This is a genomic window from Nitrobacter sp. MLSD-S21 (genome assembly GCF_058809865.1).
Window position 1 is genome coordinate 223,717 of sequence record NZ_JBXASZ010000002.1, and the last position, 48,784, is coordinate 272,500.

43 protein-coding genes, 1 tRNA gene and 1 riboswitch (2 of these 45 running past the window's edge) are annotated in these 48,784 nt (G+C 61.2%); of the genes, 19 read left to right on the forward strand and 25 right to left on the reverse strand.

What is annotated here, in order from left to right; genetic code table 11:
• Both AC1RT6_RS06840 and AC1RT6_RS06845 read right to left on the reverse strand, forming a co-directional pair.
• Positions 1-363: the 5' portion of a hydrolase gene (locus AC1RT6_RS06840; protein ID WP_079445755.1), read on the reverse strand. The gene continues 279 nt to the left of window position 1, outside the view; 363 of the gene's 642 nt are visible here — the first part of the coding sequence; its start codon is at positions 361-363; the stop codon falls past the left edge of the window.
• A gap of 134 nt (positions 364-497) precedes the next feature.
• On the reverse strand, positions 498-1,379 hold the full coding sequence (locus AC1RT6_RS06845; protein WP_472791300.1) for a pirin family protein: 882 nt from the start codon (positions 1,377-1,379) through the stop codon (positions 498-500).
• Between the two features lie 116 nt (positions 1,380-1,495).
• Here AC1RT6_RS06845 and AC1RT6_RS06850 point away from each other — a divergent pair, with 116 nt between their 5' ends.
• Together AC1RT6_RS06850 and AC1RT6_RS06855 are read left to right on the forward strand one after the other, a co-directional pair.
• Positions 1,496-2,434, forward strand: coding sequence for a LysR family transcriptional regulator (locus tag AC1RT6_RS06850; protein WP_079445792.1), 939 nt, complete (start codon positions 1,496-1,498; stop codon positions 2,432-2,434).
• A gap of 41 nt (positions 2,435-2,475) precedes the next feature.
• Positions 2,476-3,330, forward strand: a complete 855-nt coding sequence (locus tag AC1RT6_RS06855; protein WP_079445753.1) for a DUF1499 domain-containing protein — start codon at positions 2,476-2,478, stop codon at positions 3,328-3,330.
• Between the two features lie 3 nt (positions 3,331-3,333).
• Here the strand turns inward: AC1RT6_RS06855 and AC1RT6_RS06860 are convergent, their stop codons facing one another.
• The 8 genes from AC1RT6_RS06860 to mnmA form a co-directional block, all read right to left on the reverse strand.
• Positions 3,334-4,251, reverse strand: a complete 918-nt coding sequence (locus AC1RT6_RS06860) for an MBL fold metallo-hydrolase (RefSeq protein WP_079445752.1) — start codon at positions 4,249-4,251, stop codon at positions 3,334-3,336.
• A gap of 235 nt (positions 4,252-4,486) precedes the next feature.
• Positions 4,487-5,701, reverse strand: a complete 1,215-nt coding sequence (locus tag AC1RT6_RS06865; protein ID WP_079445751.1) for an acyl-CoA dehydrogenase — start codon at positions 5,699-5,701, stop codon at positions 4,487-4,489.
• Between the two features lie 84 nt (positions 5,702-5,785).
• Positions 5,786-6,862, reverse strand: coding sequence for a 3,4-dihydroxy-2-butanone-4-phosphate synthase (gene ribB / locus AC1RT6_RS06870; protein WP_079445791.1), 1,077 nt, complete (start codon positions 6,860-6,862; stop codon positions 5,786-5,788).
• Between the two features lie 136 nt (positions 6,863-6,998).
• Positions 6,999-8,726: a cation:proton antiporter gene (locus AC1RT6_RS06875; RefSeq protein ID WP_493029339.1), complete on the reverse strand. Its 1,728-nt coding sequence runs from the start codon at positions 8,724-8,726 to the stop codon at positions 6,999-7,001.
• 212 nt (positions 8,727-8,938) lie between these two features.
• Positions 8,939-9,015 (reverse strand) — tRNA-Met (locus AC1RT6_RS06880).
• Positions 9,016-9,120: 105 nt separating this feature from the next.
• Positions 9,121-9,462, reverse strand: coding sequence for a hypothetical protein (locus AC1RT6_RS06885; protein WP_079445749.1), 342 nt, complete (start codon positions 9,460-9,462; stop codon positions 9,121-9,123).
• Between the two features lie 48 nt (positions 9,463-9,510).
• A complete protein-coding gene (locus tag AC1RT6_RS06890; protein ID WP_079445748.1) occupies positions 9,511-10,149 on the reverse strand; it encodes a class I SAM-dependent methyltransferase in 639 nt (212 codons plus the stop codon).
• A 21-nt stretch (positions 10,150-10,170) separates the two neighbouring features.
• On the reverse strand, positions 10,171-11,373 hold the full coding sequence (mnmA, locus tag AC1RT6_RS06895; RefSeq protein WP_079445747.1) for a tRNA 2-thiouridine(34) synthase MnmA: 1,203 nt from the start codon (positions 11,371-11,373) through the stop codon (positions 10,171-10,173).
• A gap of 327 nt (positions 11,374-11,700) precedes the next feature.
• On the opposite strand from mnmA, the gene AC1RT6_RS06900 reads away from it, so the two are divergent.
• The 10 genes from AC1RT6_RS06900 to AC1RT6_RS06945 all read left to right on the forward strand — a co-directional run bounded on the left by AC1RT6_RS06900 (position 11,701) and on the right by AC1RT6_RS06945 (position 21,648).
• Positions 11,701-13,281 (forward strand): flagellar hook-length control protein FliK, encoded by a 1,581-nt coding sequence (locus AC1RT6_RS06900; protein WP_079445746.1) that lies wholly within the window; start codon positions 11,701-11,703, stop codon positions 13,279-13,281.
• A gap of 11 nt (positions 13,282-13,292) precedes the next feature.
• A complete protein-coding gene (locus AC1RT6_RS06905) occupies positions 13,293-13,985 on the forward strand; it encodes a flagellar hook assembly protein FlgD (RefSeq protein WP_079445745.1) in 693 nt (230 codons plus the stop codon).
• A gap of 181 nt (positions 13,986-14,166) precedes the next feature.
• The gene (gene sciP / locus AC1RT6_RS06910) at positions 14,167-14,442 is read left to right on the forward strand and encodes a CtrA inhibitor SciP (protein ID WP_002714638.1); all 276 of its coding nucleotides are present in this window, start codon (positions 14,167-14,169) and stop codon (positions 14,440-14,442) included.
• 171 nt (positions 14,443-14,613) lie between these two features.
• Positions 14,614-16,236: a flagellar basal-body MS-ring/collar protein FliF gene (gene fliF / locus AC1RT6_RS06915; RefSeq protein ID WP_079445744.1), complete on the forward strand. Its 1,623-nt coding sequence runs from the start codon at positions 14,614-14,616 to the stop codon at positions 16,234-16,236.
• Positions 16,237-16,242: 6 nt separating this feature from the next.
• Positions 16,243-17,334 (forward strand): flagellar motor switch protein FliG, encoded by a 1,092-nt coding sequence (fliG, locus tag AC1RT6_RS06920; protein ID WP_079445743.1) that lies wholly within the window; start codon positions 16,243-16,245, stop codon positions 17,332-17,334.
• Positions 17,334-17,963, forward strand: a complete 630-nt coding sequence (locus AC1RT6_RS06925) for a FliH/SctL family protein (RefSeq protein ID WP_079445742.1) — start codon at positions 17,334-17,336, stop codon at positions 17,961-17,963. Before fliG ends, AC1RT6_RS06925 begins: the two co-directional genes overlap by 1 nt.
• A gap of 14 nt (positions 17,964-17,977) precedes the next feature.
• Positions 17,978-18,328, forward strand: coding sequence for a flagellar motor switch protein FliN (gene fliN, locus AC1RT6_RS06930; protein WP_079445741.1), 351 nt, complete (start codon positions 17,978-17,980; stop codon positions 18,326-18,328).
• Between the two features lie 43 nt (positions 18,329-18,371).
• Positions 18,372-19,751, forward strand: coding sequence for a sigma-54-dependent transcriptional regulator FlbD (gene flbD / locus AC1RT6_RS06935; protein WP_079445740.1), 1,380 nt, complete (start codon positions 18,372-18,374; stop codon positions 19,749-19,751).
• 109 nt (positions 19,752-19,860) lie between these two features.
• Positions 19,861-20,970, forward strand: coding sequence for an ATP-dependent DNA helicase (locus tag AC1RT6_RS06940; RefSeq protein ID WP_079445739.1), 1,110 nt, complete (start codon positions 19,861-19,863; stop codon positions 20,968-20,970).
• A gap of 291 nt (positions 20,971-21,261) precedes the next feature.
• The gene (locus tag AC1RT6_RS06945; RefSeq protein ID WP_079445738.1) at positions 21,262-21,648 is read left to right on the forward strand and encodes a BA14K family protein; all 387 of its coding nucleotides are present in this window, start codon (positions 21,262-21,264) and stop codon (positions 21,646-21,648) included.
• Between the two features lie 332 nt (positions 21,649-21,980).
• On the opposite strand, the gene metB is transcribed toward AC1RT6_RS06945, so the two are convergent.
• The 4 genes from metB to clpB all read right to left on the reverse strand — a co-directional run bounded on the left by metB (position 21,981) and on the right by clpB (position 30,121).
• Positions 21,981-23,165: a cystathionine gamma-synthase gene (gene metB, locus AC1RT6_RS06950; RefSeq protein ID WP_079445737.1), complete on the reverse strand. Its 1,185-nt coding sequence runs from the start codon at positions 23,163-23,165 to the stop codon at positions 21,981-21,983.
• A 216-nt stretch (positions 23,166-23,381) separates the two neighbouring features.
• On the reverse strand, positions 23,382-25,112 hold the full coding sequence (locus AC1RT6_RS06955; RefSeq protein WP_079445790.1) for an NADPH-dependent assimilatory sulfite reductase hemoprotein subunit: 1,731 nt from the start codon (positions 25,110-25,112) through the stop codon (positions 23,382-23,384).
• 17 nt (positions 25,113-25,129) lie between these two features.
• Entirely contained in the window at positions 25,130-26,962 is a 1,833-nt protein-coding gene (locus AC1RT6_RS06960) for an assimilatory sulfite reductase (NADPH) flavoprotein subunit (RefSeq protein ID WP_079445736.1), read from the reverse strand.
• Between the two features lie 522 nt (positions 26,963-27,484).
• Entirely contained in the window at positions 27,485-30,121 is a 2,637-nt protein-coding gene (clpB, locus tag AC1RT6_RS06965; protein ID WP_079445735.1) for an ATP-dependent chaperone ClpB, read from the reverse strand.
• Between the two features lie 218 nt (positions 30,122-30,339).
• On the opposite strand from clpB, the gene AC1RT6_RS06970 reads away from it, so the two are divergent.
• Positions 30,340-31,125, forward strand: a complete 786-nt coding sequence (locus tag AC1RT6_RS06970; RefSeq protein WP_079445789.1) for an MOSC domain-containing protein — start codon at positions 30,340-30,342, stop codon at positions 31,123-31,125.
• Positions 31,126-31,290: 165 nt separating this feature from the next.
• Here the strand turns inward: AC1RT6_RS06970 and AC1RT6_RS06975 are convergent, their stop codons facing one another.
• From AC1RT6_RS06975 to metX, 3 genes are all read right to left on the reverse strand, one after another.
• On the reverse strand, positions 31,291-31,905 hold the full coding sequence (locus AC1RT6_RS06975) for a TIGR02594 family protein (protein ID WP_472791296.1): 615 nt from the start codon (positions 31,903-31,905) through the stop codon (positions 31,291-31,293).
• A 388-nt stretch (positions 31,906-32,293) separates the two neighbouring features.
• A complete protein-coding gene (metW, locus tag AC1RT6_RS06980) occupies positions 32,294-32,983 on the reverse strand; it encodes a methionine biosynthesis protein MetW (protein ID WP_079445788.1) in 690 nt (229 codons plus the stop codon).
• A 1-nt stretch (position 32,984) separates the two neighbouring features.
• A complete protein-coding gene (gene metX, locus AC1RT6_RS06985; protein WP_079445733.1) occupies positions 32,985-34,184 on the reverse strand; it encodes a homoserine O-acetyltransferase MetX in 1,200 nt (399 codons plus the stop codon).
• Between the two features lie 89 nt (positions 34,185-34,273).
• Positions 34,274-34,353, reverse strand: a riboswitch (SAM riboswitch).
• Between the two features lie 277 nt (positions 34,354-34,630).
• Between metX and AC1RT6_RS06990 the strand changes: the two genes are divergently transcribed.
• From AC1RT6_RS06990 to AC1RT6_RS07000, 3 genes are all read left to right on the forward strand, one after another.
• The gene (locus tag AC1RT6_RS06990; protein ID WP_079445732.1) at positions 34,631-35,482 is read left to right on the forward strand and encodes a chorismate mutase; all 852 of its coding nucleotides are present in this window, start codon (positions 34,631-34,633) and stop codon (positions 35,480-35,482) included.
• Between the two features lie 125 nt (positions 35,483-35,607).
• The gene (locus AC1RT6_RS06995; RefSeq protein WP_079445787.1) at positions 35,608-36,705 is read left to right on the forward strand and encodes a pyridoxal phosphate-dependent aminotransferase; all 1,098 of its coding nucleotides are present in this window, start codon (positions 35,608-35,610) and stop codon (positions 36,703-36,705) included.
• Positions 36,702-37,637, forward strand: a complete 936-nt coding sequence (locus AC1RT6_RS07000) for a prephenate/arogenate dehydrogenase family protein (protein WP_079445731.1) — start codon at positions 36,702-36,704, stop codon at positions 37,635-37,637. The genes AC1RT6_RS06995 and AC1RT6_RS07000 overlap by 4 nt, the downstream gene beginning before the upstream one ends.
• A 102-nt stretch (positions 37,638-37,739) precedes the next feature.
• Here the strand turns inward: AC1RT6_RS07000 and AC1RT6_RS07005 are convergent, their stop codons facing one another.
• A complete protein-coding gene (locus tag AC1RT6_RS07005) occupies positions 37,740-38,927 on the reverse strand; it encodes a DUF2125 domain-containing protein (RefSeq protein WP_472791295.1) in 1,188 nt (395 codons plus the stop codon).
• 227 nt (positions 38,928-39,154) lie between these two features.
• Between AC1RT6_RS07005 and AC1RT6_RS07010 the strand changes: the two genes are divergently transcribed.
• A complete protein-coding gene (locus AC1RT6_RS07010; protein ID WP_079445729.1) occupies positions 39,155-39,739 on the forward strand; it encodes a gamma-glutamylcyclotransferase in 585 nt (194 codons plus the stop codon).
• A gap of 51 nt (positions 39,740-39,790) precedes the next feature.
• Here AC1RT6_RS07010 and AC1RT6_RS07015 read toward each other — a convergent pair whose 3' ends face one another.
• The 4 genes from AC1RT6_RS07015 to ftsE all read right to left on the reverse strand — a co-directional run bounded on the left by AC1RT6_RS07015 (position 39,791) and on the right by ftsE (position 43,032).
• Positions 39,791-40,549 carry a lysophospholipid acyltransferase family protein gene (locus AC1RT6_RS07015; protein ID WP_079445728.1) on the reverse strand — a complete coding sequence of 253 codons (759 nt, stop codon included), beginning with the start codon at positions 40,547-40,549 and terminating at the stop codon, positions 39,791-39,793.
• Positions 40,550-40,636: 87 nt separating this feature from the next.
• Positions 40,637-41,314: a YdcF family protein gene (locus AC1RT6_RS07020; RefSeq protein WP_079445727.1), complete on the reverse strand. Its 678-nt coding sequence runs from the start codon at positions 41,312-41,314 to the stop codon at positions 40,637-40,639.
• Positions 41,315-41,408: 94 nt separating this feature from the next.
• Entirely contained in the window at positions 41,409-42,380 is a 972-nt protein-coding gene (locus tag AC1RT6_RS07025) for a cell division protein FtsX (protein ID WP_079445726.1), read from the reverse strand.
• Positions 42,373-43,032, reverse strand: a complete 660-nt coding sequence (ftsE, locus tag AC1RT6_RS07030) for a cell division ATP-binding protein FtsE (RefSeq protein ID WP_079445725.1) — start codon at positions 43,030-43,032, stop codon at positions 42,373-42,375. The genes AC1RT6_RS07025 and ftsE overlap by 8 nt, the downstream gene beginning before the upstream one ends.
• A 349-nt stretch (positions 43,033-43,381) precedes the next feature.
• On the opposite strand from ftsE, the gene AC1RT6_RS07035 reads away from it, so the two are divergent.
• Positions 43,382-44,239 (forward strand): MJ0042-type zinc finger domain-containing protein, encoded by an 858-nt coding sequence (locus AC1RT6_RS07035; RefSeq protein ID WP_079445724.1) that lies wholly within the window; start codon positions 43,382-43,384, stop codon positions 44,237-44,239.
• A gap of 3 nt (positions 44,240-44,242) precedes the next feature.
• Positions 44,243-44,635, forward strand: a complete 393-nt coding sequence (locus tag AC1RT6_RS07040; protein ID WP_079445723.1) for a response regulator — start codon at positions 44,243-44,245, stop codon at positions 44,633-44,635.
• On the opposite strand, the gene AC1RT6_RS07045 is transcribed toward AC1RT6_RS07040, so the two are convergent.
• From AC1RT6_RS07045 to AC1RT6_RS07055, 3 genes are all read right to left on the reverse strand, one after another.
• Positions 44,622-47,126, reverse strand: coding sequence for a TIGR02302 family protein (locus tag AC1RT6_RS07045; protein ID WP_079445722.1), 2,505 nt, complete (start codon positions 47,124-47,126; stop codon positions 44,622-44,624). The genes AC1RT6_RS07040 and AC1RT6_RS07045 overlap by 14 nt on opposite strands.
• Positions 47,127-47,434: 308 nt before the next feature.
• Positions 47,435-47,989: a methylated-DNA--[protein]-cysteine S-methyltransferase gene (locus AC1RT6_RS07050; RefSeq protein WP_244553407.1), complete on the reverse strand. Its 555-nt coding sequence runs from the start codon at positions 47,987-47,989 to the stop codon at positions 47,435-47,437.
• A gap of 130 nt (positions 47,990-48,119) precedes the next feature.
• On the reverse strand, positions 48,120-48,784 hold the 3' portion of the coding sequence (locus tag AC1RT6_RS07055; RefSeq protein ID WP_472791293.1) for an FAD-dependent oxidoreductase. Its footprint extends 856 nt past the window's final position; only the last 665 of its 1,521 coding nucleotides appear in the window; its start codon lies off the right edge, out of view; the stop codon is at positions 48,120-48,122.

The following is a 48,784-nucleotide window of genomic DNA, read 5'->3' on the forward strand; positions in this document are numbered from 1 at the left end:
CCACAGCGCCGTCATGATAAGCTTCTTGCGGCCGGTCGCCTCGACCGCCTTGCGGAATTCGACGTCTTCCCACGAATTGATCGTGGTGCGATCATAGGTCGGATATTTGTCGAGCGCCTTGCGGATCGTGGGGATTGGCGGCTTATTGAGTCCGGTCTTCACGTTCACGGTCGAATGGATAATCGGCAGTCCGTAGACGACCGCCGCTTTCGCCGCACCGGTAATGTTGTTGACGAGGATCTGCCGATCCATCGATGCAATGGAGTTCACCTGCACCGGTTGATAGTCGATGATGATGAACGTGGAATTTTGCGGTGTCAGAAGATCATCCTTTGCGGGATCACGGATTGCTTCGCTGACCACGGGTCATTTCCTTTTATTGAAGGGCTCGCTGACATTGACGCGGGTGCATCGACGGCGGGACGAGCGCACCGCCGCTGAATGTTGAAGGATGAGACGCGATCCGGCTAGCCGAATCGCGTCTCTCTCAACCGCCGTCAGCCGCCGGCCGCGACCGGCTCCAGAGTACCGAAGCGGCCGCTCTGGAAATCGATCATAGCCTGGCGGATTTCGCCTTCCGTGTTCATGACGAACGGACCGCGCATCACCACCGGCTCGTCGATCGGCTCGCCGGAGAGGATCAGTACTGAAGCCTCACCATTTGCCTCGATAGTCATCTCTCCGCCGTTGCGGTCGAGCAATGCGAACTGCGCCTCGCGGGCGATCTCGCTACCGTTGACAAGCACCGTGCCCTTTAGCACCACCACCGCGACGGTGTGCCCTTCCGCCGGCTTGAACGTGGCAACGCCGTTGCGGTTGAGCTTCACGTCGTAGATGTCGATCGGCGTAAAGGTCTTCGCCGGCCCTTTTCGGCCGTCGAACCCACCGGCGATCACCCGCAGCTTGCCGGCGTCATCCGGTAAATCCACCGCCGGAATGTCGGCGTCGAGCAAGGTCTGGTATCCGGGATCGGCGTTCTTCGCCTTGGCCGGCAGGTTGACCCAGAGCTGCACCATCTCCAGCGTGCCACCCTTCTTGGTGAAGGCGCGGGAGTGGAACTCCTCATGCAGGATGCCTGAGGCTGCCGTCATCCACTGCACGTCGCCCGGCCCGATCAAACCGCCGTTGCCGGTGGAATCGCGGTGTTCGACCTCACCCTGATAAACAATGGTGACGGTCTCGAAACCGCGATGCGGGTGCACGCCCACACCGCGCGGCTGCTCCACCGGGGTAAAGTCGGCCGGCCCGGCATAGTCGAGCAGCAGGAACGGGCTGACATGGTCGCCGTGGCTGGCGTGCGAGAATAGCGAGCGAACCGGAAAACCGTCGCCCACCCAATGCTGCCGGGGACCGCTAAAGACACCACGTACCTTTCGCATGATGAACCTCCGTGACGCGGCCTAGTTCGACCGCTGTTGCAACGAAGGATATAGGTGGGACAAATACCCCGGTAGCTGGCAATATCACCCATCACTGTCCTATTAATGAGACGATGATGCAGGATCTCAACGATCTGTATTTCTTCGTTCAGGTGGTCGATCATGGCGGTTTTGCCGCCGCCGCCCGCGCGCTGGGGATGCCGCGTTCGCGATTGAGCCGCCGCATCGCAATGCTGGAGGACAGGCTCGGGGTGCGGTTGATCCAGCGTTCGACCCGGCGCTTCAGCGTCACCGAGATCGGGCAGGACTACTATCGGCATTGCGTCGCTATGCTGGTGGAAGCCGATGCGGCGCAGGAACTGATCGAGCGCTCGCGCAGCAAACCGCAAGGTATCGTTCGCGTGAGTTGTCCGCCGCCGCTTCTGTATTTCCAGGTCGGCGAGATGATCGCCCGCTTCATGGCCGAGTGTCCGGACGTTGCGGTGCATCTCGAAAGCACGCCGCGCCGTGTCGACTTGATCGCCGATGGTATCGACATCGCGCTACGCGTGCGTTTTCCGCCACTCGAAAACAACGATCTGGTGATGCGGGTATTGGCCGAGAGCACGCAGCGGCTGGTGGCGGCGCCGATACTGTTAAAGGGACTGAGCCACCCGCTTGTTCCCGCCGATCTTCCCAAACTTCCAAGCATCGGCTGGGGACCGCCTCACCAGCATCATGAATGGTGCCTCGACGGCCCTGACGAAGCCACTGCGCTGATCCCCTACACACCACGCCTCATCACCGAGGACATGGTGGCACTGCGTTTCGCGGCCCTGCGCGGCATCGGCGTCGGACAATTTCCGGCCATGGTAGTAGAAGCCGACCTCGACAATGGCACGCTGGTCGACGTGCTGCCGCAATGGCGTCCGCGCGCCGGCATCGTCCATGCGGTGTTCTCGTCGCGACGCGGATTGTTGCCCTCGGTACGGGCGCTGCTGGACTTTCTGGCCGCAGAGTTCGCCACTTTGACGGAAGCGAACAGCAGCGTTTCTTCAAGGAAGCAAATAAGGTAGGTGATCCACGCAACCCGTCCCCGCCGAAACCGGACGCTCCGATGGCCCGCAGGTTTTCCGCACGCTATCAATCCGAACCGTTCTCCGCGCTGGCTACCTGGGCGCGGCGACTTGCGGTGTTCTCAGCGGTCGCGACGCTGGTGTCCATTGTAGCCGTAAGGTTCGGTATCCTCGAGAGCAAGCCCGCGCTCGCGACCTTGTTAGGCGCTCTGGCCTGCGCCGGGCTGTCGATCCTGGTGGCGTTCGCAGGCCTTGTAGCGCTATGGCGGAATGGCTCACGCGGCATAGGCCGTATCCTGACAGCGCTGCTACTGAACGTGCTCATTCTCGCCTATCCGGCATACCTCGCCGTGAAATATCGCAACCTGCCGCCGATCCACGATATCACCACCGATCCGATCAACCCGCCTCACTTCGACGCGCTGGCGCGGCTGCGCGGTACCGACGGCGCCAACTCCGCAGTCTACACCGGTCTTTATTCTGCCGAACAGCAGCGCGTGGCCTATCCCGCGATCGAGCCGGTGGAGCTGGATCTGACGGCCCAGCATGCCTTCGATATCGTCCGGCGGCTCGTCGCGCGGCGCAAATGGCTGGTGATCGATGAACGCCCGCCGCAGCTGCCGCGGCAGCCCGGCCATATCGAGGCCGTGGCGAAAACGCCAGTCATGGGGTTCCGCGAAGACGTGGTGATCCGCATCATGCCGACCGAGGACGGGTCGCGCGTCGATATCCGCTCCTCGTCGCGTTATTTCGAGCACGATCTCGGCAGCAACGCCGCGCGTGTTAGCAGTCTGATCGACGACATCAACACCGCTGCCGAAAACATTGTCGAGAAACCGGTGAAGGAGCCGCCCGTGCCGGTCAAGCCTCCCGGAAAGGGAGCGGTCAAGCGATAAGGCTCACGCCAGCCGGTAGCGTCCACCGATGACGGGATCACCATTCGTGAGCACAAGGCCCCGCGCCACCAGATCTTCCAGATGCGCCAGCACCGAATAGCCGGCGGCGCCGGACAGCCTGGAATCAAGGCCGATATAGATGGCGCGGACCAGGGTCGGAATATCGGCCTCGCCTTTCGCCAGCCGATGCAGGATCGAGGCTTCGCGCGCCCGGCGATGCCGCGCCAGATGCCGCACGAAACGTGGCCCATCCCGAATCTCGGGGCCATGACCGGAGAAATACAGTTGCTCGTCGCGCTGCGAGAGCTTCTCGAGCGAGGCCATATAGTCGATCATCGACCCGTCCGGCGGCGCGACGATCGAGGTGGACCAGCCCATGACATGGTCACCAACGAAAAGGATTCCGCGTTCCTTCCATGCAAACGCCATATGGTTCGCGGTATGTCCGGGCGCGCTCACCGCTTCCAGCGCCCATTCATCGCTGGTCGCGGCGTCGCCATCACGAAGCCTAACGTCGGGACTAAAGTCGCGATCGGCGCCGAACTCCGGATTGTGTTTTTCGTTTTCAAACCGTGGCCGCGAAGCACGATGCGGTCCCTCCGCATAAACTGCCGCGCCGGTAGCCGCCCTGACGCGCGCGGCATTCGATGAATGATCCTTGTGGGTGTGGGTGACGAAGATGTGCGTCACAGTCTCGCCTCTCACCGCGTCGAGCAACGCTTTCGCATGAGCCTCACTATCCGGTCCGGGATCGATGATCGCAACCTTGCCGCGGCCGACGATGTAGCTCACCGTTCCTGTGAAGGTGAAAGGACTCGGATTATTGCAAAGCAAGCGACGGACCCCGGGCACGACTTCCTCGGCGACGCCCGGCTTCAGCGGAAAGTCACGGTTGAAGGGAATGTCTTCGGTGTCGGACATGAACTAACCCAAGCCGTCATTGTCGGATTAGAGCCTTTCCCCTGATGGCATCAGAAGCGAAGCTCTAGATTGTTGTTTTAACGCGTTTCTTCACGCGAACCCACTTCGCTCCGAAAGCGCCATGAATCCGGCAATCCAACCTTCTTCAAAGATGGATACCCGGGCCACCTGCGCGGAGACGCGCTTCGCGCTTCTGCCCGGGCATGAGGGCTTCGAGTTGCGCGACGATACGCCTCTAAGAAAACGCCGGGATTCCGGTGATGGCGCGGCCAAGGACCAGCGCATGGACGTCGTGGGTGCCTTCATAAGTATTGACGGTTTCAAGGTTGGCGGCGTGACGCATCACGTGATATTCGATCTGAACTCCGTTGGCGCCGTGCATATCGCGCGCCATCCGCGCGATATCGAGCGCCTTGCCGCAATTGTTGCGTTTGACGATGGAGATCATCTCCGGCGCCATCTTGCCCTCGTCCATCAAACGGCCGACGCGCAGGCTGCCCTGAAGCCCGAGCGCGATGTCAGTCTGCATATCCGCGAGCTTCTTCTGCACCAATTGCGTAGCCGCCAGCGGACGGCCGAACTGCTTTCGCTCGAGCACGTATGTTCGCGCGCGATCCATACAGTCTTCCGCCGCGCCCATAACGCCCCATGATATGCCGTAGCGCGCGCGGTTCAGGCAGCCGAACGGACCTTTCAGTCCGGACACGTTCGGCAACAGGTTCTCTTCCGGCACGACCACGCCATCCATCACGATCTCGCCGGTAGCCGACGCCCGCAAACTGAGCTTGCCGTCGATCTTCGGGGCGGATAGGCCCTTCGCGCCCTTTTCGAGCACGAAGCCGCGGACTTGGTTGTCGTGCGCCGACGACTTGGCCCAAACAACGAACACATCCGCGATCGGTGCGTTGGAAATCCACGTCTTCGAACCAGTCAGCCGATAGCCGTCCGACACTTTCTCGGCGCGGGTTTTCATGCCGCCGGGATCGGAACCGGCATCCGGTTCGGTCAGACCGAAACAACCGACCCATTCGCCGGTCGCAAGCTTCGGCAAATATCTTTTGCGCTGATTCTCGTCGCCATAAGCATAGATCGGATACATCACCAATGATGACTGCACCGAGTTCATCGAGCGGTAACCCGAGTCCACACGCTCGATCTCCCGCGCGACGAGGCCATAGGCGACGTAGCTGGCATTGGCACAACCATACTCTTGCGGAAGTGTGATACCGTTCAGGCCAAGCTCGCCCATCTCATTGAAGATCTCGCGATCGGTCTTCTCCTCCTGATAGGCCCTGACGATACGCGGCTGCAGCTTGTCCTGCGCATAGGCGCGCGCGGTGTCGCGGATCATGCGTTCGTCTTCGGTCAGCTGATCGTCCAGCCTGAACGGATCGTCCCACTGGAAACTGACCGGCACGGGTTTGTCCTTGCCTTGCGGACGAACACTCATGACAATCCTTTCACGTCGTTCCGGATACCGCTGCCGGCAAAGCCGCGATCATGAGTATATCCTAATTCGACGCTGCAACCACAGTCAGCTTTCCAGATGCTCGTTCGAAACGATCTCGATGCCGAAACCGGAGAGCCCCTTGTAGTCGTAGGCCGACGAGGTCAGATGCCGGATCGACGTCACGCCGAGATCGCGCAGAATCTGCGCGCCGACGCCGACCTCTCGCCACTGTCTGTTGCGATCAGCTTCCGCTGACCTGTCTTCAGGAAGCGGCGCCACCGGCACCCCCGCGGCACCGTCTCGCAGATAGACCAGCACGCCGCGGCCGGCCTTCCTGAAGTGTTCGAGCACGGCCTCCATGCGTTTCGGCCCGGCGAAAATGTCGCGTACAATATTGGATTTGTGGAAACGGGTCAGGACGTTCTGGCCGTCGCCGACACCGTTATAGACAAACGCGACATGGGCTATCGTATCGAACGGCGAGCGGTAAGCGTAGCCTTGCAGCAGCCCGATCGGGCTGTCGATCGCAAATTCCGAAACCCGCTCAATCAGTTTCTCTCGCGCCTGACGATACGCGATGATATCGGCGATGGTCACATGCCTGAGCCCGTTCGCAGCAGCAAACTGCGCCACCTGCTCGCCTTTCATCACCGTGCCGTCGTCGTTCATCAGTTCGCTGATGACCCCGACCGGGGGCAGGCCCGCCAACTTGCAAAGATCGACCGCCGCCTCGGTATGGCCGGCGCGCAGCAGGACGCCGCCGTTGCGTGCGATCAGAGGGAAGACGTGGCCGGGCCGGGCAAAGTCGCTGGCACCGGCGTTCGGATTGGCAAGCGCCCGGCAACAGGAGGCACGCGCCTCGGCCGAAATGCCGGTGCCGCCGTCCGGCTTGTAATCAATCGAGACGGTAAAAGCCGTTGTATGATTGGACTCGTTATGCGCGACCATCGGATCAAGCCGCAGCCGTTGCGCATCCTCCGTGGTGATCGGCGCGCAAACGATGCCGGACGTGTGCCGTATAACAAACGCCATTTTCTCCGCGGTGCAGAGCGAGGCTGCGACGATCAGATCACCCTCCCCCTCACGGTCCTCATCGTCAGTGACGACGACGATTTCGCCATTGGCAAAAGCCTGGAGGACTTCCGGTATCCGATGGGGCATGGTCTGCGCGTTCCCGTTTGACGGAAGTTCGTATGACGCAGAGCGGGCGGCGGTGCAACCGACGGCGTCCGGAAAAGCGGTCACACGATCATGCCATCATATATGATCCGGCATGGTGAGTTCGGTACCGGATCAACTACGGCAGTACCTCCCGACGCCCTTCCAGAATCGCGTCGGTCTCGGCGCGCTTGTCGGCCAACAACCCGTTTTCGGCGGCTTCAATCGCCGCAAACAACTCTTGCGCGTCGGTCAGCCGAGTCACCGTCACGTAGTCCGCGCCGGCGGCATATTGATCCTCGACGTCCGACAACCGGTCCGCCGTCGAGATGATCTTTGCGGTCGGGTTCAGCGAACGAACGTGGCGGACAAGCTTTTCATTATTGGCACCCTTGAGCAGCGAATCCGGCACGCTCAGAATGATGATCTCGGCGCTGCCGACCCCGGCATGGACGAGCGTATCCACGTTGCTGATGTCACCATAAGTGACATGCAGGCCGCGAGCCGAGAGGGTACTGAACACCACCGGATTAAAGTCGACCACTCCGATCTGGTCCAGCATCGACTCGTCCCGGCATTCGATCTCGCTCAGCAGTGCGCTGGCGGCACGGAAGAATCCGAGAATGACAATGCGTCGCGGCTCACCGTGTCCTGCGCCATGCCCACCCTCCCCCGCCTGGAGGCGGTCGAGATCGCGAAGGCCGATCCGTTTCAGGAACATGATGCCGTACCGAGAGAGCTGGTCGCTTCGACCGATAGCGAACGTACTCAACACCGCCAGCACCACGAACGCGAACGACGCTGCGCTCGCGGTCTCGCTTTGGATATGTCCCGCAATCAGCCCGGTTTGAATTACGACAAGCGAGAACTCGCTGATCTGCGCCAGATTGATGGCCGGCAGAAGGCTGGCTCGCAATCCCTGCTTCATCAGATACAGTGGCAGGAAAGTCGTGCTGAGACGACTTACCACGGTAAAGGCCGCGATCACCAGCGCGAGCCCAATCACGGATCCGTTCGGAATCGGAATAGTCATGCCCAGCGCGACGAAGAACAGCGTGATGAAGAAATCGCGCAACGTCGTCACCTTTGCGGTGACTTCGAGCGCGTAGGGAAAAGTTGAGAGCGAGACCCCGGCCACCAGCGAGCCCATCTCGCGCGACAGATGCAATTGTTCAGCGATTTCGCCGATCAGAAAGCACCACGCGAGCGCGCCGAGCAGCACCAGCTCGGGGCGGCGTGCGATCTGATGAAACAGGTAAGGCAGTACATAGCGGCTGAGGATCAGCGCAGTCGCGACTAACGTGCCGGCCCGTGCGATCGACAGCAGCACGATGGTAATGTGAAGATCGTCGAGACTAGGCTGGACCGCCAGGAACAGGATCGCGAAGACATCCTGAAGCACCAGCACACCAAGCGTGATACGGCCCGGCAGTGTGTCGAGCTCGTGTTTTTCATAGAGCACTTTGACGATGATGACTGTACTCGAGAGCGCGCATGCGACACAGAGATAAAGCGCATCGAACCCACCGACATCGATGGGCAGACCGATTGCCATGAAAAACAATACGCCCAGAATGCAGCCGCCGAGGAGCTGTCCGCCGCCGGCGATCAGGATCACCGGCCCGGCGCGCATGATCTTCTTCAGATCGATTTCCAGGCCGATCATGAAAAGCATGAAGATCAGGCCGAGTTCGGAAATGGTCCGGATCGACTCCTGCGATTTGACCCATTCCATCCCGAATGGACCAATGAAGAATCCGGCCAGCAGATAAGCCAGAATCAACGGTTGCCGGGAAAAATGAGCGGCCAACCCAAGACCCCAGGCAAACAGGATGCAAAGCGTGATGTCGCCAATAAGTTCGTGCATTCCCCTCAGCCGGTCATATATTTCAAACGCTCAAGCAAGATGCGCGGGTGCCGCCGACTTCGTCGATGCCCGAGGCGCGCTCGCCCCTCGCGCAATCCGGAGGAGACTTTGCCGACATCCGCTTGCCCGCTCGCAACTCGGCATCAGATCAGCTTTTCGTTTTACAACGGGGAACGCTTGATCGCTTGATCCGGGATATATGTGAAAGAGAGTGGTAGCGAGGGAGGGACTCGAACCCCCGACCCCAGGATTATGATTCCCGTGCTCTAACCAGCTGAGCTACCTCGCCGCAGTGTCCATCAACGATGCCGTGAACGCGCGGCATATAAAAAGCCGCTCGAGGGCCTGTCAAGCAAAGCCGCAACAAGCGCCCCGACTTATCGATGAATGGTGCTTATTTGGGCCGCACGGTCGGATCGCCGCCAGGGCTGCCGGGCGGGGGAATCACCGGCGTATTGCCGCCTTCCGGGGTCGGCGCGCGGATTTCCGGATCGACCCCCGCAGGCGGACATAGCACGCCATCGGATTTCGCAAGCTTCTCGCCCAGTGGCTGCTTTTGCTCGCCCGCCGCCGTTCCGTTCTGCGCGGGTATATTGTGAGGGGAGCAAGTGGGGGAATTGGGAGACGGAGGCGGCGTTGCCGTCGTGCCGGGCGGGGAAGCCGCCGTCGGTGGCGCCTGCGCAGCAGCAATATCGGCGAACGCAAAAAGGGCAACCAACAGGGAGGCGATCTTCATTCGCATGAAACGGCAACGAATGGCCGCAGCGGATGTTCCGCGGTACGATCAGGATTTTCGATAGCGGATCAGCGAAAAATGTCCCATCGGCCGCATCGGGCGACGCTCGAAGAGCGTCACGCCGCCATGCTTGGCAGCCCAGTTAACGAGACGCGCCCACGGGAACTCGGGGCGCCAGCCGAGCCGCCGGGCCAAGGGCGAAAAGCCCAGTTCGAACAAGCGGCGCGGCCCGCGCTCCGCGCCAATATGGTTGACCAGAATCAGTTCGCCGCCCGGCTTCAGCACCCGGACAAAATCATCGAGCGTCGCTTCGGGGTCGGGCACCGCCGTGATGACAAACTGCGCCACCACCGCGTCAAAAAACGAATCGGAAAAAGCGAGGTTCTTGGCGTCCATCACCGCCAGCGTTTCGACGTTGGTGAGGTTAAGAGACCGCACCCGCTGCTGCGCCTTGCGCAGCATCGGTTCAGAAAGGTCCACGCCATACAGTTTCGTCGTGGATGCATAATCCGACAGCGACAGTCCGGTGCCGACGCCGACATCAAGGATACGTCCACCGATTGCGTTGGCAATTTCGATCGTGGATTGACGGCCAGGATCGAACACCTTGCCGAACACCAGATCATAAACCGGTGCCCAGAGGCCATAGGCCCTGGCAACGCCCGCGCGGTCGATGTCGTTGCCCATGCTTCCCGCGCGTCCCGGACTCTACCCGCGCAATTCGGCGGCAAAGGGTTGCGCTGGCGCACTGTTCTGCGCGGCGGCTTCGTTTGCACGCTGCGCCATGGCCCGTGCGATGAATCCCCCGCCGAGCACACGCGCCTGCCCTTCCGGCCCGTCGTAGAACACACAGGCCTGACCAGGCGACACGCCCTCCTCGCCGGCCACGAGTTCGACCTCATAGCAGCCGTCAACAACGCGCAGCCACGCCGGCTGAGGTTTACGAGTCGAGCGCACCCGCACGAAGAGTTCAAGTCCACCACCGATGGCGCGGTCGAGCGCGCCATCGCCGATCCAGTTGACATCGCGCAGCACGATGCGATGCATTTTCAGCGCTTCGCGCGGTCCCACCACCACGCGCCGGTTCGCTGCATCAAGACTCAGGACGTAAAGCGGCGCGCCGGAGGCGATGCCAAGACCGCGGCGCTGTCCCACCGTGAAATGCACGATACCCTCGTGATGACCGATGACGTGCCCGCCGAGATCGACGATATCGCCGGGCTCCATCGCGTTCGGCTTCAACTGACTGATGATATCGGTGTAGCGACCGGTCGGCACGAAACAGATATCCTGGCTGTCATGCTTGTCGGCAACCGATAGACCAAAACGCCGCGCCAATTCGCGGGTCTGCGACTTTGTCATATCACCCAGCGGAAAACGTAGAAAATCGAGCTGCTCCCTCGTGGTGGCGAACAGGAAATAGCTTTGGTCGCGGTCCGCGTCCGCCGCGCAGAGCAGCGCGCGCGATCCACCGGGCAAACGGCGCGAGGCAACGTAATGGCCTGTCGCCAATGCCGCAGCGCCAAGCTCGCGCGCAGTCGTCAACAGATCACGGAATTTGACTAAGCGGTTGCACTCGATGCAAGGCACCGGCGTCTCGCCCGACGCATAGCTGTCAGCAAAATTCTCGATCACGGTTTCGCGGAAGCGGCTCTCATAGTCCAGCACGTAATGCGGAACGCCGAGGCGCTCCGCAACGTTTCGCGCGTCATGAATGTCCTGACCGGCGCAGCAGGCGCCCTTGCGATGGGTCGCAGCGCCATGATCGTAAAGCTGCAGGGTTATTCCGACGACATCGTATCCCTCGGACTTCAACAGCGCGGCCGTCACAGACGAGTCGACGCCGCCCGACATGGCGACCACGACCCGGGTGTCCTGAGGACGGCCTTCCAAATCCAGACTGTTGAGCATTGATCCCGTCAATTCATGAGACCGTGCAAGATCACATCCGCCTTGCGAATCGGAAACTTTCTCGGTGTTCACGGGCGGAATTCCGCCCGTTGAAGCAAACCAAAAGACCAGCCTTTAATATAGTCCGTATTCCTGCGAGGCAATCACGGCCGGACGACGACAGCAGACGGCAAATCTTGCCGCCGGGCAGAAAAGAGCGACCCGAATCGGCGGGTTCAGCCGCCAACCCGTTCTATAACTCATTGGCTATCATCATCATTTTCTCACCCGGACGATGGCCCGGTCCTTGCTGCTTGCCTCAACGTCTCTATCCTCAAGAGGTTGCCTGTGCTTAGCGTAACGACGGAAGCCGCCCCCAATGTGTCTTTCCAAAGCGCGCAGCCGAGTTCTCAGCGCGCCGACCGGTCGTCCGAAGATGCTTTCGGAACTCTGGTCGATGCCAGCGCGCAAGGCTCACATACCGCGGTCGCGCAGTCGTCGAATTCGCGCGATCCGTTCAATATACGTCCCAATATTCCCCATCCGGACCGCGTCAAGCCGGAATCGGGCGACTCTCGGGCAAAGTCCGCCCGGCCACCACAGGCCGATTCGGGGGAGGCCGACAGGAATATTTGGCAATCCGCCCCCGGCGCAAAGGTATCGAGCGGCGCACACCGCCACGAGACCCAACACGATGATCCCGAAATCGCGTCGACCGGAAACGCTTCTGACACCATGCAGGCGTTTTCGGACACGACCGTCCCCGGCGCCTCACCGGATCCGGTCGCAACGCCGCCAGCCGCAGCCATCCCGGTTACGGTGCCTGTCGCGGGAGCCCCCGCTGAATTAGCCACCCAACCGGTTCGCAGCGCCGCGGAACTACCGTTGGCGCAGCAAACCAGCGCAATGACGACATCGCCTGCGAATGCGGGTTTCAATCCGGCCCTCGCAACCGATACAGCGGCGGTCACAGCTGCCATCCTTCAAGAGCCAATCCTTCAAGAGACACCGAACACTGAACAGGTTGCGCAGACAGCCGCGATGCAGACCGGGAGTGCCTTAGCGGCGGCAGTGGCCAAGACAGCATCTGGCGCCACGAAGGCGACCGTAAGGACGCTCGACAATGCGCCGTCGGGCAGAACAGCAGCATCGATCTCCACGGGGATCCAGCCCGGACCGGAAGCGTCGGACTTAACAACGCCGTCGGCAGCCAGCGGCAATCCCTCGTCGCCCGAGGCCAAGCTCCCCGATCACAAGCATGATGCCGCCGCCACCGCCGGTACGAAGACCGCCGCATCCGATACCGGAACGCCCGAAACGCAACCGGGAGCAGCAATGCCGCAGCATCCCGCCCAGGCGGCCGACGCCGCCGCCGTCGCTCCGCAGCCGCAAGCCGGTCAGGTCGAAGGTCAGAGCATCAATAACGCCATTGCGCAGCCGCCGATCCAATCCAACACTGCAACCCCGGCGACGCCACAGTACAATGTCGCGGTGGTTACCGGCGCGGCCGTGCCACTGAACGGGCTTGCGGTCCAGATCGCAGTCACGGCCCTTAGCGGCAAGAGTCGCTTCGAAATCCGGCTCGACCCCGCCGATCTTGGCCGCATTGATGTTCGTCTCGATGTCGATCACCAGGGCCGCGTTACGTCGCATCTAACGGTCGAGAAGCCGGAAACGCTTGCAATGCTGCGGCAAGATGCGCCGCAGCTCCAGCGCGCGCTACAAGATGCCGGCCTGAAGACCGGCGATGGCGGTCTCCAATTCAGCCTGCGGGATCAATCCTCCCAGGAACAAAACGCGCGTGATGGCACCGGCGGCCGTCACAACCAGCGTCTGATCGTGACGGAGGAGGATATCCCGGTAGCAGCGGCCGGACGAAATTATGGCCGGGTTTTCGAATCGAATCGCGGTCTCGACATCAGGGTTTAAGGAGACGGAAAATGACGACGTCAGTGGGTTCTGCGGTTCAGCAGGTGGTATCGGGCACGACGGCGCTGCCTGCCTCCTCTCAGGGTTCGCCAGCAACATCCAACAACGCTACGTTGGCCGGCAATTTCCAAACCTTTCTCACGCTGCTGACCACGCAATTGCAGAACCAGAATCCGCTCGATCCGCTGGATACCAACCAGTTCACCCAACAACTCGTCCAGTTCGCGGGCGTCGAGCAGCAATTGAGAACCAACGACCAGCTTTCGAACCTCGTCTCCATGCAGCAGACCACGCAGGCAACGCAGGCTCTGGACTTCGTCGGCAAGAACGCCGTGGTTGACGGCAGCACCGCCACCATGACCAACAATGCGGCGACGTGGCAACTCGGTATTCCGACGGCCTCCACCCTCACCGTCAACATCGCAAACAGCACTGGCCAGAATGTCTTCTCCGGCTCTTACGGCGTCAATGGCGGCGACAATCAGGTCTTCTCCTGGAATGGCCTCGGTAATGACGGCACTCAATGGCCAGACGGTAAATACACGCTGACCGCAACGGCTGCCGATGCGTCCGGTAATCCGGTCGCAGTCTCGACGCAGATTCAGGGGCAGGTCAATTCTGTCGATCTGACCCAGTCACCCCCTTTGCTATCGATCGGCGGCCAGACCTACACCATCAGCCAGATCAAGCGCATCCTGAACTGACGGCGGTTGGCCGATAGCAGGAACTCTTCCGCCATACTTGGCGATCCAACACTCGGCCGGGCCCTATCGGGAACGCCATTTCAAAGGAGAATCGTATTGAAGCTTAGAGCTTAGGCAAATTTTAAGCCGCAGGGCATAGGTTTGTCGGTGAGTTCAATGGTTTAGAGTTTGTGAGTACGCCATGACAGAACCGCACCGCCCGAGGGTGAAATACGTCATAGGACCCGACGGCAGTCCACTAACGATTGCGGATTTGCCGGCACCAGGAACCAAGCGCTGGGTCATTCGCCGAAAGGCCGAAGTCGTCGCCGCGGTACGTGGCGGACTCCTCTCGCTTGAGGAAGCTTGCAGCCGCTACACGCTAACTGTCGATGAATTCCTGTCGTGGCAGTTTTCGATCGACCAGCACGGCTTGGCCGGGTTGCGCACCACCCGTATTCAACAATATCGCCAATAAAAGAGCTTCTTCAGGATAGTTCGAACCCAAACCGGCATTCATTCGGATGCCGGTTTTTTACTGTTTGCAATTTCGTCACGGGTCTTAACCACCATTAACCATATCGAAACCATACCATAGGCAATATTTGCCGAGTCGGCCTTTCCAGGCCGAGTCTGAGGGGCTGGTTCGTTGCAAGGTCTGCTGGCATTTCTGAAAGGCCTGGGAGCATCCCGGCTGATGGCGATGGTCGCGGTCACCGCCGTGCTGATCGGTTTCTTCGCGTTCGTCATCATACGCGTCACGACGCCGCAGATGACGACCCTCTTCACCGATCTCAGCGTTGAGGACTCCTCCGGCATCATCAAGGATCTCGAACGTCAGGCAATTCCCTACGAGCTTCGTAACGACGGCGCCGTGATCATGGTGCCGAAGGACAAGGTCACGCGGCTGCGGATGAAGCTCGCCGAGGCGGGGCTGCCCAAGGGTGGCGGTGTCGGCTATGAGATTTTCGACAAATCGGATGCGCTTGGGACGACCAGCTTCGTCCAGAACATCAATCGTCTGCGCGCACTGGAAGGCGAACTCGCACGCACCATCCGCGCGATCGACCGCATTCAGGACGCCCGCGTCCATCTGGTGCTGCCCGAGCGGCCACTCTTTACGCGCGAAGCGCCTCAGCCCTCGGCTTCGATCGTGGTGCGTGTCCGCGGCGGCCTTGAACCGCAACAGATACGCGCTATCCGCCATCTTGTCGCCTCGGCCGTCAACGGACTGAAGCCGCAGCGGGTCTCCATCGTAGACGAATCCGGCCAGTTACTTGCCGACGGGTCGGCGACCGATGCCGACGGCGTAACCGGAGACGAGCGACGCAACGCCTTCGAAAACCGGATGCGTCATCAGGTCGAGGCAATCGTATCGTCAGTAGTTGGAAGTGGCCGTGCCCGCGTCGAGCTCTCCGCCGACTTCGATTACAACAAGATCACCCAGACCTCGGACAAGTTCGATCCGGAAGGCCGAGTGCTGCGATCCAGCCAGACCCGCGAGGAGTCCTCCACCACCGCGGAGAACAACGGCCAGGTCACGGTCAACAACGAACTGCCCGGCAATCAGCCATCGGACAATCCGAACCCGGCGCGCGACCAGAGCAAGAAGAGCGAAGAAACCAACAATTACGAGATTTCCCGCACCACCAAGACCGAGGTGACCGAGGTCGGCCGCGTTAACCGCATTTCGGTCGCCGTTCTCGTCGACGGCACCTATGCCAAGAATGAACAGGGTCAGACGGTCTACGCGGAACGCAGCAAGGAGCAGCTCGACCGCATCGCCACGTTGGTGCGCTCGGCTATCGGTTTCGACCAGAAGCGCGGCGATCAGGTCGAGGTCGTCAACCTCAAATTCGCCGAGCCACCCGCTGTCGTGCCGCTCAGTGAGCCGGCAGGATTGCTGGGAATGATCGCATTGACGAAGGACGACGTGATGTACGTCGTCGAACTTGCTGTCATGGCGCTGCTTGGCCTCGTGGTGGTGTTCATGGTGATCCGCCCGCTGGTCAAGCGGATCCTGGCCTCGGAGCCGGCCGCGGCCAGCGCGCAACCGGCCGCGCTCCCGGTCCCGGCCGACGCCAGCGCTCACCCAGCAGAACCAGGGCAGAATCTCATTCCCGGCAGCAACGCCACCGCGCAATTGATCGACGTGGCCCAGGTGCAGGGGCAAGTCCACGCCCAGTCGGTGCACCGGGTCGGCGAACTGGCCGAGCGCAACCCGGCCGAGACTGCGTCCATCATCCGTCAATGGCTTGCCGAACCAGCATAATCTGACATGTCAGTACCGCAAACCACGACCAACCCAAACGCCAACGACATCAACAGCGTCGTCGCCACGCTTGCGAGCCGGCAAAGCGCCCGTCCCAAGTCCAAGCCGATGAGTGGGCCAAAACGGGCGGCGGTGATGATGTTGGCGCTGGGCGAACAGTACGGCGGCAAGGTCTGGGCCATGCTGGACGATGACGAGGTGCGTGACCTGTCGCTGGCAATGTCCACCCTCGGCACGGTCGAGGCCGACGTGGTTGAGGATCTGCTACTCGAATTCGTCTCGCGGATGTCGGCGTCGGGCGCGCTCATGGGCAATTTCGATGCAACCGAGCGGCTTCTGACTCAATATCTCCCCGCCGAGCGAGTGACCGGAATCATGGATGAAATCCGGGGCCCTGCCGGTCGCAACATGTGGGAAAAGCTGTCAAACGTTCAGGAGGAAGTTCTCGCGAACTATCTCAAGAACGAATATCCGCAAACCATCGCAGTGGTGCTGTCGAAGCTGAAGCCCGAACATGCCGCACGGGTGCTGGCCATCCTCCCCGAGGACATGGCGTTCGATGTCGTCGGTCGCATGCTCAAGATGGAAGCGGTGCAGAAGGAAGTGATCGAGCGCGTCGAGCAGACGCTCCGCAGCGAATTCATGTCCAACCTGTCGCAGACCCACCGCCGCGACGCCCACGAGGTGATGGCGGAAATCTTCAACAATTTCGACCGTCAGACAGAGACCCGCTTTATCACCTCGCTGGAAGAGGATAACCGCGAGTCCGCCGAACGCATCAAGGCGCTGATGTTCACGTTCGACGATCTCGTGAAGCTCGATGCGGGTTCGGCACAGACCCTGATGCGCCACGTCGACAAGGACAAGCTCGGTATTGCGCTGAAGAGCGCCAACGAAGAGGTTCGCGCCTTCTTCATGGGCAACATGTCATCCCGTGCCGCGAAGATGCTGATGGACGACATGGCGGCGCTTGGGCCGGTCCGGCTGCGCGACGTCGACGAAGCACAGGCGCTGCTGGTCAATCTCGCCAAGGACCTTGCTGCCAAGGGCGAAATCATGCTGTCGAAAAACCGCGCCGACGACGAGCTGGTGTACTGATGAACGGTCCGGCAAAATTTCTGTTCGATACGGACTTCTCGGCTCCGCATAAATCCCGGGAGCGGGCGCCTACGGCTCTGGAAATCGCGCAGCAGATCGCGGCCGCGGAGGCCACGGCCTATAAAAAGGGCTTCGAGGCTGCGCAGCGCGAAGCCAAGGTGCAGTGCGATCACCGCGTGGCGCTGGCGATCGAGGGCAGCGCCGCGGGTATCAAGGAAATCGCCCAACGTTTCGCGGGCGTCGAAATGCGAATGGAGACCGAGGCGGTCGATGTCGCCATCGCGGTCGCGCGCAAACTGTGCAGCGAATTGATCGCAGCCGAGCAATCGGCGGAAATCATCGCGCTAGTCCGCGACTGTTTCCGGCACCTGGTGGCCACGCCGCATCTCGTGGTCCGGATCAACGATCAACTCTACGACGCAGTACGCAGTCAGATCGAGTGTATGGCGAAACAGAGCGGGTTCGCCGGACAACTCGTCATTCTCGCCGAGCCCGATGTCGCGACCGGCGACTGCAAGATCGAATGGGCCGACGGAGGGATCGTGCTGGAACGGGCGGCCATAGACGCCAAGATCGACGAACTGGTGCGCGGCTACATGACGACACGCAAATCGAACGGCACTCCCTGAGATGGTAGCGAACAATGAGCGATAACGACACCCAGGTTCCGCTTCCCGACCTCAACGCCGCCGATGCGCCGACGATCGACGACGTTGGATACAGCGAGGACGAGCAGGTCTCGCGGGTCGCCTCCGACCTTGAGGCCGTGTTCGACGTTCCGGTGCAGGTGTCCGCCGTGCTCGGCCGCTCCAAGATGGACGTCGGCGCGCTGCTCAAGCTCGGGCCCGGCAGCGTTCTGGAACTCGATCGTCGTGTCGGTGAGGCCATCGATATCTACGTCAATAACCGGCTCGTGGCGCGGGGCGAGGTGGTTCTCGTGGAGGACAAGCTCGGCGTGACCATGACCGAAATCATCAAGGCCGAGAAAGCCTGACCGCCAGCGCTGCGAGCGCTGGATACATAACAGGAGCAGATCCATGCGGCTTCTCATTGTTGGCACATTGAAGGGCCAGCTCACAACCGCCACCAAGATCGCCATGGATAATGGCGCCTCCGTCACCCACGCGGCCGGCAACGAACAGGCAATGGCCGTGCTTCGCGGCGGCAAGGGCGCTGATCTCCTGCTGATGGATGTCGGTCTCGATATCCGCGACCTCGTGATTCGACTCGAGGCGGAACATATTCATGTCCCGATCGTGGCCTGCGGCATCATCAGCGATGCGCGCGCGGCGGTCGCGGCGATCCACGCCGGGGCCAAGGAATACATCCCGCTGCCGCCGGACCCGGAACTGATCGCTGCGGTAATCGCCGCGGTGGCAAACGATTCCCGCGATCTCGTTTATCGCGACGAGGCGATGGCCAGGATCATCAAGCTGGCGCAGCAGATCGCAGGCTCCGACGCCTCGGTCATGATCACCGGCGAATCCGGGACTGGCAAAGAGGTATTGGCGCGCTATGTGCACGCGCGCTCGAACCGAGCCAGACGACCATTCATCTCGATCAACTGCGCGGCGATCCCGGAGCATCTGCTGGAATCCGAACTGTTCGGCCATGAGAAAGGCGCGTTCACCGGGGCTATCGCGCGCCGGATCGGCAAATTTGAGGAGGCCAGCGGCGGCACGCTGTTGCTCGACGAAATATCCGAAATGGACGTCCGGCTGCAGTCCAAGCTGCTGCGCGCCATCCAGGAACGCGTGATTGACCGGGTCGGCGGCACCCGGCCGGTGCCGGTGGATATCCGCATCATCGCCACCTCCAACCGCAACCTTGCGGACTCGGTGCGGCAGGGCACCTTCCGCGAGGATCTGCTGTTTCGTCTCAATGTCGTCAACCTGAAGATACCGTCCCTGCGCGAGCGTCCCGCGGACATTCTCGAACTCGCGCAGCATTTCGCCAAAAAATATGCTGCGGCCAACGGCGTGCCGGTACGTCCGATTTCGGCGGACGCGCAGCGCGTGCTGACCGCCAACCGCTGGCAGGGCAATGTCCGCGAGCTGGAAAACACCATCCACCGCGCGGTGCTGATGGCCAGTGGCGACGAAATCGGCGCCGACGCGATCCTGACGCCGGAAGGCGACCGTCTTGATCTCGCCAAGACGGCGCCGGCCGTGGCCCATGCCACGCTCGCCGCCGAGCAGGTGACACGTGCGCTGGTCGGCCGTACCGTCGCCAACGTCGAGCGCGACCTGATCCTTGAAACGCTGAAGCACTGCCTCGGCAACCGGACCCATGCCGCCAACATCCTTGGCATCTCGATCCGCACCCTGCGCAACAAGCTGAATGAATACGCCGACGATGGCGTCGCCATCACGCCTCCCGGCAACGGCGATCATCGCGCATTCGTCGCAACGGCCTGACAACCCGATTCACCGCGCGGGCAATGCGTCTTGCGCTCGCTCCGCGAATGGTTAGCTTTCGAAGATCGAGTCGCGGCATCGTTCGCCGACTTCCTTAGTCTTCGAGATCATGGCCTCCTTCACGCCGCATCAGGATACAGCGCTGAAAGCCGTCGCCGATTGGCTCAAAGCCAAACCCGGCAAGAACGGCACGCCTCCGGTATTTCGCCTGTTCGGCTTTGCCGGAACCGGCAAGACCACGCTGGCGCGTCACATCGCTGACGGCGTCGATGGAGAGGTCAAATTCGCGGCCTTCACCGGCAAGGCCGCGCTGGTGATGCGCAACAAGGGCTGCGACGGCGCATCAACGATTCATTCGCTGATCTACCGCGCCCGCGAATCCGGCGAGGAGCAGCCGAGCTTCGAGCTATGGGACGATGCGCCCGCCTCCAAGGCCAAGCTCATCGTGATCGATGAATGCTCCATGGTCGACGCGGAACTCGGCCGCGATCTGATGTCGTTCGACTGTCCGCTGCTGGTGCTGGGCGATCCCGCGCAACTGCCGCCGATTCAGGGTGCCGGCTTCTTCACCAATGCCGAGCCGGATGCGATGCTGACCGAGGTTCATCGTCAGGCCCAGGACGACCCGATCGTACGGATGTCGATGGACGTGCGCGAGGGTCGCGAACTCGACATCGGCAGCTACGGCGAAAGCGAGGTGGTGTCGCGCGGCGATCTCGATCCGGCACGCGTGATGGATGCCGGCCAGGTGTTGGTCGGGCGCAACAACACCCGCCGTTCCTACAACATGCGATTTCGGCAACGGCAGAACATCGAGGATCCGCTGCCGGTGGCGGGCGACAAGCTGGTCTGCCTGCGCAACAACCGCAAGAAGGCACTCTTTAACGGCGGACTATGGCGCGTGAAATCGCGCGCCACCTCAAAGTCAAAGATCATCACGATGCGTCTGTCGCCCGACGAGGAATTTGCACACAAGGTGACAAAAGTCTCGGTGCGACAGGACTGTTTCGCCGGAGGCGTCGAGGATATTCCGTGGGAACAGCGTAAACCTTACGACGAGTTCGACTATGGCTATGTCCTGACGGTGCATAAGTCGCAGGGTTCGCAGTGGGACGACGTGGTCCTGTTTGACGAAAGCTTCGCATTTCAGGACAGCCGCGCGCGATGGCTCTACACGGGCATCACCCGCGCTGCAAAGCGACTGAGCGTCGTGGTGTAATGATCAATCCGGGACACGAAGCAGGACAGCTTCACCGCGAAGCATCACCAATGAGATTTACCTTGATATGAGCAAATCCACACAAACAGGTCAGCTTGCCATTATATGGTCATCGAACTAAAAAATGAACCATGAAGCGGCCATCGAGCACTAATCGTACGATCGTCACATGAATTACGGCCGCTCGCGGCAATCTGATGCCGCGCTGATTTGTGACGCCTTAAATATCTGACACTTTGAATAAATAGAACAAATGTCTTTGGCCAATATTCCCACCGTTGAGGAGCTTAAATGATGCGATCGAAAATCCTGTTGACGGCGCTGTTTGCCGGTTCCGTTGCACTCACATTTTCCGTTCCGGCGACCTCAGCACCGCTCATGGCTCAGTCCAACATGAGCAAGGCTGCCCCGTCCTCAATCGAGACCGTTCAGTATTATCGTCGCGGATATTATGGTCCTGGTTACGGCTACGGCTACGGCTACGGCAATGGAGCCGGAGCGTTGATCGGCGGTCTGGCGGCTGGCGCCATTGTCGGCGGCGCGATTGCGGCCGGTCAGGCCAATGCGGCCGCGGCGGCGCAACAGAACGTGGCCTATTGCGCGCAGCGCTTCCGTTCCTACGATCCGGCATCCGGAACGTATCTTGGCACCGATGGATACCGTCATCCCTGTCCGTAACACCGGAATTCGATCGCGCGGTGAGAGCATGATCCCGAAAAGTGGGAACCGGTTTTCGGACAAGATCATGCTCAGTCGAAAAAAATAAAGCAGAGTCTGATTCAACGCCGTTGAATCAGACTCTCGAGCCTTTCCGCTTCTGACGAAATCAGAAGCGGGGCTTCATAGTTTTGATCTGACGCGTTTTCTTCACGCGCCCGGTATCAATCCTCGGGTCAAGCCCGAGGGGCGTGCTTCGCTCAAGAACACTATATCACCGCCTACATCGGACCATTTGCCGCGGAGCCAGTTGGCTCCGCGTTTTGCCGTGCAGATAACTCTGAAGTCGTGGTTCAGACGTTCGCACTCGATCGAGCCGGCCGATCGGTCGCAGCAAGAGCCCGGTCCAGATCGGCGATCAAGTCGGCGGCATCCTCCAGGCCGATCGAAAGCCGTATGAGACCGCTGGTGATGCCGGCGGCCTCGCGCGCTTCCTCCGACATTCCGGCATGGGTCATCGTGGCTGGATGAGCCACCAGGCTCTCGGTGCCACCGAGCGACTCCGCAAAGCTGAAAAGCCGCACGGCCTCGACGAAGCGACCAACCTCCACCTCGCCTCCTCTCAACTCGAAGCTGAGCATCGCGCCAAAGCCGGATTGCTGCGCTTTAGCAACAGCATGACCCGGATGCGAGGGTAATCCCGGATAGTGGCATGCCGCGACAAGGGGGTGTGAGACAAGAAACTCAGCAACCGCTTGCGCGTTGCGTTGCTGACACTCCACGCGCGGAAATAGCGTACGGACCCCGCGAAGCGCCAGATAAGAATCAAACGGCGCCCCCGTCGTGCCAACGATATTGGCCCAGGTCGTTAAGGCTTCGGCATCGCCGGGATCGGCTGCGATCACTGCGCCGCCGACCATGTCCGAGTGGCCATTGAGATATTTCGTCGTCGAGTGAACGGCGAAATCGGCGCCCAGCGCGATCGGTCGCTGCAGCGCCGGCGACAGGAAGGTATTGTCAACAGCCACCTTGGCACCGACCGTCCTTGCCTGCGCGACGATCGCCCGGATGTCGACGATGCGCATCAAGGGGTTGCTCGGGGTCTCGATCAGGATGAGCTTGGGTTTGTCCTTCAAGGCAGATGTCAGCGCCGCCTGGTCGTTCTGATCAACAAAGGCCACCTTGAAGTGACCACGGTCGCGGCGGTTCAGAAGCAGGCGATGAGTGCCGCCGTAACAATCATGCGGCACAACCACAATGTCATCGCGTGAGAGTTGCGACAGCACCAGATCGATCGCGGCCATGCCCGACGACACCACCACCGCTCCCGCGCCGCCCTCGAGTTTGGCAAGAGTGTCGGCCAGCAGCGTCCGGGTGGGGTTACTGGTACGGGTGTAATCGTGCGTACCTTTGCGCCCAAATCCTGGCCAAGTGAAAGTGCTCGACAGACAGATCGGCGGCGTCACCGCTCCGAAAGTATCTTCCGCCGCGATGCCGTTTGCAGCCGCGACCGTTCTCGGATTCATAGATTCGGACATGACGTTCGTGAACTTTCAATAAAAATGCGAGGGCCGGCACGATCCCGTCCGGGATATCGCGCCGGTCAGCCGTTTGCAAATTTAAGGGACTTCCTCCGGAACACAACGATCCTGGGAAGCCAACGCGATTCGCGTTGCACAATCCCAAGGAGCTTGCGCGTATGGAACGCGACGCGTTCTGTTCTCGCTTTGAACAAAAACTCAGGCGCAACCGACCTAATCGTTGAAAAACCGCCCTTCCTTCACCTCTGCGACATAGCCGGCGCGAATAGCGAAGTCGCCGAAGTGTTCGCCGGGTTTGCGGTCGCGGGAATAGTGACCGAGCGTCTTATCGAGCGCTTCGAGGATCGCGGGCTCGCCGACATTCTCCAGATACATCTTGTTGAGCCGCTCGCCATGGAAGCCGCCGCCGAGATAGAGATTGTACTTGCCTGGCGCGCGTCCAGTGAGGCCGATCTCGGCGATGTAGGGGCGCGCGCAGCCATTCGGGCACCCGGTCATCCGAATGGTGATCGGATCGTCCTTGAGACCATAAGTGCCAAGGATAGCCTCGATCTTGGTCACGAGATCCGGCAGGTAACGCTCGCTTTCGGCCATCGCCAGACCACATGTCGGCAGCGCGACGCAGGCCATCGAGTTGAGGCGCAAGCCGCTACGGGTCTCGAATTGATCGAGACCATATTCCTTCATCAGCGCTTCGATCTCGGGCCGATCCTCAGGAGCGATATCGGCAATGATGAGATTCTGGTTCGGCGTGACGCGGAACATACCCTTGTGGACCTGCGCAATAGCGCGCAAGCCATCCATCATCGGATAGTTCGGCGTGTTGATGACGCGGCCGTTCTGGATGTAGAGGACGCAATGCTCGCGACCGTCCTCGCCTTTGACCCAGCCGAGCGGATCACCGTTCGAGGTGAAGGTGTAGGGCTGCTCAGGCTTGAAGGCGAAGCCGAGACGACGCTCGGCTTCCGCCTTGATCCAGTCGAGGCCCTTTTCGTCGATGGTGTATTTGAAACGAGCATGCAAGCGGTCGAGACGGTCGCCGTAATCGCGCTGGACCGACATCACCGCATCGATCGTGGGAAACAGCTTGTCCGCGTCGATATAGCCGATCACGCTGGCAAGGCGCGGATAGGTCTTTGGCGATTGATCGGTCCGGCCAAGGCCACCTCCGATGGCGACGTTGAAACCCTTCAGCTTGCCGCGGTGCGCGATGGCGATGAAGCCAAGGTCCTGGCCGTAGACGTCGATATCGTTGCTGGGCGGGATCGCAAACCCGATCTTGAACTTCCGGGGCATGTAGGTGCGCCCGTAGAACGGTTCCTCGGGAGCGTCCGTTTCCTCGCGCTCGGCACCGTACCAGATTTCCTTGTAGGCGCCCGTCCTGTGAACCGCATGGTCGCTAGCCTGCTTGGCAAGCGCATAAATTTCGGCGTGCAGTTTCGACAGATCAGGATTGACGGTGCTCATGACGCCGCGGGTATCGTCTCCGCAGGCCGCCTTGGTGTCGAGAAGGACGTCGCGTAGTCCCTGCATAAGGGTGCGCAGGTCGTGCTTCATCACGCGATGAAACTGGAACGTCTGGCGCGTGGTCAGCCGTAGCGTATCGCCGGCGTAGTTGCGCGCAAGATCGTCGAGCTTCAGCCATTGACCGGGCGTGCAGACCCCGCCCGGCAGACGTACGCGCGCCATGAACGAGAACGCCGATTCCAATTTCTGACGCCGGCGCTCGTCACGAATGTCGCGGTCATCCTGCTGATAGATGCCGAAGAACTTCATCAGCTTGGCGTCGCTTGCCGTCACCGCCGACGTGATCTCGTCGGCGAGGCTCTGCTTGATCGTGCCCCGCAGATAGTCGCTGTTGGCTTTCAGCGTCTCGTCAGGCCCGAGCTTATCAAGCGGCTGCGAGACATCGCGGCTGCGATCGGGTTGTGTTTTTGCGTCCACCAAACTGGCCTCAATACTCAATAAACGTCGAGCCGATAACGGCGATCACGTTGCAGCGCCGAGAGATAAGCGCCCGCCTCGTCGCGATCGAGGCCGCCATGCTCGGCAACGATATCGGTCAACGCCGCGTGGACATCAGGCGCCATGTGGGCGCTATCGCCGCAGACGTAGAGGTATGCGCCTTCCTCGAGCCACGCGTAAACATCACGGCCCTGGCGGCGCAGACGATCCTGCACATAGGTTTTTGGCGCGGCGTCCCGCGAGAACGCCAGATCGAGACGACTTAGCACGCCATTCTTGATCAAGTCCTGCCACTCGACCTGATAAAGAAAGTCGCTGCGGAAATTGCGCTCGCCGAAAAACAGCCATGAGCGGCCAGACGCGCCGCGGGCTTCACGCTCCTGCATGAAGGCGCGGTACGGTGCGACGCCGGTGCCGGCGCCGATCATCAGGATCGGCACATCGTCGTCCGGCAGATGGAAGTGATCGTTGGACTGAATATAGACGGGAATCGTGGCATCCGCCTCGGTGCGCGCGGCGAGATAGCCGGATGCAACGCCAGTGCGCGGAACGCCGTGCAGCATGTATCGCACCGCGCTGACGGTAAGATGCGCCTCGTCCGGGGCGGCGGCAAGGCTCGAGGCGATCGAGTAGAGGCGCGGCTGCAACGGCCGAAGGCCTGCGACAAATTGTGCGGCATCGATGCCTGGCGCCGGAAACCGGTTAACGACATCGAAAATGTGATGGTTGTGCTGGAAGGCGGCGCGCGCCTCTTTTTGATCGGGCGCGCGCAATGCCTGCAGTTCATCGGAGCCCGTGATGTCGGCCCAATGATCGAGAAAGCGCGGAGTGAGCGCCGTGATCTCGAACGTTCCGCTCAGCGCCTCGCCGAGGCTTATCGTGTCTTGCTTCACCGTGACAGGAGCGTCGGCGGACAGCGATAATTTCTCAAGTGTGGCCTCTACGAGCGCTGGATCGTTACGCGGCACGACACCCAGCGCATCGCCCGGCTGATAGGTCAAACCCGAGTCCGCAAGCGACAATTCGATATGGCGGGTTTCCTTGGACGATCCGCGCCCGGTCAGCACGATGTTGTCGATAACGGCGGCCTGAAACGGATGCTTCTTGTCGAATGCCGTGGACGACGGCGCATCGCTCCGCGTCGTAGCCGCCGACGCTGAGACAGGCGCTTGCGCTGCCGGTGCGAGATTGGCGACGGCCGATGCAATCCAGGCGTCTGCAGCGTCCTCGTAATCGACATCGCAGTCGACGCGATCAGTCAAGCGTTGCGCGCCTAATTCCTCGAGCCGCCGGTCGACCCGCTTGCCTGCCTCGCAGTATTTTTCGTAGGTCGAATCGCCCAGCGCCAGTACCGCATAGCGCAGCTGCGGCAACTTCGGCGCCTTGCGGCTTTCCAGAAATTCGAAGAAACCGACGGCGGTCTGCGGCGCATCGCCCTCGCCGTGCGTACTGGTGATGACGAGCAGATCCTGTTCGTCCTTGAGACCGCGCGTCTTGTAATCCGCCATATCGGCGAGACGCGCCTGGATTCCTTTGGCCGTAGCCTTGTCGACGAGCGCTTTGGCGAGCGTCTTGCAGTTTCCGGTCTCGCTTGCGAACAGGACGGTCAGGAGCCGCGTCGCGAAGGTGGCGGTGGGGCCGCTCTGCGAAGGAGGTGCAAGCTCCGCGACTTCCGCTGTCGCATCGCCAGTTCGCGCCCGATGGCTGAGGCCTGCAAAATAACCGCTGATCCAGATCGCCTGTTCATGACTGAGAGACGTCGCGAGCTGGTTGACCTGCGTCCACTGATCCGTCGTGAGTGCTGAACCTGGAAATTCCAATTTTGTCATCGCAAGCTAACCTCGGGAGCGAACTGCCGGCCGCCGCAATTAAGGCTTCACAGGTCGGATCGAGACGCTGCGCGAAACGGATACATTTTCGCGTCAGTTTCGACAATTCGGACCCTTGAATAGGGTTAGTTTGACAGAGAAAACAATGCGTTATTGAAAAAAAGAATAATACCCTTCGGTGAGTGGCAGCAGCGAAACGATTATTTCATCCGCTCGGCCTTTTTTAGCATTGCATGGGGAGCATTTATGGGATTCGCGCCGGCATCATGTGGATCACACCGGTCCTAGCCGGTCCTACACGTGTAAGGCGTTTCGGGCGATAACTCGGGCGAGTACTCCGGAAGCGTGCGCGACCAGCGTCAGCGTGAGCGATCTTCTCCGGAATGAAAACCGATGCAGGACCGGGTCGATCCCACTCGCGTTAGCGTCATCGACCAACAAACATAAGGAATCGACGGTCGCGTAACCGGCCGGCGGCAATGTCCAATCCTCCCTGCGATGCAGGGAGGATTGACACGTGTCTCAGTGCAGCTTGCGCCTGGGCATCGGCCGCTCGAACTGCTCGATATTGGCGGCCAGCGGCGCCTCGCCATTGAAGGTAAGTACGCCGTCTTTGACCGAAATCGCGACATGGTCACCGTCGTGTATGGTGCCCGCCAGGATCATTTCAGCCAGCGGGTCCTGCACGCTGCGCTGGATCACGCGCTTGAGCGGCCGCGCGCCGTAGGCAGGATCCCAGCCTTTCTCGGCCAGTCGGTCGCGTGCCGCGGTGTCGAGATCGAGCACGATCTTGCGATCTTCCAGCAGCTTTTGCAGCCTTGAGAACTGAATTTCGACGATCCGGCCCATCTCGCGCTTTTGCAATCGATGGAACAGAATGATCTCGTCGACGCGATTGAGGAATTCAGGACGGAAATGCGCGCGCACCATCTCCATCACCTGCTCGCGCACCGCACCGGTATCTTCCCCTTCCGGCTGATTGACCAGGAATTCCGAGCCGAGATTCGATGTCATGATGATCAGCGTGTTGCGGAAATCCACCGTGCGGCCCTGTCCGTCGGTCAAGCGACCATCGTCGAGCACCTGCAGCAGCACATTGAATACGTCCGGGTGCGCCTTCTCGATCTCATCGAACAGCACGACCTGATATGGACGCCGTCGCACCGCTTCAGTGAGCGCGCCACCCTCGTCGTAACCGACATAGCCGGGAGGCGCACCGATCAGCCGCGCCACCGAGTGCTTCTCCATGTATTCGGACATGTCGATGCGAACCATCGCGGTCTCGTTGTCGAACAGGTAGGCGGCAAGCGCCTTGGTCAGTTCGGTCTTGCCGACGCCGGTGGGCCCCAAGAACATGAACGAGCCCATCGGCCGGTGGGGATCCTGCAGGCCCGCGCGAGCACGACGAACCGCAGTTGCGACCGCGCGCACGGCCTCGGACTGCCCGACGACCCGGGCCGCAAGACTTTCTTCCATGCGCAGCAGCTTTTCCTTCTCGCCCTCGAGCATCTTGTCGACGGGGACGCCGGTCCAGCGCGACACCACCTGAGCGATACTGTCCGGCGTCACCGTCTCGTTCATCATCGTACTGTCTTCGCCGGCTTCGATGGTCGTGAGACGTTTTTCGAGCTCCGGAATCCGTCCATAGGCCAGTTCGCCGGCTTTCTGGTATTCGCCGCGTCGTTGCGCGTTGGCGAGCTCAATTCGCGCCTGATCGAGTTCGCTCTTGAGCTTCGCGGCGTCAGACAGCTTGTTCTTCTCGGTGTTCCAACGCGAGGTCAGATCCACCGATTGTTTTTCCAGACCAACCAACTCTTTCTCGAGATTTGCGAGGCGCGTCCTGGAGCCGAGATCGTTCTCCTTCTTCAACGCTTCCTGCTCGATTTTCCGCCGCACGATCTCGCGGTCGAGCGAATCGAGTTCTTCCGGCTTGGAATCGACCTGCATCTTCAGCCGCGCTGCCGCTTCGTCGACAAGGTCAATCGCCTTGTCGGGCAGGAAGCGGTCGGTGATATAACGGTTGGACAGCGTGGCGGCAGCAACGAGTGCGCTGTCGGCGATACGGACGCCGTGATGCTGCTCATACTTGTCCTTGAGGCCGCGCAGGATCGAGACGGTGTCCTCGACCGTCGGCTCAGACACGAAGATCGGCTGAAAACGCCGCGCCAGCGCCGCATCCTTTTCGACATGCTTGCGGTACTCGTCCAGCGTGGTTGCTCCAACGCAATGCAACTCACCGCGCGCCAGCGCGGGTTTCAACAGGTTCGACGCATCCATGGCGCCGTCAGCCTTGCCGGCGCCGATCAGCGTGTGCATTTCGTCGATGAACAAAACGATACCGCCGTCCGCCGACGTGACTTCCTGCAACACCGCCTTGAGCCGTTCCTCGAACTCGCCGCGGTATTTCGCGCCCGCGATCAGCGATCCGAGGTCGAGCGCGAGCAGCTTCTTGTCCTTGAGGCTTTCCGGCACGTCGCCGTTGACGATGCGCAGCGCCAGGCCTTCCGCAATCGCGGTCTTGCCGACGCCCGGCTCGCCGATCAGCACCGGATTGTTCTTGGTGCGCCGTGACAACACCTGAATGGTGCGACGGATTTCCTCGTCACGGCCAATCACTGGATCGAGCTTGCCATCGCGCGCCGCCTGGGTCAGGTCGCGGGCGTATTTCTTCAGCGCGTCATAGGCGTTTTCCGCCGTGGCGCTATCCGCAGTCCGCCCCTTGCGCAGCGCATTGATCACTGCGTTAAGGTTCTGCGGCGTGACGCCGCCGTCCTTCAGCAATTTGAACGCGTCGCTGTCCTTGTCGAGCGACAGCGCCTGCAACAGCCGTTCCACCGTGACAAAGCTATCGCCGGCCTTTTCGGCCGCCTGTTCCGCGGCATCGAGCGCGCGCGCCGTGGCCGGCGCCAGATAGATCTGGCCCGCTCCGGCGCCCGACACCTTCGGCATTCTGTTGAGCTCGGCTTCGGTGGCTTTCAGGATCGCGCGCGAATTTCCGCCGGCGCGATCAATCAGGCTTCCCGCCAAGCCTTCGCTGTCGTCGAGCAGCACCTTCAAAATGTGCAGCGGCGTAAACTGCTGGTGGCCTTCACGCATCGCCAACGACTGGGCCGACTGGATGAACCCGCGCACCCGCTCGGTATATTTTTCAACGTTCATGGAAATCTCCCTCGGCCTGCCGCCTTCGCCCCGAAGGCACGAAAGCAGCATCCTCATTGGGGTTCCGCCGCCGCATTGACATTCCTCAACCGGCAGCGGTCGACGCCGGATCGTTCCGGCGGTAACAAATGTAGGAATACGCTCCCAGGAAATGAAGGGGCATGGTTCGGAGATTCGAAGCCGATGGCAAGGCTCGCAGGAATCTTTTAAAGAACACCATGTCCGAAATTTCCAATGCAGCCGTTACCGCCCTTTACCGCTATCCCGTCAAAGGTCTGTCCGCCGAACCTTTGCAACACGCGATGCTTACCCCCGGCGAGACCGTTTCTGGCGACCGCAGCTATGCGATCGAGAACGGTCCGACCGGATTCGACCCTGCCGTGCCTCGGTACTTCCCAAAATCCAGGTTTTTGATGCTGATGCGCGACGAGCGGCTCGCTACGCTCCACAGCCGTTATGACGACACCAGCCGAGTTTTGACAATCCGGACTGGCGGCAAGGAGGCGGTGCGCGCCGACCTCGGAACAGCCGAGGGCCGCGCCGCGGTCGAACGGTTCTTCGCCGCCAACTTCTCGCAGGAACTGAGGGGACCGCCCCAGATTCTCGTCGGCAACGGACACAGCTTTTCGGACGTCGCAAGGAAAGTGGTTTCGATCATCAATCTCGAGAGTGTCGCCGCGATCGAAAAAATGGTGGGGCAGCCGGTTCACCCGCTACGCTTCCGCGCCAACCTGTACGTCCGATGCTGGCCGGCCTGGAGCGAACTCGACTTGCTGGAGCGCACACTCGCGATCGGCGACATCCGGCTCAAGGTGGTCAAGCGCATCGTCCGATGCACCGCCACCAACGTCGACCCGGAGACCGCGGCACGCGATCTCGACATTCCGCGCACGCTGATGCGAACGCTGGGGCATTGCGATTGTGGGGTTTATGCGGAAGTCGTCACCGGCGGCACGATCAGGATCGACGATAAAGTCGAAACGCTTCCGGAATCGCTCGCGTAAACGAGAGACCGCGATTCTTCCTTCCACTCCTGCTCCGCCGCAGGAGAGGCCGCAGGGACGACGTCCGTGCGGAGCGCGGGAGCCCGTCGAAACGTGCCCCCGCCGGTCCTCGTTCACTGCGAAACCCTCTCCTTTGCAGGAGAGGGCGAAACGGCATCATATGCCTCAGTTCGGCACGACGTAGGCGTAGATGCGGCCGCGCGGATAGACCGACTCCGCGACGCGATGGCCGTGATTGCCCGAGACGATAATGGGATTACCACGCCGATCGATACCGCTGACGACGCCGACATGACCGCCGCCGCGTCGGCCCATGACGGCGATGGCGCCGACCTGTGGGCCGGAGACTCGCCGCCCGTAATGCGCGAATGAACGCGCCATGTCGGAGCCCGTCCCCGGGTGTCCAGCGCGCTTCAGAACCATGTTCATGAACCGCGCGCACCAGAGCCGGCTACGACCGGTGGGGTTACCTCCGATGTAGCGCCTGGCTTCCGCAACAACATTCGAGACCAAGCCTCCGCCTGAAAATCCCGTCCCCGGAGTCAAGGCGGCGTTGGCGTCCCTCCACTCACGCGCATGAAATCGCCGCGTGTAGCGGTATCTGTGATGACGATAATGCCGGTGAACGTGATGATGGTGTTTATAGTGAACGTGCGCGTAATGTCCCGCACGATAGTAAGGTCTAGCCGAGGCCGGTATCGCAAAAGCGACCACGGCCAAGAAACACACCGCCAGTGCCAAAATACGCGGCAACCAGCGCAACGCAACTAACTGGAACATACTTGCTCCCCTGTGACACCTCCCACTTCCCCACACGCGTCACGGTGAACTCCGCTCTTATGTCGTGCCGAGAAAACGCGGGCCTTAAAATCACGGGGGGCAGGCTTTTTGAAGTCATACCTGCATTGCGCGTAGCGCATATCTGCGGTGCAATACGCCTTTGGTAGAATGCGGTATTTTTCCAAATTGATGTTTTAAAAAGGTATTTTGCGATAGGCGTAAGTTACCAAGCCCATTTATTAAGACGCCAGGTACTGGCCACGTTGCGCCGCAAACCGGTTCCACGAGCCCTGGAGCGCGTGGAACTCGATCCATTCAGGAGCTCGATCGATCCATCATCACGAACGCGATCGACCCAAATTTTGAGCGGAGTGGACGAAAAGTACCTTTACTCGTCCTTTGCCGAAGCCTGAGCGATCTTCTCCGCCCGGCTAAGCAGAAACACTCCCTGCTCCCCGAACATATTCCAAAACCACCAGGGCGCGTTGAACCGCAGCGGCCGGCCGTAAAGATTGAGCGCGACCGCACGCTCGATCTTGACGTTGATCTCGTCGCAGAGCTGGACGAAATCCTTGATGGTACAGAAATGGATATTCGGGGTATCGTACCATGTCGCCGGCAGGTTGTCCGTGCGCGGCATATGGCCGCCGATCAGAAGCTGAACACGCATCTTCCAGTAGCCGAAATTCGGAAACGAAACGACAGCATGCCGGCCGATCCGTAGCAGATTTTCCAGCACTGTTTTCGGCTGCCGTGTGGCCTGCAAGGTCTGCGACAGGATGACGTAGTCGAAGGCATCGTCGGGATAGTTGATAAGGTCGGTATCGGCGTCGCCCTGCACCACTGCAAGACCCTTGGCCACGCAACGATTGACGCCCTCCCGCGACAGCTCGATGCCGCGGCCATCGATGCCCCGCGTCTCGAGCAGTTGCAAAAGATCGCCGTCGCCACAACCGACGTCCAGAACCTTTGAACCTGGCTTGATCATCTCCGCCAACAGGAGATGATCACTGCGATAACGGTCGCCCGCCCGCGGAGCGACCTCATCTAACGGCAGGGCCGGCTGCTCCACACTCATCTCATTGCCCTGCATCGGCCACGCCGCGGGTCTTTCCCGCAGATTCCAGGAACGCACGCGCGATATCGAAGAACTCGGGAACGTCGAGCAGGAAGGCATCATGGCCGCGATCGGTCTCGATCTCCGCGAACGAGACCCGCGCACCGCCGGCATTGAGGGCATGCACGGTCGCCCGCGATTCGGAGGTCGGAAACAACCAGTCGCTGGTGAACGAGACCACGCAGAACCGGGTGTGGGTATCGCGAAACGCGGCGGCCAACACGCCGTCATGATCGGCCGCCACATCAAAATAGTCCATCGCTCGCGTGAGATAGAGATAGCTGTTGGCATCAAAGCGCTCAACGAATGACGATCCCTGGTGGCGCAGATAGCTTTCGACCTGGAAATCCGCGTCGAACGAAAATGTCGGCAACTCGCGATCTTGCATCCGCCGTCCGAACTTGCGATGCAGCGCCGCGTCCGACAGATAAGTAATGTGTGCGGCCATCCGCGCCACGCCCAGGCCCCGGTGGGGATGGGTGCCTTGCTCGACATAGCGGCCGTCGCGCCAGTCGGGATCAGCCATCACCGCTTGCCGTCCCAATTCGTGAAACGCAATGTTCTGCGCGGAGTGACGCGTGCTGCAGGCGATCGGCAGCGCTGAGAACACGCGCTTCGGATAGGCCGCACACCACTGCAGCACCTGCATGCCGCCCATGGAGCCACCGACCACCGAAAACAGCGTGTCGATTTCGAGGCGGTCGATCAGCATGGCCTGCGCGCGCACCATGTCAGGGATGGTGATGACCGGGAAGTCCAGGCCCCACACCTTGCCGGTCGCGGGATTGATCGAGGCGGGACCCGTCGAGCCCATACAGCCCCCGATCACGTTGGAGCAGATAATGAAATACTTCTCGGTATCGAGCGGTTTGCCGGGTCCCACCAGGGTCACCCACCAGCCTGGTTTTCCGGTGAGCGGATGAAGGTTAGCCACATGCTGGTCCCCGGTGAGGGCATGGCAAACCAGGATGGCATTGGATTTTGCAGTATTGAGTTTACCATAGGTCTGATAGGCAATCTGGAACGGCGCGAGATCGATGCCGCAATCGAGCGGAAGCGGTTGATCGCTTCCGAAGATCGCGACCTGCGACGTGGGATGATCTGCTTCCTGGGCTCGATACTCGGCTTGAGCCGGCCCCGGTATCGATTGCACGTTTGCCATCCTGCACTGCCCCCGCCGGGGCTTCGGGAAGCCACCGGACCGCAGGCCATAAAAAACCCGGCCCGAACTTGGGTTCGGCCGGGATCAGGATTTCGCTGTCCCCGGCCTGTTTAGCGAGTTGTTTAACGTGGCTGCAAGCCGGCCGGCTCAAATGACCACGGAACGGACGAAAAATAGTCCGCTGCATGCTTTTCGTCAAGATAAGCAGATCGGTTGCTGCCGGCCCATGATCACGACCGGGGCCAGAGCGTTTTCGAGCGAAGTGAATACCGGTTCGCGTAAAGAAAACGCATCACATCAAACCGTAGAGCCACGTTTCTGCCTCTGTAAGAAGCGTGGCTCTATGGTCGCTTCCAACATTCGCAAGAAGGCTCGCTGAAACGGGATGCGAATGTTAGAACCGGACCGCGGCCGACGCTCCTTCCTGCGGCCGACAGGTTGCATCCATGACGAAAATCTCCCCCGCGCCTCCATCTCTGCAAGACTTACGCAAAGAGATCGACGCCATCGACGAGCAGGTTCACAACCTGCTGATGCAGCGCGGCGACATCATTGACCGCCTGATATCGGTGAAGCAGACCCAGGAGGTCGGCTCGGCATTCCGGCCGGCGCGCGAGGCTGACATGATGCGGCGTCTGGCGCAGCGCCATCGCGGCATCCTGCCGCTCGACACCGTCGAAAGCATCTGGCGCGTCATCATCGCAACCTTCACCTACGTTCAGGCGCCCTTCTCGCTGCACGCCGATCTCTCACTCGGCGAATCCGCGATGCGGGATTCCGCGCGCTTCCATTTTGGCTTCACCATCCCCTTCGTGCCGCACTTCAATGCGCAAGCCGCTGTGGAAGCCGTGGCGAATGCGAAAGGCGACCTCGCGCTCGTCTCGGCGACCTCGAGCCGCGCGCCATGGTGGCTTGCACTGGAAGCCGACGGCGCGCCAAAGATCATCGCCCGCCTGCCCTTCATCGAGCGCGCCGATCATCCGGCCGCGCTGCCGGTGTTCGTGATCTCACGAGTCGCCGACGATGCGCGGGTCACGGAAGTGGAGACCTGGAGCGTGCGCGTCTCCGGCTGGAATGCCAATACCGCCCGCACACTGTCGCCGCTCGCCGAGATCGTTGCAGTGCCCGATGGCGCCTTCGACGGCGCCGCGCTGCTGGTGTCCATCACGGACGGCACCAGCCTCGACACCATCAAATCGGCGCTAATCGAAGCCGGCGCGTCGGTCCGTTCAATGGCTCTCGTCGGCAGTCACGCAACGCGCTATACGATGCCTTCCAGCAGGGCGGCTCGTCCGTAACGTCTCGCTACAGCGTTTTCCAGCGAAGTGGATGCCAGTTCGCGTGAAGAAAACGCGTCAAATCAAAATCTTAGAGCCCGCTTCTGATTCCGTCAGAAGCGAACGGCTCTAGTCCGGAGCAAATGATGTCCCGACCGGTGCCGAATCCCGGCATTCTCGATATTGCGCCCTACACGCCCGGCAAGAGTCCGGTACCGGAGGCGGGCCGCAAAGTGTTCAAGCTGTCGGCCAATGAAACGCCGTTCGGCCCTTCGCCAAAGGCGATGGACGCTTATCGCGATGCCGTGGCTCACCTCGAAGGCTATCCGGAAGGCACCTCGCGCGTGTTGCGCGCAGCCATCGGGCGCGCCTATGGGCTGGACCCGGACCGTATTATCTGCGGCGCGGGATCGGACGAGATTCTCAACCTGCTGGCGCATACCTTTCTCAGCCACGGCGACGAAGCGATTTCGACCACGCACGGCTTTCTGGTGTACCCGATTGCGACCTTGGCAAACGGCGCGACAAACGTCGTCGCACCCGAGACCGAGTATACCGCAGACATCGACGCGATCCTCAAGCGGGTCACGCCGAAGACCAAGATGGTCTGGCTCGCTAATCCAAACAATCCGACCGGCACCTACCTGCCGTTCGACGAGATCAGGCGGTTGCGCGCGGGCCTGCCGTCCCACGTATTGCTGGTGCTCGACGGTGCCTATTCGGATTATGTGTCGCGCAACGACTACGAATTCGGCATCGAGCTGGTGGCGACGACGGAAAATACCGTGCTGACCCACACCTTCTCCAAGATCCACGGCTTGGCCTCGCTGCGGATCGGCTGGATGTTCGGCCCGGCGCATATCGTCGATGCCGTGAACCGGATCCGCGGCCCCTTCAATGTCTCGACGCCGGCAATGCTTGCGGCCGTGGCCGCGATCGAGGACACCGCGCACGTTCAGATGTCGAAGGTTCACACGGAAGAGTGGCGCAACTGGCTAACGGACGAAGTGACAAAGCTCGGCCTCAAGGTCACGCCCAGCGTGACGAACTTCATCCTGATCCACTTCCCTGACACCAAGGGCAAGACGGCGTCTGAGGCCGACGTGTTTCTGACCAAACGCGGCCTCGTGCTTCGTGCGCTCGACAATTACGGCCTGCCGAATGCCTTGCGCATGACCATCGGCACCGAGGAAGCCAACCGGCTGGTGGCGGATGGCTTGCGCGACTTCATGGCGCAGGCATGACCGCACCGCCCTTATTCCGGCGGATCGCGCTGATCGGATTCGGCCTGATTGGCGGCTCGATCGCGCGCGCGGCGCGCGCGCAAGGCCTCGCCGGCGAAATCGTGGTCACCGCACGCTCCGCGAAGACGCGTGCGCGGGTGACGGAGCTCGGCATCGCCGATCGCGTGGTGGACACCAACGCCGAGGCCGCAAGCGACGCCGACCTCGTGATCCTCTGTATTCCGGTCGGGGCGTGCGGCGCGGTGGCGCAAGAGATCGCATCTCACCTCCGGCCGGACGCCATTGTCTCCGACGTGGGATCGGTGAAAGGCGCCGTCGTCCGCGAGATGACCCCATATCTGCCCACCAGCGTGCATTTCGTGCCAGCACATCCGGTGGCCGGCACTGAGCACTCGGGTCCGGATTCCGGCTTCGCCGAACTGTTTATCAATCGCTGGTGCATACTGACGCCGCCAGACAAAACGGATATTGCCGCCGTCGACAAGTTGCGCGCGTTCTGGACCGCGATCGGCGCCAGGGTCGAGATCATGACCCCTCAGCATCATGATTTGGTGCTGGCGATCACCAGCCATCTGCCGCACCTGATCGCTTACACCATTGTTGGCACCGCGGACGAACTCGGCGAGGTCACATCCTCCGAAGTGATGAAATTTTCCGCCGGCGGCTTTCGCGACTTCACGCGCATCGCAGCCTCCGATCCCACCATGTGGCGCGACGTATTTCTGGCCAACAAGGATGCGGTGCTGGAAATGCTCGGCACCTTCAACGAAGATCTCTCCAAGCTGACGCGCGCCATGCGCCGTGGCGATGGCGAAGCGCTTTTTGAGCACTTCACCCGCACCCGCGCAATCCGCCGCGGCATCGTCGAGATCGGCCAGGATTCCGCGGCTCCCGATTTCGGGCGGCTGCAGACGGGTGCAAAGAAGCCATAGTGGCATTGCCGGACTCGATCCGGCAATCCATCCTTTTACGAGAAATGATGGGTGCGCGGGTCAAGCACGTGCATGACCGCCGAAGCAGATATCAGCACTCGATCAGAATAGCGGCGGCGTCTGGGCGACCTTCAGCGGCCCGATGAAGATTGCGCCGTTGACGAATCGCAACGGGAAAGAGCGCGCCTTCTTCCCTTCCAGCGTTGCCTCCTGACCGATTGCATTAAGGCCCGCCGTGACCCCGACGTTGGCGTTCTCACGCACGGCCTTACCCCACCCTGGAATAGCCCGGTCCAGCGCGCCGAACAGATTGTCGATATCCTTGGTCTTCACGCCGGGCGCGACCTTGTCGAGAGTGGCCTGCGGCACGCCCTGCTCCAGCATTTTATCGATTCCGAGCGCCGGAATCACCTTCTCGAAACCGGTTGCTGTCATGTGTAACTCGCCGTCGAGGTGCCCATCGGCGGTAAGCCCTAGCGAGCCTGCGGCTATCGCGATCAGATCGCCTTGCTGGATACGCGACTGCTTGATCTCGATGCGGCCGTCCGCCGCCTGCAATTCGCGAAACCGCACCGGCCAGGGTTTCGGCGTGACATCCTTCAGCCCGTGTACGATCGCACGGATATCAGCATCGAATGGCGCAGTCAGCACCGGATGAACGTCCTGAATGGTCGCCCCGGTCAATTCAAGGACAGCCTCGATCGCCGGGTGATCTGGTCTGGAGTTCTCCGCGATGCGGCCGTGAAGCTCGACTTGCTTGGCGCGCGCAACCGGGGTCTGCACCGAGGCTGCGACATGGTCGATCGCAGGATCTTGGAAAACGATATCCGCGCTCTGCGGAGTACCTGGCAATCCGACAATGCTGCTGCGCGCGATGCTCCAGTTGACGACCATCACCGGCTGTCCATGTTGGGATAGCGTTGCCGGGGCTTTGAACTCTGCGATCAGCAGTTTCGGAGTATAGATCTGCGCGACCACCAGGATATCCCCGAGGCGCGCAGTCAGTGGCGCTATCGCCGCCTGATCGGCCGTTTGCGACTTTAGCTCGACGGTCGCGTCCTTGCAGTGAACCTCAAGACGGAAGGGGAATCCGGCGACAGTCCGCTTGGCGCAATCATAGTTGCGCCCGGACGCGGCCTCGCGCGCGCGCCAGGCATCGACCGTCTGATCGACCTGGGAGGCGGCATAAAACCAGAACCCACTCCAAGCCGCGGCGGCGATGACCACCAGCACGGGCATGACGAAGACGGGCCAAAGACGGTGCTTGCGAGAGGCGTTGGCAGCGTTCATGCGGGAGGCTGGCTCATGAATTTGTCAGGTGGCGGGGGTCTCCGACCATAGTCGCGCAACCTCGGCAAAACCAGCCCCTTTCGTTCCGCTTCGCCTGGCGGTGCGGCTCTGTTAAAGCATCTGTTGGCCGGGTAAATCCCGGCTAGCCCTAAGAAAATGCTCTCAATTATAATAGCTTGTGCGTATTCGGTATCCAATTTGCGGGATACGCTCTGGTTGGAGCGTGGATGAGTGTGCAGGAACAAGTTGACCCGGCTATTGGTAGGTCCGACAGCGATCTCTGGGTATTTGCCTATGGTTCGCTGATGTGGCGACCGGGATTCGATTTTGCCGAACAGATTCCGGCGCGGCTGATCGGCGAGCACCGGGCGCTCTGCGTCTACTCGTTCGACCATCGCGGGACGCCGGAGAGACCGGGGCTGGTTCTCGGGCTTGACCGGGGGGGAGCTTGCCGGGGCATCGCATTCCGCGTTGCAGCCAACCGGCGCGAGACCACAATTGCGTATTTGCGGGAGCGCGAGCAGACCACCCACGTCTATCGCGAGGTGACGCGCTCCGTCTGGCTCGAGGACGACGCGCGTCGGCGGGTCAGCGCGCTTGCTTACGTGGTCGATCGCGGACATGTCCAGTATGCCGGACGGCTGACGCTGGCTGAACAGGTCCATTATGTCCGCCAGGGGCACGGCCGATCCGGACACAATCGGGACTATGTCTTGTCGACCGTGAAGTCGATCGAGTCACAGGGCTTTCGCGACCCTAAACTTCATCAGCTGGCAGAACTGCTGCACAATGATGCGCGGTTGCCCAAGTAGGTGCGATGCAAGAAGTTTTGAATAGGACTCTTGGCGTTTCGAGATCATGCTCTAATCCTCCGCCGCCCGACCCAACAACCGCCCCTGCTCACGCAGTCCCATCTCGACCAGGGAAGCGGTCGACCCTTCGATCGACACCATCAACCGCGACATGAATTCATCGCGCCGCAATCCCGGTGGCAGCGGTTCGAGGAATTCAACCGTAATCGTTCCCGGATAACGCAGGAACGTCCGGCGGGGCCAGCACAGACCGGAGTTGAGGGCCACCGGAACACACGGCACATCGCCTTCGGCATAGATCATGGCGACGCCGCTCTTGTAGGCTGGCGGGGCTCCGATCGGACGTCGCGTGCCTTCCGGGAAGATGACGAGTTGACGCCCGAGACGCATCTCCTCCCGCGTCATCCGGATCAGCATCTTGAGCGAGCGTATGCCGGCTTTGCGGTCGATGCCGATCATGCCCGTCTTCATCAGATACCAGCCAAAGAACGGAATCCATGTCAGCTCGCGCTTGAGGATGACGACCGGCTGATCAATGAGACTAAAGAGGGCGAAGGTCTCCCACATCGACTGATGTTTCGAGGCGAAGATCAAGGGGCCCTTTGGAATCCTCCCGGTACCGAGGATTTTGACGCGCGTGCCGCAGATGACGCGCATCAGCCAGATATTCCAGCGTCCCCAAGCCTTCGCCATCCTGACCAACACCGCGCGCGGCATCACGAATGTCGGCAGCGCGGCAACGATCCAGACTGCCATCGTCAAATAGAACAAAACGTTGAAGACCAGCGAGCGCACAAAGATCGAAATCATCAAGCATCCAATTCCGTGGTGTTAATTGGCGCGTAGTCTAATTGCAAAAGCCCGAAGCCGGACGGCGTGGTCGAACGCCCCGGTCGGCTAATCGCCGTTTTCGGGGGGAAGTTCGAGGCCAAGATGGGCCAGACGAACCCGCGCTTCCGCAGCGATGTATTTGACATACTCCGATAACAAGAGCCGCAGGGTAGCGGCGCTGGTCCACCATGGCTCTTCGCGCCACTTGTCACCGATGACCGCGAACGGAATCAAGGTGACGTTCGGCATCGCGTGCGACAGTTCGACGATGGCGCGAGGCATATGATAATTCGACGTCACCACAATTAGCGAACGGAAGCCCTGCTCGTCGACCCAGCGCCGCGTCTCGCTTGCGTTGCTCCGGGTGTTAACCGCGGAGCGATCGAGATCGACGCAGCATGTCAGCAGTCGCTGGTTGTCCGGCAACGAGCGTGAAATATCGCTGACCCCGTTGGTCGGATGAACACCCGAAATCAGCAGCCGCTTGCCGTAGCCGCCGGCCAGCAACTCGACGGCATCGGAAATCCGCGACGAGCCGCCGGTGAGCACGACAATGCCGTCCGCGTTACCGGCAGGCTTTGTCTCCACCCCTCGCAGTTGCGACAGAAATCCGACGAAGCCCACCCCTGCCCCGACAAAGGCAATCCCAACGGCGGCAACCGCGGCCGCGAGCAACGTGCGGCGCCGCCGCGCCGGCACCCGACCCGAGGCTTCCGGTTTGTCATGGCGGGTTTGTTCACTCATCCGTTCGATGTCCTGGTCCCCTCGACTTTAGTGCGTTTTGGGGCGAAGTGGAATTCGGCCGCGCCGGAATGTCGCGCTGGCCCTGAGCGACTGCTCAATCGATCTCATCAAGCGTCGCGAACAATGTGCGGCGGGAAGCCCAGGCGGTGACCGCCGCAATCAGGACCGTCTGGCCAGCCAGCACGAGATAGCCGGACGGGCGCAGCGAGAACGTGCCCAGCAGCGCCGCAAACTGATCTCCCACCGGCGTTCCGGAAAACCAGTTGGCGATCGATTCGGAGAACCCGAACATCAGCATCGCGGCGACACAACCGATCACGCCGCCCCTCAGCCCGAGCCGCAGGAAATGACGCAGAAAGTGATTGGCGATGTAGCGGTCGCTGGCCCCGACGAAATGCAGCACCTCGACGATCGGACGATTGGCCGCCATGGCCCCCCGGGTCGCGAACGATACCGAGATAATGGTCGCAATAATGACCAGCGCGAGAACCCCGATTCCGGCGAACACGGTCGCGTTGGTCATCGATCGCATCCGGTCGATCCAGGCGCGATGGTCGTCCACGCTGGTCGAGGGCGCCAGTTGCGTCACGCGGCTACGAAGCCCTTCCAGATCGAGCCTGGTCCCCGGCGCGGCGCGCGCCACAATCATGCGCGGTATCGGCAGATCGTCGAGCGACAGACCGCTGCCGAGCCAAGGCTCCAGCAGCTTGCCCGACTCCTCCTTGGTGTACGGCCGGACATCGAGGATACCCGGATGCTCCCGAGCCGCGGCGGCGACCGCGGTTACATCGCGCTCGAGGTCGCGACCGGCGACGGGACGCACCTGGATGGTGATTTCGCTCGCGACCTCCGACTGCCATTCCGCAGCCGAAGCGTTGATCAGAAGTACCGCCCCGGTCGTGATCGACGCCAGAAACGTCATGATGGCAACAACGGCCACCAGAGCACGGCCTGCGATCGATGCACGCGGTACGATCGGCGACATATTGCGTGCGCGGACCGGCACCTGCGGGCGTTCGCGCCCGAGATCCATCAGCACATCGTGTCCGTCCCCTGCCTTACTCATAGATGTGCAGCCGTCCCTGATGCAGCACCAGCCGCCGCGCGTCGTACTGATCCATCAGAGCGATATCGTGGGTGGCAATGATGACCGCCGTGCCGGACTTGTTCAACTCGATGAACAGCCGCAGCAAACGTTGCCCAAGTGTCGGATCGACGTTGCCGGTCGGCTCGTCTGCCAGCAGAAGCTGCGGTCGCGCTATCACCGCGCGAGCGATCGCCGCGCGCTGCTTCTCCCCTCCGGACAGGACCGGCGGCAGCGCATCCATGCGCTCGCCAAGACCCACCCACTTCAGAAGATCGATGACTTCGCGGCGGTAGGTCGACTCATCGCGGCCCATAACCCGGAATGGCAATGCGACGTTTTCGTAAGTTGTCATGTGGTCGAGCAGGCGAAAGTCCTGCCACACGATCCCGATACGCTTGCGCAAGTCGGCGATCGCATCCTTGCTCAGCAGCGAGACGTCCTGACCGAACAGGTTGACAAGACCCCTCGTCGGCCGCAGCGACAGAAAAAGCAGCCGCAGCAGGGAGGATTTACCGGCACCCGACGGGCCGGTGAGGAACTGAAAGGAACGGGCGGGAAGATTAAAGCTGAGGTCGCGCAAAATCTCCGGGCCGAGCCCGTAACGCAAGCCGACATTTTCGAACCGGATCAAGCCTTGTGTCCCGATTTCCAAGTTCGCAATATTCCAGCGTTTCCTTTCGCGAACCTGGGATTCGAAAGGACACTAATGTGCCGGTTTCCGAAGTTCGCCCTCCATGCAACAACTCAATGATTCTGGTGTGGTTGGACCGAAAGGTCCCTTGATCACCTCGCTGAATGAAGAAAATGGATCATCACCACACGAACGTTCGGTCGAGGGAGGCTGACGCCGGCGCGGCCCCAACCACATCTGTGGCCTCTGGAACAAAGCTCACCCTCGTCCCCTTGTGCGTCGGTTATGGTTTCCGATTCGTTAACGGTCAGCGCGTAGACTTCCGGCAGTCACTTCTGGCGATTCGTCCATGCACATTGTATGCCCACACTGTACGACATCCTATGCGGTCGATCTCGCAAGTTTCGGCGGAACGGGCCGCACCGTCCGCTGTTCGCGCTGCAAGAAAACATGGCGGGCGACGCCTGACAATATCGCCAACGTTCGCATCCCCACGATGGCGGGAGCGGACGAGATGGCGGGATGGACCGACCCTCCGAAGACCGGCGACATGCCGTCCGTCGACAGTCCGTCGATCGCCAGCGATTTGCCGAAATCCCCCGAACTCGGGGGGCCGCCACAGGATCTCGCCGGTGTCTGGACTTCGCCGGCCCGACAAGACAATACGCCCCACGACAATACGGCGCGCGATGACAAGCGTCCGCTCTCCATTGCTTCGCGGTTCCGCGACCGGCTCAAGCCCTTATTCGCACTTCGCCCGCCAGCGATCACTCTGAACACCTTCTGCGTCGCGATGGCGGCGATGGTGCTGGCTCTTGTCATCTGGCGCGTCGAGATCGTGCACCTGCTGCCGCAAACCGCAACGTTCTATCGGCTGGTCGGACTGGAAGTAAACCTGCGCGGGTTGGCCTTCAAAGACGTCAAGACGTCCACCGAAACCGTCGACGGCAAGCCGGTGCTGGTGATCGAAGGCATGATCGTCGCGCAAAGCCGCAAGCCGGTCGAATTGCCGCGCCTGCGCTTCAGTGTCCGTGACGCGCATGAAACCGAAATCTACGCGTGGAACGCAGTGCTCGAGCAGGCAGCGCTCAAGCCCGGCGAAAACGTCTGGTTCCGGACACGGCTGGCGGCCCCGCCATCTGAAGGCCGCAGGATCGGTGTTCGCTTCTTTAACCGGCAGGACCTTGCGGCCGGGAACGGAGCCTGAGTCATGGCGCGGGTTCTGATCGCTGACGACGAGGACTCGATGCGTTCGCTTGTCGCCCGCGCCATCGCCATGGACGGCCACGAGACAGTGACGGCGGCCGATGGCGCCGAAGCGCTGGATATTCTGACCGGTGACGCGCGCGCTTTCGACCTTCTGCTCACTGACATCAAGATGCCGATCATGGACGGCATTGCGCTGGCTCTCGCGGTCGCTCGCGATTTCCCCGACCTGGTCATCCTGCTGATGACAGGTTTCGCCGATCAGCGCGAGCGCGCCTCGGGTCTCAACGCTATTGTGCACGACGTCGTTACGAAGCCGTTCTCGGTGGCCGATATCCGCTCTGCCGTCGCCGGGGCATTAAGCACGCTGACTGACGGAACGATCAGTAATCCTTAAGCAACCGTTCGATGTAATCGAGTTCGATTTTCGGCCGTGACGGATCGGCGATGCGGCGGCGCAACTCTTCAAGAATGCGGCGCACTCGCTGCACGTCAATTTCGCCAGGAATTTTGACTGTCGTATCGTTGCCAAACTCGCGGCCATGCAGCGGGCGCCCCAACGGGTCAGTCTGACCGCCGTTCTGCCGGCCCACTCGACTATCCGGCCCGTCTTCACCCTGCTGCAAAGCTTCGGCAAGGCTTCGAGCGCCCTTGCGCAGCGCATCGAGGGCCCGGCCTTGCGCGTCGACGGCGCCGTCGGCATGGCCTTCGCCAAGCCGGCCGTCGGCCTGGCCCATTGCGGAATCGGCCTGACCGAGATCGTCACCCGGCCCGGCCGACTGCCCTTGCATGCCGTGCTGGCTCGGCCCCATTCCGCGTTTGGCAAGTTCCTGCTGCAATGTCTGAAGCCTGTCACGCAGGGCCTGCTGATCCCGCTGCAGGCCACTCATGGCATTCTGGTCGTTGGGCTCTTGGCTGTGATCGCGACGCGAATCCAAACCCTGCCTGTAGGTCTTGTCGCGCAACTGCTGCTGCTTTCGGATCATGTCACCGAGTTCATTCAGCGACTGTTGCAGATCTCCTCCCTCACCCTGGCCCGGCTGCGCCATTTGCAGATTCTCGAGCATCTGCTGCAACTGATCGAGCAATTGCCTGGCGGCGTCCTTGTCGCCCGAGCGGGACAGACGCTCCATGCGCTCGATCATGTTGTCGAGGTCCTGCGGGCGCATGACCCTGCTGTTGGGATTGAGCGGACGCGCCAGTTGCTCCGGATTGTCGCGCATCTGTTCGGCCAACTGGCGCAGGTAATTATCCAGCGCCGCGCGCAGATTCTCGGTGAGCTTCTTGATCTCCTCATCGCTCGCGCCGCGCTCCAATGCTTCCTTCAGTGCATCCTGCGCGGCACGCAGCGCTTTCTCGACGTCGGTGATATTGCCGTCCTCGATGCTTACGGCGAGCCCCCAGAGGCTGGCGACGACCTCACGCAACTGGGCATCGATGTGCGCTTCCTCGAGCTGCTTCGTTACGCTGTAAAGACCGAGATACTCCCCCACCTTGGGAGTGAATACCTCGGGGGCGATCAGGAGAGCATCGAGTGCCGTATGGACCTGCTTATTCTGATTAGCGTCCAGCGCCAGGATGCGGCGCTGCTCGATCAGCGCGCGCGCAAGCGGTTTAGTGAACACGCGTTCCGGCAGGCGCAGGTCGAGCGGTTCGCTGCGCCCCTCGTTTCCGGCATCGTCGCGCGCGGTCAGCGTCAAGGTCACTTCGGCGCCAGCGTAGGGACTTTCGCTCAGATCCTTGACCGTCTGCCCGATTCCGCTGCGGGGTCTGGCATTCGGCAACACCAGCGCGAATTGCGGCGGATCGAACAATGGGCGCGCAACCGCCCCGTCCTTTGCAGCGGGTCCGGGCCGGGTCGAAAATTCCGCATGGGCTTCGGTCACGCCGTAATCGTCCTCCAGGCGATAGGACATCAGCAACGATCCGCGCGCCTGGCGCTCCGGCCGCTTGGCCAGCGATATGGCCGGGACGCGATCGGCAATTGCGCTAAATGTCCATCGCGGTAGCCCCGCCGGGGCGCGCACACGAGCCGTACCATCCGCGACAATGGTGAAATGCCGCTCGTTCGTACCTTCCGGGGGCTTGTCGGCATTAGCCTTTTCAGTCACGCCGCCGCCGAGCGCGACGTCGAAGTTGCCTCCGCTCGAACGCACGGTCAGCGTGCTGCCCGCAGGCACCGGAAGCGGCCCGCCATCAAAGGACGCTGCATCCGCGTTGGTCTTGGACAGAATGATCGGGGGCTTGCCGGTATAAGGCGGCGGAGCCACCCACGCATCGACCCTGACATTGGTCGATGTCAGCATTCCATTCCAGTCGAACGCAGCAGCCACGCGCTCGGTCCGTTCGCCGTCCGCCGCGATATAGGTGGCGACCATCAGCACCATCACCAGCGATCGCAGCGCCCAGCGGTCGTGCAGCGGTAGCCTCGGCGACGGCAACCCGGCGCGAAGACGCTTGATCGCCGTCAACGTGCGCGCGCGCTGTGCCTGCCACAAAGCATGCGCGACCGGATCCCGGGTCGCCAGCGTGTCGGCGAGCGCGGTGACGGGACGATGGCGAAGGCCAGCACTGCGGTCGAGCCGGCCCAATCCTTCCTCGCGGCTGGGCCAGCGGAACCTGATGGCAGGCGCCATCGCCGCAATGGCGAGCAGAACAAATGCAGAAAGGGCAACGGCACGTCCCATCACCGGTAGAACAAGCCAAACGCCGGCCCAGGAAACCGCCAGAAAAAGCCCGCCGACGCAAAGCAGCCGCGCAACATGCGGCCATGCCCTTTCCCATGCGATCACCCACCTTGCGCGCTGCAGAGCTCGCGTCAGTTCAAGTCCCGCCAACTCGCGCTGGTCGCCGTCCTGACTGGATGGATCGAAGGGAACACCGCTCAACTGTGTCTCCGGGCTACTGGAGCCATTCCGGCCTTGGAGTCTTTCCGCTTCTGACAGAATGAGAAGCGTGATGATTTTGATCTGTGTTTCTTCAGACGGCGCGGCGCCTGATCCGGGTCAAACCCGCGCATCGCCACTCGAAACGAGATAAACAGCACCTTACCACGGCGGCGGCAATGAGGCATCGGAAACGACTGAACCGCTCGGGCTCAGCCTGACGGCGTGATGCGCCGGTCGGTCCAGTCAGGCCAAACCGGTCCAGGTCTTCCGCAACAAGAACGCTCAGAGCGGCAATTGCGGGAAACAGGTCAATCGAACAAACCTGGCGTGTGATTGATGATCGCGCCCTCGATGGTAAGCATTTTCAGCTTGGTCGCAACGCCGCCGTTCGCCGAGAAGCCTCCCGGTTTGTCGCCGGCTGCAAGCACGCGATGGCACGGCACCACGATCGGACACGGATTACGGCCGAGCGCCTGACCGACATCGCGCGACAGTTCAACGCCGCCGAGACGTTTGGCGATATCGCCATAGGTCATCGTCCTGCCCGGAGGAATGGTGCGTGCGATGTCATAAACGCGGCGATCAAATTCGCCTACGCCGTCGAGATTGAGCACCACATTGGATAAATCGGCCGGCTTACCTTCAAGCAACGCATACATGCCGTCAATCGCAGCCTGTACAGCGTCCGGCGGAACTGCCTCTGCAACGCTCCCGAAACGCTGGAGAATGCGCATCCGGGTTTTGTCCTTATCCGGCAGCGGCAGTTGCACCGCTTCGACGCCACGCATCGTCCAAACGATACCGCAAACTCCAATCGCGGTATCGAACAGCGCGAATTTACGATCATCTGGCTGTTCACTCACGGATCGCTCCGTCGCAGACTGGCGTATTCATGTTAAAGGGATTGCGTCTCACAAAAACTCGCGATCACGCCGACTTGGGCTGGCGCACGCAATAGAATGGTGATCATCTCCTATACCGCGCAGCCGAACTTCAGGAGACCACGGCGCGCTCCATCGCCACTTCCTCCTTGAGGTGCTCAATGTCCCGATAGATCGAGGATACCGCCAGCACGCGCCCCTGATGTTTGTAGCGCAGCAGGCAATCCCGATCAGCGACGTTTCCGTCGACCTCGATATGATCCCACTTTAACGCATGTCCGAGATAATTGATTGGCACATCGTAATGCTGGCTCCAGAAGAACGGCACAGCGTCATACTTTTCGTTGTGTCCTAGCATGTTGCGCGCGGCAACCTGGCCCTGACGTTGTGCTACCACCCAGTGCTCGACGCGGATGTTCTCCCCGAAACGCGAATCGGGCCAGCGCGCGATGTCGCCGGCCGCATAGATGCCGGGAGCGCTTGTTTCCAGGAACTCGTTGACGAGTACGCCGCGGTCGATCTTCAGTCCCGCCTTCTCCGCAAGCTCCAGGCGCGGCTTCACGCCGACGCCAAAGACAACGAAATCGGCCTCCAGCACGTCACCACTCCTGAGCGTGGCTTTCTTTTCGCCGATCGCCGTGACCGTATCCTCCAGATGGAAGATGACGCCGTGTTCTTCATGCAGAGAACGGACGAAATCGCTCATCTCCGCACCGAGAATGCGCTCCATCGGACGCGATTCAGGCGCGACGACATGAACCTCGATTCCGCGGGCAC

Excerpts from the sequence above, each read along its gene's own strand:
- AC1RT6_RS06845 (WP_472791300.1), bottom strand. The coding sequence starts at position 1,379 with ATGCGAAAGGTACGTGGTGTCTTTAGCGGTCCCCGGCAGCATTGGGTG.
- AC1RT6_RS06850 (WP_079445792.1), top strand. The coding sequence starts at position 1,496 with ATGCAGGATCTCAACGATCTGTATTTCTTCGTTCAGGTGGTCGATCAT.
- AC1RT6_RS06855 (WP_079445753.1), top strand. The coding sequence starts at position 2,476 with ATGGCCCGCAGGTTTTCCGCACGCTATCAATCCGAACCGTTCTCCGCG.
- AC1RT6_RS06860 (WP_079445752.1), bottom strand. The coding sequence starts at position 4,251 with ATGTCCGACACCGAAGACATTCCCTTCAACCGTGACTTTCCGCTGAAG.
- AC1RT6_RS06865 (WP_079445751.1), bottom strand. The coding sequence starts at position 5,701 with ATGAGTGTTCGTCCGCAAGGCAAGGACAAACCCGTGCCGGTCAGTTTC.
- ribB (WP_079445791.1), bottom strand. The coding sequence starts at position 6,862 with ATGCCCCATCGGATACCGGAAGTCCTCCAGGCTTTTGCCAATGGCGAA.
- AC1RT6_RS06875 (WP_493029339.1), bottom strand. The coding sequence starts at position 8,726 with ATGCACGAACTTATTGGCGACATCACGCTTTGCATCCTGTTTGCCTGG.
- AC1RT6_RS06885 (WP_079445749.1), bottom strand. The coding sequence starts at position 9,462 with ATGAAGATCGCCTCCCTGTTGGTTGCCCTTTTTGCGTTCGCCGATATT.
- AC1RT6_RS06890 (WP_079445748.1), bottom strand. The coding sequence starts at position 10,149 with ATGGGCAACGACATCGACCGCGCGGGCGTTGCCAGGGCCTATGGCCTC.
- mnmA (WP_079445747.1), bottom strand. The coding sequence starts at position 11,373 with ATGCTCAACAGTCTGGATTTGGAAGGCCGTCCTCAGGACACCCGGGTC.
- AC1RT6_RS06905 (WP_079445745.1), top strand. The coding sequence starts at position 13,293 with ATGACGACGTCAGTGGGTTCTGCGGTTCAGCAGGTGGTATCGGGCACG.
- sciP (WP_002714638.1), top strand. The coding sequence starts at position 14,167 with ATGACAGAACCGCACCGCCCGAGGGTGAAATACGTCATAGGACCCGAC.
- fliG (WP_079445743.1), top strand. The coding sequence starts at position 16,243 with ATGTCAGTACCGCAAACCACGACCAACCCAAACGCCAACGACATCAAC.
- AC1RT6_RS06925 (WP_079445742.1), top strand. The coding sequence starts at position 17,334 with ATGAACGGTCCGGCAAAATTTCTGTTCGATACGGACTTCTCGGCTCCG.
- fliN (WP_079445741.1), top strand. The coding sequence starts at position 17,978 with ATGAGCGATAACGACACCCAGGTTCCGCTTCCCGACCTCAACGCCGCC.
- flbD (WP_079445740.1), top strand. The coding sequence starts at position 18,372 with ATGCGGCTTCTCATTGTTGGCACATTGAAGGGCCAGCTCACAACCGCC.
- AC1RT6_RS06940 (WP_079445739.1), top strand. The coding sequence starts at position 19,861 with ATGGCCTCCTTCACGCCGCATCAGGATACAGCGCTGAAAGCCGTCGCC.
- AC1RT6_RS06945 (WP_079445738.1), top strand. The coding sequence starts at position 21,262 with ATGATGCGATCGAAAATCCTGTTGACGGCGCTGTTTGCCGGTTCCGTT.
- metB (WP_079445737.1), bottom strand. The coding sequence starts at position 23,165 with ATGTCCGAATCTATGAATCCGAGAACGGTCGCGGCTGCAAACGGCATC.
- AC1RT6_RS06960 (WP_079445736.1), bottom strand. The coding sequence starts at position 26,962 with ATGACAAAATTGGAATTTCCAGGTTCAGCACTCACGACGGATCAGTGG.
- clpB (WP_079445735.1), bottom strand. The coding sequence starts at position 30,121 with ATGAACGTTGAAAAATATACCGAGCGGGTGCGCGGGTTCATCCAGTCG.
- AC1RT6_RS06970 (WP_079445789.1), top strand. The coding sequence starts at position 30,340 with ATGTCCGAAATTTCCAATGCAGCCGTTACCGCCCTTTACCGCTATCCC.
- AC1RT6_RS06975 (WP_472791296.1), bottom strand. The coding sequence starts at position 31,905 with ATGTTCCAGTTAGTTGCGTTGCGCTGGTTGCCGCGTATTTTGGCACTG.
- metW (WP_079445788.1), bottom strand. The coding sequence starts at position 32,983 with ATGAGTGTGGAGCAGCCGGCCCTGCCGTTAGATGAGGTCGCTCCGCGG.
- metX (WP_079445733.1), bottom strand. The coding sequence starts at position 34,184 with ATGGCAAACGTGCAATCGATACCGGGGCCGGCTCAAGCCGAGTATCGA.
- AC1RT6_RS06990 (WP_079445732.1), top strand. The coding sequence starts at position 34,631 with ATGACGAAAATCTCCCCCGCGCCTCCATCTCTGCAAGACTTACGCAAA.
- AC1RT6_RS06995 (WP_079445787.1), top strand. The coding sequence starts at position 35,608 with ATGTCCCGACCGGTGCCGAATCCCGGCATTCTCGATATTGCGCCCTAC.
- AC1RT6_RS07000 (WP_079445731.1), top strand. The coding sequence starts at position 36,702 with ATGACCGCACCGCCCTTATTCCGGCGGATCGCGCTGATCGGATTCGGC.
- AC1RT6_RS07005 (WP_472791295.1), bottom strand. The coding sequence starts at position 38,927 with ATGAACGCTGCCAACGCCTCTCGCAAGCACCGTCTTTGGCCCGTCTTC.
- AC1RT6_RS07010 (WP_079445729.1), top strand. The coding sequence starts at position 39,155 with ATGAGTGTGCAGGAACAAGTTGACCCGGCTATTGGTAGGTCCGACAGC.
- AC1RT6_RS07015 (WP_079445728.1), bottom strand. The coding sequence starts at position 40,549 with ATGATTTCGATCTTTGTGCGCTCGCTGGTCTTCAACGTTTTGTTCTAT.
- AC1RT6_RS07020 (WP_079445727.1), bottom strand. The coding sequence starts at position 41,314 with ATGAGTGAACAAACCCGCCATGACAAACCGGAAGCCTCGGGTCGGGTG.
- AC1RT6_RS07025 (WP_079445726.1), bottom strand. The coding sequence starts at position 42,380 with ATGAGTAAGGCAGGGGACGGACACGATGTGCTGATGGATCTCGGGCGC.
- AC1RT6_RS07035 (WP_079445724.1), top strand. The coding sequence starts at position 43,382 with ATGCACATTGTATGCCCACACTGTACGACATCCTATGCGGTCGATCTC.
- AC1RT6_RS07040 (WP_079445723.1), top strand. The coding sequence starts at position 44,243 with ATGGCGCGGGTTCTGATCGCTGACGACGAGGACTCGATGCGTTCGCTT.